This is a genomic window from Palleronia sediminis, from assembly GCF_004358695.1.
Classification (GTDB): domain Bacteria; phylum Pseudomonadota; class Alphaproteobacteria; order Rhodobacterales; family Rhodobacteraceae; genus Palleronia; species Palleronia sediminis.
Map to the genome: position 1 here is coordinate 1 of NZ_SNAA01000018.1, position 56,683 is coordinate 56,683.

The following is a 56,683-nucleotide window of genomic DNA, read 5'->3' on the forward strand; positions in this document are numbered from 1 at the left end:
GAAAGGGGAAAGCTTGGCCATCTGCTCGTCGCTCAGCCAGTAGAGGTCGTCCATGTCACCGCTCCGTTTTTCGGGCCGTGAATCACGCCGAACAGCAACAATCAATGCATCCTGACCCTAGTATCCAGCCGTTTCTCTTCATTGATCCCTCTCCTCTCTCAAACATCCAGCTCCTCCACGAACTTCGCGTTCTGCGAGATGTACTCGAAGCGCAGTTCCGGTTTCTTGCCCATCAGGCGTTCGACCAGGTCTCCGGTCTCGTTCGGCATGTCGTCCTCGATCCTGACGCGGATCAGCTTGCGGGTCTCGGGGTTCATGGTCGTGTCCTTGAGGTCCTTGGCGTCCATCTCGCCCAGGCCCTTGAAGCGGCTGACGTCGATCTTTCCCTTTCCGCCCAGCCCCTTGGCCAGCAGCCGGTCCTTTTCGGCCTCGTCGAGGCAATAGGCGCGGCGCGCGCCCTGGGTCAGTCGGAACAGCGGCGGGCAGGCGAGGTAGAGGTGCCCGTGGTCGATCAGCGGGCGCATCTGCGCGTAGAAGAACGTCATCAGCAGCGACGCGATATGCGCGCCGTCCACGTCGGCGTCGGTCATGATGATGATCTTTTCATAGCGCAGATCGTCGATGTTGAACTTCGTGCCCATACCGGTGCCGAGCGCCTGGCAGAGATCCCCGATCTCCTGGTTGGAGCCGAGCTTGGCGCTGGCCGCGCCCAGCACGTTCAGGATCTTGCCCCTGAGCGGCAGCAGCGCCTGTGTCTTGCGCTCGCGCGCCATCTTGGCCGAACCGCCGGCGCTGTCGCCCTCGACGATGAAAAGCTCGGTGCCCTCGCGGCTCGAGTTCGAGCAATCGGTGAGCTTGCCGGGCAGGCGCAGCTTTTTCGTGGCCGATTTGCGGGCGGTCTCTTTCTCTTGCCGGCGGCGCAGGCGTTCCTCGGCGCGCAGCACGAGGAAATCGAGGATCGCCCCGGCCGATTTCGTGTCGGCGGCGAGCCAGTTGTCGAAATGGTCGCGCACGGCGGTCTCGACCAGCCGCGCGGCGGCGTTGGTGGCCAGCCGGTCCTTGGTCTGGCCGACGAATTCCGGCTCGGAGATGAAGCACGACACCAGCGCGCAACCGCCCGCGGTCAGATCCTCGCGGGTGATGTTGGCGGCCTTTTTCAGCCCGGAGCGTTCGCCATGCGCGCGCACCCCCTTGAGGATCGCGGCCCAGAACCCGGCCTCGTGCGTGCCGCCCTCGGGCGTGGGCACGGTGTTGCAATAGGACTGGATGAAACCGTCGCGCGAGGGCGTCCAGTTGATCGCCCATTCGACCTTGCCGGGCGCATCGCGGAACGCGACGGTGCCGGCAAAGGGCTGGTCGGCATAGGTCGCGGCCCCGCCCAGCGTCTCGGCGAGATAGTCGGACAGCCCGCCGGGAAAGTGGAACACCGCCTCGAGCGGGGTCTCGCCATCGTCGATGGCAGATTTCCAGCGGATCTCGACCCCCGAGAAAAGGTAGGCCTTGGAGCGCACCATCTTGAGCAGGCGTCCGGGCTTGAGCGCGAGCTTGCCGAAGATCTCGGGGTCGGGGTGAAAAGTGACGGAGGTGCCCTTGCGGTTGGGCGCGGCGCCGGCGGGGGCCACGGGGCCCGTGGGCTTGCCGCGGCTGAACTCCTGCGCGACGAGCTGGCGGTCGCGCGCGACCTCGACACGGACGTGATCGGACAGCGCGTTGACCACCGAGATGCCGACCCCGTGCAGCCCGCCGCTGGTCTGGTAGGCCTTGCCCGAGAACTTGCCGCCCGCGTGCAGCGTGCACAGGATGACCTCGAGCGCGGATTTGCCGGGGAACTTGGGGTGCGGATCGGTGGGGATGCCGCGCCCGTTGTCGCGCACCGTGCAGGCGCCGTCGGCGTGCAGCTCGACCTCGATGCGGTTGGCATGGCCGGCCACCGCCTCGTCCATGGAGTTGTCGAGCACCTCTGCCACGAGGTGGTGCAACGCGCGTTCGTCGGTGCCGCCGATATACATGCCGGGGCGCTTGCGGACCGGCTCGAGCCCCTCGAGCACCTCGATCGAGGAGGCGTCGTAGGCTTCGGGCTCTTGTCCCGAGAGAAGATCGGAGGACATCGGTGCTGCTCGCCGTTTTTGGGGTTTCACCCAATGTCGCAGGAACGATGGAGCGCGGCAAGCGCCCGCCCGCCCGGACGATGCCGCCCGAGCGGCGCAAAACCGCCCTGATCGCATGGCAGGCCGGGGCCATGACGCAGATACTCGATCCTCCGCGCCGCCGGCGCATGATGGTGCGGCGCCGCGTGCCTGAGACGGCGCCCGCGCCTGCCCCCGCGGACGATCCGCCGCTCGCGCCGCGGCTGAGCGTGGCGGCCGCGCGTGCCTTCATGGCGCGGGACGGCGCGGGCGAGGGGGCGGGAGGCTAGCCCCGTTCGGCGGCGAGATAGGCGGCGAGGTCGGTCTGGAACATCGGGACGGCATCCTCGCGGCACAGGAACTCGGCGATGGGCATGAGCCGCGCCTCCTGGCCCTCGTCGCCCAGCCGCAGCGCATCAGTGCCGAGCCCCGGCCACAGCGCGACCAGGAACACCGTCTCGCCGCCCGGCCGGGGGCGGCGGCGTTCCCACACGATGGCGGCGCGCGGCACGATCAGCCCGACCTCTTCGCGGGTTTCGCGCAGGGCGCAGTCGCGGGGCGTCTCGCCCCCCTCGCGCCCGCCGCCGGGCAGATCCCAGAACCCCGGCCACGGGATCGCCGGGTCGGCATCGCGCAGCAGCGTCACGACCGCGCCCCCCGACAGGATCGCGAGCTTCGCGCCCCCGAACGGCGCCACCGTTCGGCCTGTCACTGCGCGCCGTCGCCCATTACATATCCCCCATGCCCGCGCTTTGCCTCGATTGCTGCACGCCCTTCGATTCCGGTCCCCGCTGCCCGCGGTGCCGCAGCCCGCGGCTGTGCGCCCATCCCGAGCTGTTCGACCTGTCCATCGCCCATATGGATTGCGACGCCTTCTATGCCAGCGTCGAGAAACGCGACGCGCCCGAATTGCGCGACAAGCCGGTGATCGTGGGCGGCGGGCGGCGCGGCGTGGTGACGACGGCCTGCTATATCGCCCGCATCAAGGGCGTGCGGTCGGCCATGCCGATGTTCCAGGCGCTGAAGCTCTGCCCCGAGGCGGTGATCGTGAAGCCCCGGTTCGAGGTCTATGCCGAGGTGTCGCGCGCCATCCGCGCGATGATGGACGAACTGACCCCGGTGGTCGAGCCGCTGTCGCTGGACGAGGCCTTCATGGATCTCACGGGCACCGCGCGGCTGCACGGGGCGCCCCCGGCGGTGATGCTGGCGTGGCTGGTGAAACGGATGCGCGACGAGATCGGCATTACCGGCTCGATCGGGCTCAGCCACAACAAGTTCCTCGCCAAGATCGCATCGGACCAGGACAAGCCCCGCGGCTTTACCGCCATCGGTGCGGCCGAGACAATGGAGTTCCTGCGCGACCGCCCCGTGTCGCTGATCTGGGGCGTGGGGCAGGTCACGCGCGAATCGCTGGGCCGCGCTGGCATCCGCAGCTTTGCCGACCTGCGCCGCTGGGACCGGCGCGACCTTTCGGCCCGTTTCGGCGGCATGGGCGAGCGGCTGTGGCACCTCGCGCGGGGCGAGGATGCGCGCCGCGTCTCGGCCCATGCGCCGGTCAAGGGGATCTCGAACGAGACGACCTTTGCCGAGGATATTTCGGACCCCGAACTGCTCGACGGGCATCTGTGGCGCATGGCCGAAAAGGTCGCCGACCGCGCCAAGGCCAAGGGGGTCGCGGGGCGGGTGGTGACGCTCAAGCTCAAGCGCGCCGACCATTCGCTGGTGACGCGCCGGGCGACGCAGCGCGGCCCGGTGCAGATGGCCGATCCGCTCTATCGCGCGGCGCGCGCCCTGTGGGAACCGGTGCTGCGCGAGGCCCCGTTCCGCCTGCTGGGGGTGGGGCTGTCGGACCTGTGCGACGGCGCGCAGGCCGAAGATGCGGGCGATCTGCTCGACCCGCAGGCGCGCGCCCGCGCCGGGGCCGAACGCGCGGCCGACGCGATCCGCGCGCGGTTCGGGCATGGCGCGATCCTCAAGGGTCGAGCCCTGCGCTAGGGGCTGTGGCGCGTCGGTCACAAACTCGTGAAGGATGCGACGGGATTCGTGCGCGGTGGGACGAAGTGGGGTAAACGGCGGGTGAACATTTTGCCTTGGATCCCGCGCAGTTTCCCGTTCCGGTCCCGCGAGCGTCAAGATTTTGGCCATAACTGCCGTGTAGACCTGAGCCGACCCGATTTCATCGCCGTCCCGCGACGGCACCCCGCCGACCGCTTACGCCATCTGAGAGCTTGCCATGACCCTGACCTATGACCTGTCCCGCGACAGCATCCTCGAGCGTCTGTCGACGCTGATCGACGAGGGCCGCCTGGCCCCGCAGGTCGAGCCGCTGGACATGGGCGGCGCGATGCCCGCCAGCCTGATCGGCGGCGGGCTCTCGGATGCCTCGATCGAGCTTGTGCCCGCGGGCGACGACCGCGGCGAGGTCGCCGGCACGACGACCAGTTTCGGCCCGCGCGGGCGCGACATCAAGAAGATGGCGCATTACCTGACCGACGGCTACTGGGAGGATAATTACGAGACCCCCCATTCCTTCGACACCGGGCCGAGCGGCAAGATCACCGTCAACATCAAGGGCCTGACCGGCGCCGGGAAAAAGCTGGCGAAAGCCGCTTTCGAGGCGTGGGAAATGGTTGCCGACATCGACTTCAAGATCAAGGGCGGCAAGGCCGACATCAAGTTCGACGACAACAAGTCCGGCGCCTTCGCGACCTCGTCCTACGATTCCGACGGCGACACGATCCGCGCCAATGTGAACGTGTCCAAGCAATGGCTCAAGGATTACGGCACGGGCTTCGCCGACTACAACTTCTCGACCTATATCCACGAGATCGGCCATGCGCTGGGCCTTGGCCATCAGGGCAACTACAACGGCAGCGCCTCGGGCGCGGACCGCGAGTTCAAGTATGACAGCCTGCAACTGTCGATCATGTCCTATTACTACCCGTCCGAGAACCCGAACGTGAAAGGGTCCGATTTCGACCCCGTCACCGCGCAGATGGTCGATATCAAGGCGATCCAGTCGCTCTACGGCAAAAGCGACTATACCGCCGGCAAGACCGTGTGGGGCGCCAAGGGCAACCTGAACAACTACCTCGAAAAGTATTTCAAGCAGGTGATGAAGGGTAAGGCCGACATGGAGGGCTTTACCGTCTACGACCGCGGCGGGCGCGATACGCTCGACCTGCGGTTCACCGACAAGGACGGCAAGATCAACCTCAAGGGCGGCAAGTTCTCGGATGTCGGCGGCGGCGACAACAACCTCGCCATCGCGCGCGGCACCAAGATCGAAAAGCTCAAGACCGGCGCGGGCAACGACAAGGTCATCGCCAACGCGGCCGACAACGTGATCGCCACCGGCAAGGGCGACGACGTGATCCGCGGCGCGGGTGACGGCGACGTGATCAAGGGCGGCCGCGGCGACGACCGCATCTTTGGCCGCGACGGCGATGCCGAACTGCGCGGCGGACAGGGCGACGACAAGATCGTCGCGGGCGAGGGCAACACCGTCTTCGGTGGCGGCGGGGCCGATGCCTTTGTCTTCCGCGGCAATGACGGCCGGATCGAGGATTTCCGCGCGGGGCAGGGCGACATGCTCTATCTCGACGCCGAACTGGCCGACGGGCTGAGCACCCGCGCCGTGCTCGACCGCTTTGCCGAACTGCGCAACGGCAATACCGTGCTGGATTTCGGCGACGGGCAGAAGATCGTGCTCGAGGGCGTCAGCGATGCCGACGCGCTTCTGGGGCATCTCGACTTCGTCTGAGGCCGGGCGACCCGATCGACCGCACGGCTCGCGCCACCCAAGGCGCGGGCCGTTTGCCGCCGCCACGGTCGGGCCGGCATGGCATCGCCGCCTCAGCGGCCCGGATCGGGCCTTTCGCGCATCCCCGATTTGCAGTTGAACGGCACCGCGGGGCGATGTTGCCGCAGGCCAGGTTCAGAGGGGCAGGAACATGAAGATCGCGGTAATCGGCACCGGCTATGTCGGGCTCGTCTCGGGGGTCTGTTTCTCGGATTTCGGGCATGACGTGATCTGCGTGGATCGCGACGAGGCCAAGATCGCGCGCCTCATGGCGGGCGAGGTGCCGATCTACGAGCCGGGGCTCGACGCGGTCATGGCGCGCAATGTCGAAGCCGGGCGCCTGACCTTTACCCGCGATCTCGCCGCGGCGCTGGACGGGGCGGGTGCGGTCTTTATTGCGGTGGGCACGCCCACGCGGCGCGGCGACGGCCATGCCGACCTGACCTACGTGATGGCCGCCGCCGAAGAGGTGGCGCGCGCCGCACGCGGTCCCATCGTGATCGTGACCAAATCCACCGTGCCGGTCGGCACCAACCGCAAGGTCAAGGCCGCGGTCGCCACGGCCAACCCCGATCTCGATTTCGACGTCGCCTCGAACCCGGAATTCCTGCGCGAGGGGGCGGCGATCGACGATTTCATGCGGCCCGACCGCGTGGTCGTGGGCGTCGAATCCGAACGCGCCGCCGCGGTGATGTCGGAAATCTACCGCCCGCTCTACCTGCGCGAATTCCCGATCCTCGTCACCGATCTGGAATCGGCCGAGATGATCAAATACGCGGCCAATGCCTTTCTCGCGACCAAGATCACCTTCATCAACGAGATTGCGGCCCTGTGCGAACGGGTCGGCGCCGATATCAAGCAGGTGAGCCGCGGGATGGGGCTCGACGGGCGGATCGGCAACAAGTTCCTCCATGCGGGGCCGGGCTATGGCGGGTCGTGCTTTCCCAAGGATACCCGTGCCCTGGCGCGGATCGGGCAGGAATGCGCGCAGCCCATGCGCATCACCGAGGCGGTGATCGAGGTCAACGAAGAGGTCAAGCGGCGCATGATCGACAAGCTGCGCGATCTTTGCGACGGCAGCTTCAACGGCAAGACCGTCGCCGTGCTGGGCGTGACCTTCAAGCCCAATACCGACGACATGCGCGAGGCGCCCGCCCTGACCATCGTGCCCGCGCTGGTGGGCGGCGGCGCGCAGGTGCGCGTGACCGATCCGCAGGGCCGCCGCGAGGGCGAGGCGCTGCTGCCCGGCGTGGCCTGGTGCGACGATGCCTATAGCGCGGCGCAGGGGGCCGATCTGCTGGTGATCCTGACCGAGTGGAACGAGTTCCGCGCGCTCGACCTGCCGCGGATCGCCGCGGCGATGGCCACGCCCCGCATGGCCGACCTGCGCAACGTCTACACCGCCGAGGATGTCGAACGCGCGGGGTTCGACGCCTATAGCGGGGTCGGGCGCGGCACCGTGGTCTGAGCGCGGGTCTCAGACCCCGTAATAGTCGCGATACCAATCGACGAACCGGCCGACGCCATCGCGGAAATCGGTTCGCGGCCGGTAGCCGGTCAGCGCATGCAGCAGCCCCGCATCGGCCCATGTCGCCGGCACGTCGCCGGTCTGCATCTCCATCATGTTGCGATGGGCGCGGCGGCCGAGGCGCTCTTCGATGGCCTCGACGAAATCGAGCAGCCGGACCTTGTCTGAATTGCCGATATTGACCACCCGCCAGGGCGCCGCGGGCGACAGGGTGTCGCCGGGATGCGCCGTGAGCCCGTCGCGTGCATCGACCTGCGGCGGAGGCGTGTCGATCAGCCCGGTGATGCCGCGCACGAGATCGTCGATATAGGTGAAATCGCGCCACATCTCGCCGTGGTTGTAAATGTCGATGGGCGTGCCCTCGAGGATGCCCTTGACGAACTTGAACAGCGCCATGTCGGGCCGGCCCCAGGGGCCGTAGACGGTAAAGAACCGGAACATCGTGACAGGTATCCGGTGCAGATGCGCCCAGGCGTGGCCCATGGATTCGTTCGCCTTTTTCGTGGCGGCGTAGATGGTGAGCGGGTGATCGGCCTTGTGGGTCTCGGCATAGGGCATGTCGGTATTTGCGCCATAGACCGAGCTGGTCGAGGCCATCAGCAGGTGCGCGACCGCGTGGGCCTGCGCGGCCTCCATCACGTTGAAGGTGCCGGTGAGATTGGCGTCGATATAGGCGCGCGGGTTCTCGAGGCTGTAGCGCACGCCGGCCTGCGCCGCGAGATGCACGATCACGTCGGGCCGGGCCGCGTCGGCGCAGCGCGCCACGGCGTCGGCATCCTCGAGTCGCGCCTCGGTCGCGGTAAAGCCGGGGTTCTGCAACAGGATCTGGTGGCGGCGTCGTTTCAGCCGCACGTCGTAGTAATCCGTCATCCCGTCGAACCCGGCGACCTGCCAGCCCTCGGCCAGCAGCGCGCGGCTGAGGTGAAAGCCGATGAACCCGGCCGAGCCGGTGACGAGAGCGCGCCGCATGTGCCGGCCTCCGATAGCGGGAACGAACCGCGCGACCATAGCGGGGTTCACCCGAAGATGAAGTCCCCGCCGTCGATCTCGCTGCGATCGGTATCCTCAAGCAGCACGGTCCCGCCCTTGTAGCCGATCAGCAGGTCGTCCCCCTTTTGCGTGATCTTGAGCTGCCCGAACCGCGCGTTGTGCTCGAGCACGATCCGGTCGACGCCGTTGTTGAAATCCTCGATCGTGTTGGCCCCGGTCTTTTTCCCGAATACGAACTGGTCGCGATCCGCGCCGCCCCTGAGGATGTCGCGCCCGGCCCCCGCCTCGATCCGGTCGCGCCCGCCGCCGCCCGACAGCGTATCGTCACCGCCGCCCCCGATCAGCCGGTCGGTCGAGGCCCCGCCCTTGAGCAGATCGTCGCCCTTTCCCCCGGCAAGCCAGTCGCGCCCGCCAGATCCGGTCATCCGGTCGTCGCCGCTGCCGCCCTTGAGGCGGTCGTCGCCCTTGCCCGCAACGAGGCGGTCGTTGCCGCCGCCGCCCGACATCGTGTCGTTGCCGCTGCCGCCTTTCATCATGTCCCGGCCGGCATTGCCGGCGAGGCGGTCGTTCCCGGCCCCGCCCGCGATGCGGTCATTGCCGCTGCCGCCCTTGAGACGGTCATGTCCGCCATCGCCGCTCAGCCGGTCGCGGCCGGCCCCGCCCGACAGGGTGTCGTCCCAGATGCCGCCGTCGATCAAGTCGTTGCCCGCGCCCCCGTCGAGCCGGTCCCACCCCTCGCCGCCCGCGAGCGTGTCGCGCCCGTCGCCGCCCGACAGGGTGTCGTGCCCGTCGCCGCCCCACAGCCCGTCATCGCCCGCATCCCCCCAAAGCGCGTCGCGGCCATCGTCCCCCCAGAGCCGGTCGCCGCCGCCGCCGCCCCGGATGGCATCGTCGCCCTGCCGCCCCCAGAGGAAATCGCCGTCGCCATCGCCCCAGATCAGGTCGTTGCCCAAATCGCCCGAGATGCGGTCGCGCCCGCTGCCGCCGCGAATCAGGTCGCGGTCGGCGCCGCCCGACAGCGTATCGTCGCCCGCGTCTCCCCAGAGCCGGTCGATCCCCTGCGCCCCGGTCAGGCGGTCATGGTCCGCGCCGCCGCGAAGCTGGTCGTTCCCCGTGCCGCCATCCAGCGTATCGCGCTGATTGCCGCCGCGCAGGTCGTCGTCGCCGGCATCGCCGATGAGCCGGTCGCGCCCGTCGCCGCCGTCGATCCGATCGCGTCCGCCGCCGCCATAGGCCATGTCGTCGCCCGTGCCGCCCGACAACAGGTCGGCCCCTTCGCCGCCCCAAAGGCGGTCGTTGCCGGCATCGCCCGCGAGCCGGTCGTTATCGTTGCCGCCAAGAAGGATATCGTTGCCCGTGCCGCCCGACAGCCGGTCGTTCCCGGTGCTGCCGTCGAGCCGGTCGTTGCCCCCGTCGCCCGCCAACACGTCATTGCCGATCCCGCCCTTGAGCGTATCGTTCTGCCAGCCGCCCGACAACGTGTCGTTGCCCCCGTCGCCCGCCAGGATATCGTTGCCGGTGCCGCCCCACAGGCGGTCATTGCCCGCGCCGCCGCCCAGCGTGTCGCGCCCGTCATCGCCGGCGAGCCGGTCGTAGCCATCATCGCCCGCCAAAAGGTCGTTGCCCGCACCGCCCCTGAGCGTATCGCCGTCATCGCCGCCGTAGAGGCGGTCGTTGCCGTCGCCTCCGTCGAGATCGTCGCGCCCGGCACCGCCGAAAAGCGTGTCGTTCCCGGCCTCGCCGAGGGCAATGTCGTCGCCATCCTCGCCGTCGAGCAGATCGTTGCCGAGACCGCCGCGCAGCCTGTCGTTGCCGTCGCCGCCATAGAGGCTGTCGTCGCCCCCGTCGCCGTCCAGCGCGTCGGCGCCCTGTTCGCCCGCGAGGTAATCGCGCCCATCGCCGCCCGTCAGGGTATCGGCGTCGTTGCCGCCCGCGAGGCGGTCGTCGCCCGCGCCGCCATCGAGCCGGTCGCGTCCCGCGCCACCCAGGAGCCGGTCGTCATCGGCGCCGCCCTCGAGCAGATCGTCGCCGTCGCCCCCGTCGAGCAGGTCGGACCCGTCGCCGCCATCAAGCGTATCCGCCCCGCTGCGCCCGTCGAGCCAGTCGCTGCCGTCGCCGCCGTCGAGCAGGTCGTTCCCGCCATCGCCGCGCAGCGCATCGTTGCCCGCGCCGCCGCGGATCGTGTCGTCGCCGCCGAGGCCGCGCACCGCGTCGTCTCCCGCCCCGCCGTCCAGCGCGTCGGCCCGGTGCGATCCCATGATCTCGCGTCCGGGGCGGGGCGGATCGGCGGGGTTGAGACCGATGCGGTCGGGGGTGAGGATGTCGCGCCCCGGAACCAGGTCCTCGATATCGAGCCGTTTGCCATCCGCGGACCGGATGCGGATCGTGTCGTCGCCGAAAACGAGATCGGCGCCCCAAGACTTCGATTTCACCCGGATCTGCCCGACATCGCGCAGCATGGCGAAGTCGCCGAAATCGAGGCTGTCACGCCCCCGCTCGAAATCGTTGACGAGAACCAGCCGGTCGGCGTCGCGCATCACGAAGGTATCGCGCCCGGCGCCCCCGGTCATGCGGGTGAACCCGTCGCCCGCGACGAGGATATCGTCGCCGCCTCCGCCCGACAGCGTGTCGCTGCCCGATCCGCCGACAAGCGTGTCGTCGCGGCCCGTCCCCTCGAGCAGGTCGTCGTCCCGGCCCCGTGCGATCATGAGCCGGCCCATGTCGGACAAATCGATTTCGTCTTGCGTGATGCCACGCCCCCCGGCGCCGACAAAAACCTGAAGCGTGTCGCCCATCCGGGCGAGTTCCAGCGTCTCGATATTGTTCAGCCCGGCGCCGCCGGTATGTTCGATGGTGTCGAGCAGGATCAACTGCCCGTCGGGCAGGATCGCGAAGAGGCTCAGCCCGTCATCGGCCCCGCCCGCGACCACCAGCGGCGTGCCGTCGATCTCGATCGTCGCGATATCGCTCACCCCGCCGAAGCGCGTGAACCGGGTGTCGAGGACATGGTCGAGCGCGGTGAGCGTACCGTCCGCCCCCAGCTCCATCACGGTGAGGGAGTGGCTTTTCGCACCGGCGACGACGACGAACTCGCGGCCGTGGCCGCCGACCGTCGAGATGGCCGAGGCGCGGCCGATGCCCACGCCGTCCTGCGGCCCGACGCTGTCGAAAAGCGACAGGGTGCCGTTATCCTCGACCCGGTAGAGATCGACGGATCGCGCGCCCGCGCCGGTCGCGACGACGTAATCCTGCCCCCCGGCCTTTCCGCCCGCGAGCAGGTCGTAGCCCAGCCGGTCGAACCCGGTATCCCAGAGCGGCGCCTGCGCCGTGGGCGTGCCGTTCTCGTCGACCCGCCATGCGGTCAGCCCGCCGCGCAGCGTGTCGACGGCATAGAGCATGTCGGGCCCGTCGATGCGCAGCGCCGCGCTGATGCCGCGGTCGAGCCCCGTGGCGGTTTCGCGGTCGGGCGTTCCGAGAGCGCCGCCATCGCTCATCTCGCAAAGCGACAGGCCGGTTTCGCCGCCGCCGGTCATGAGCGTGGGCTGCCGGGTGCCCGAGACGTCGACCACGAACCCCCCCGCGGCGCCGGCCTCGCGCCCGAAATCCGCGCGATCGACCTCGTCCGCTGTGCCGTTGCGGTCAAGGCGGAACGTCACGATCCCGCCGTTCCGCCCGTTCACCGCGACGAGGAACGTGCCCTCGTCGGTGCGGATCGTCTGGAGATCGCGGATATCCATGTCGAACTTGTCGCGCCCCGTCGAGATCCGCCCGGTTTTCCGAAACTCCATCCCCATGCCCCCGCATCGCGTGTTCCGGGGGGAAGGATGGTCGCGCGATCGGGCCGGTCAGGGCGCCCGGTTCGGGCGAGATCGCGTCATTCGTCGACGGTTTGTCGCGAATTGGCGGCTTTGCGGCGCGGGCGGGGGGCGGGCTCGTCGGGCTCGTCGCGATCCTGCGCGGCGGTGGCGCGCCGGGCGGCGCGGCGGCGGGCGCGCGGCCCGCCCATGTGTTCCTCGTGAAGGGCGATGGCCTCGTCGAGATCCTCGAAATAGGACAGACGGCCCTTTTCCAGCACGACCGCGGCGTTGCAGTAATGGCGCAGCGTCCTGAGGTCGTGGCTGACCATGATCGCGCTGGCATTCTTGAGCCGCTCGTTGAAATAGGCGCGGGCCTTGTCCTTGAAGGACTTGTCGCCCACCGCCGTCACCTCGTCGATGAGGTAGGTATCGAAGGGAATCCCCATCGAGATCCCGAAGGACAGGCGCGATTTCATGCCCGAGGAATAGGTCCGCATCGGCATGTTGAAATGCTTGCCCAACTCAGAAAATTCGCGGACGAAATCCTCGAGCTCGGCGGAATCCACGCCGTAGATGCGCGACACGAACCGCACGTTCTGCGCGCCGGTCAGGTCGCGGTGAATGGCGCCCGATCCGCCGACGGGCCATGACACGCGGCCATAGCGCACGATCCGCCCGGTGGTGGGGCGGATGGTGCCCGCGATCATCTCGAGCAGGGTCGACTTGCCCGCCCCGTTGCGCCCCAGAAGAGCCAGCGACTTGCCGAAGGGCAGGGTCTCGTTCAGGTGGTCGATCACGACCTTGCGGTGCCCGCGGATGTTGAACGACTTGCTGACGTTCTGGAACTCGATCATCGGGCGCGTCCTTTCTCAGCCACGGTCGCGGATCGAATAATAGACCAGCGACGCGATGGCCCAGAGCAGGAACAGGAATCCGCCGGTGATGGCGGACTGCACGAAACGGCGGGGATATTGCGATTCCTCGGCCAGGGTCGGCTCGATATAGGTGGCGAGATAGCGGCTCTTGCGCGAGGCCTCGGCACGGGCGGAATCGAGCGCGGCGAGCGCGGCGCGATAGGTTTCCTCGGCGAATTCGCGGTCGACGACGAGCCCCTCGTATTCGGCGATCAGGGCGGGATAATCGCTCGATCCGGGGATGCCGGCGCCGTCCGAGGACAGGCTGATGCGTTCCTCGGCGATGCGGTTCTGGATCACGTCGATGCGGCGTTGCGCGTTGGCCGACCGGGGGTCGCCATCCGTGTTCGCCCCGCCCAGCAGGTCGAACTCGATCAAGGCCTCGGCCAGTTGCTGCTGGAGGTTGTTGAGCACCCCCATCCGCCCCGAGATATCGGCCTGCGGATCGACGATCTGGGTGCGCGTGCGGAAATCGGTGAGCCTCTGGCGGGCTTCCTTGAGGCGTTCGACCGCCTCGTCGAGATCGGCGCGGGCATAGCTCATCGCGTCTTCGCGGGCCTGCTGGTTGAGATTGTTGATCATCTCCTGGCTGCGCGCGACGATGGCACGGGCGATGTCCTGGGCCATCTGCGGCTCGAAGGCGAGCACGCGGATCTCGATCAGGCCGGTGCCCTCGTCGAAGGTCGTCAGCACCATGCTGTTCCAGTAATCGACCAGCGCCTCGATATTGTCGTCGGGCGCCATGGCGAAATAGGGGTCTTCGTCGTATTTGCTGGTGTAGTGCGACACGAGGTCGAGCTCGTCATTGACGTCGCGCACCATCTGCTGGCTCTGGATGAACTCGAACAGGATGTTGCCGTCGGTGCCCACAGTGCCGCCGGTGATCTGCGCCAGCCCCCCCATCAGCTGCGAGGCGGCGGTGCCCTCTTCCTGGCGGACGGTAAAGCCCGTGGTCGAGGAATACTGGTCCACGGCGATCGCAAAGAGGTAGAACACCACCACGACGAAGGGCAGGACCACCATCGCGACGAAGGCCCCCGCGACGCCCCAATGCCGCATCCGCATCCTGAGCGGGCGGGCAGGCGGGCGCACGTTGCCCGCATGGGGGTTGTCCGCACCCGGCCCGCCGGTGCGCCGGCGGCGCGGGCGCGCGTCCGCTGCGCCGTCGGAGGCGGGGGCCGCGTCGCCGGCGCCGAGCGCCTTGAGGCGGGGTCGCTCCCGCGGCCCGCCCGACGCGTCGGTCGAGACCGGCCTCTTGATGTCCTGCATCGGATCGCCCGCCCGGATCAGTTGTGTTCCATCGCCTGCTCTTACATAGTGCGGCGGTCGATTTCCAGCGTTCGGACGCTAGTGCGCCATGACAAACCAGACAGACGAGACCGGCGGCCTGCCGCCCGGCGTCGCGAACCTCCAGGGCTCGGGCAATGTCGCGGGGCGCGGGTCGTTCCTGCGGTCGATCACCGCGCTCGTCCTGCGCGAGATGATGACGAAATACGGCCGCTCTCCGGGGGGCTATGTCTGGGCGCTGCTCGAGCCGATCGGCATGATCGTCGTGCTGTCATTCGCGTTCGCGCTGGTTTTGCGCACCCCGTCGCTCGGCAACAGCTTCGTGCTGTTCTACGCCTCGGGCTACCTGCCCTTCACCATGTTCATGAAGCTCAACACCGGATCGGCCACGTCGATGCGCAAGTCCAAGTCGCTTTTGAGCTTTCCGGCGATCTCGTGGTTCGACGCGATCCTGTCGAACGCGATCCTGACCGTGATGACGCAACTTCTCGTGACCTACATCATCCTGATGGGCATTCTCGTGCTGACCGATGTCAGCGCGCATATCGATCCGGTCCCGGTGGTCGAGGCGATGGGGCTGGCCGCGCTGCTCGGCGTCGGGGTGGGCACGACGGTCTGCGCGCTTGCCGGGCTCTACCCGCTGTTTCTCCAGGTCTGGAAGATCGTGACCCGGCCGCTTCTGCTGGCGTCGGCGGTTCTCTATATCCTCGAGGACATGCCGGGCATCGCGCGCGACATCCTGTGGTGGAACCCGGTCGTACATATCACCGGGCTGGCGCGGACGGGCGTGTTCCCGACCTATACGGGCGGCTATATCTCGGTCGCGTATGTCGTGTTCGTGTCTCTGGTGCTGCTGGCCTTCGGGCTGGCGCTGCTGGGGCGGTATCACCAGGAAATCCTGCGCGAGTGACCTATTCGGCGGCGAGGCTGTCGCCGACCCGGCCGAGATCGCAGAGCCGGGCCACGATCTCGTCGATGGCCGCCTTGAGCGTGCCGTAGCCCTCGTGGGGGATCAGCGTCGCCTCGTCCATGTAGAGCCGGCGGTCGAACTCGATCTGGATGACATGCTGGCCGCGCGCGGGCTTGCCGTAATGCTGCGCGATAAAGGCGCCGGCAAAGGGGGCGTTGCGCGACACCACCAGCCCCGCGCCCGCGATCACCTCCTCGACCGCGTTCACGATATCGGGATCGGCCGAGGCGCCGAAACGGTCGCCCAGCACCACGTCGGGGCGGCGGCCCTTGACCCGCACATGGTCCAGCGCCTCGTGCGGCATGGAGTGGCAGTCGATCAGGATGGCCTGCCCGAAATGCGCGCGGCTGTCGCGGATCAGCCCGGCCAGCGCATCGTGATAGGGCCGCCAGGTCTGGCGGATGCGGGCGCGCGCGGCCTCGATCCCGATCTTGCCGCGATAGATCGACCGCCCGCCCGAGACGACGCGCGGCACCACGCCCAGCCCCGAGGCGATGCGGGGGTTGTGGGGGCCGCGCCGCTGACCCTCGATCAGGGCGGGGTCGAGCTCGTCCGCGGCGCGGTTCATGTCGACCCAGGCCCGCGGCAGGCGCGCCGACAGGAGCGGCGCGCCGAAATCGGGCACCGCGTCGAAGAGCCGGTCGATGAACGCATCCTCGGACGAACGCAGCGCCGCGGGCGAGAGCACGCTCTCGCGCAGGAGCTCGGCGGGATAGTCCCGCCCAGAATGGGGCGAGGCAAAGACAAAGGGCGTGTCCCTGCGCCGGGGAAGCCGCAGGTCAAAGGATTCGTCCATGTTCGCGCGTGTCTCCATGGCCGCGGGCGCCTGACTCACTATGGCAGATAATGGGGCGCGGAAAGCTCTTGAACAGCCGCGCGGGCCCATTTATAGACCGCGCACCGGCACGGGTGGCTCCGTTCGGCGGCCCTTGGGGGCTTGTCGTGCAGGCCCTCCCGGCGCCAGTCGGATACGGGCGGTTAGCTCAGCGGTAGAGCACTACGTTGACATCGTAGGGGTCACTGGTTCGATCCCAGTACCGCCCACCATTCCGGCATGACGATCACCCGCCGGGTCCAGCCCGGCCGACCGAAACAGCAGGCGCGTGCCCCGCGCCGCGACAGATGGGAGCGCGACATGAAGGTTCGCAATTCGCTTCGTTCGCTGAAGTCCCGCCACCGCGATTGCCGCGTGGTGCGCCGCAAGGGCCGTGTCTACGTCATCAACAAGACGCAGCGCCGCTTCAAGGCCCGCCAGGGCTGAACGCGTCCCTTCGGGACAGGCCGGGCCGCACGCCGCAGGGCGCGCGGCCTTTTGGCGTTTGAGCCCTGCGCCGATCCGTTACAGCAACCTGTCGCCGATAAGGAACTCGGCCGCGCGGTCCAGCCGGATATGGGGCGGGCCGTCGCCCTGCCCGATGCGCGCGGGCTGCGGCGCGAAACGCATGACCGCGTAATCGCCGTCGAGCCACCTATCGCCGCCCGCCTGCGCCGGGGCGAGCAGCACGCGCGGATCCTCGGGCAGATCGCCGGGGTGGAACGCCGCCCGCCGCCCGTCCTCGAGCAGCGTCCCGCGCACCATGTCGAGCGTCGCGTCGCCATGCGCCACCCGGTCCTCGGTGGTGGCCCTGAGCGCGGCCAGGGACATCGCGCGGGTCTCGGCACCGGCGTAATCGGCGCGGGCGCGCGCCTCGGCCATCATCGCCTCGACGATCGCGGTCAGGCGGTCGTGCTGGCCGTGATGGATGTGATCGGCCTTGGTGGCGGCGAAAAGGATGCGCTCGACCCGTTTGCCGCGCAGGATCTCCGAAAGGAACGCGTTGCGCCCCGGACGGAACGCGCCGAGGATCCCGGCCATGGCCCCGCGCATGTCCTCGACCGCGCGCGGCCCGGCATGGATCGCGCCCAGCACGTCCATCAGCACGACCTGCCGGTCGATCCGGGCGAAATGGTCGCGAAAGAACGGGCGCACCACCTCGCGCTTGTAGGCCTCGAACCGTCGGGCGAACTCGGCCCCGATGGTGCGGCGGCCGTAGGGGCCGGGGGGCAGGGGGGCGAATGTCAGCACGGGCGAGCCGGCGAGATCGCCGGGCAGCAGGAACCGCCCCGGCGTGCAGTCGGAAAACCCCGCCTCGCGCGCCCGCGCGAGGTAGGCGGCGAAGGCGGCGGCGACGGTTTGCGCGGCGCGCTCGTCCCATGGCGCGGCGGGGTCGAGACCGGCCAGCGCCGCGTTGAACCCGGCAGCCTCCTCGCGCGCCCGCGCACGCTCCAGCGCGCCGCGCGACCACGACGCGAAATCGAGATCGAGCAGCCCGAGGTCGAGCAGCCATTCGCCCGGATAGTCGACGATATCGAGATGCAGAACCCGCGGCCCCCGCATCCCTCCCAACAGCCCCGAGGGCCTGAGCCGCAGCGACAGGCGCAGCTCGGACACGGCGCGGGTGCTGTCGGGCCAATGCGGATCGGGGCCGGTCATCGCGGCCAAGTGCGTCTCGTAATCGAATCGCGGCACGGTGTCGTCGGGCTGGGGCTGAAGATAGGCCGCCTGGATCGCGCCGGTCGCCGCGGCGCGCAGCCCCGGCATCCGCCCCCGCTCGAGCAGGTTGGCCACCAGCGACGTGATGAAGACGGTCTTGCCCGCCCGGCTCAGCCCCGTGACACCGAGCCGCAATGTGGGCTCGGCGAACACCTCGCCGACCCCGCGCAGGCCGCGCCGGATCCCGTCCGTGATATCCCCGATCATCGGCCCCCCGGACCCCCGAGGCGGTGTGCCTCAGGGTCGTCTTCTCTTTTCAAATACCCAAGGTTCCCGACCCGGCGGTCAGGCGACTCCGGTGCCGATGGGGCAGGTGACGCCGGTTCCACCCAGGCCGCAATAGCCGCCCGGATTCTTGGCCAGGTATTGCTGGTGATAGGCCTCGGCCATGTAGAACGCCCCGGCCTCGCGGATCTCGGTGGTCGAGGCGCCATAGCCCGCATCCTTGAGCCGGGCGTCGAAGGTCTCGCGCGATTTCTCGGCGGCGGCGCGCTGCGCCTCGGTGGTGACGTAGATCCCCGAGCGGTATTGCGTGCCGCGATCGTTGCCCTGCCGCATCCCCTGGGTCGGGTCGTGGCCTTCCCAGAACACCTTGAGCAGATCCTCGTAGGCGATCTTTTCGGGGTCGTAGACGACCCGCACCACCTCGTTATGGCCGGTCTTGCCGGTGCAGACTTCCTCGTAGGTGGGGTTCGGGGTGTAGCCCGCGGCATAGCCCGCCATCGTCACCCAGACGCCGGGCAGCTTCCAGAACATCCGCTCCACCCCCCAGAAACAGCCCATGCCGAAGATCGCGACCTCCATCCCGTCGGGCACCGTCATGTCGAGCGCCCGGTCGAGCACGAAATGCCGCTCGGCCGTGGGAATGGGCTGGGCGCGACCGGCAAGCGCCTGGTCGGGCGAGGGCATTTCGGTGGATTTGCGCAGCATCTGGAACATGGCGGGACTCCGTTGACGGTTTCACCGGATATAGGGGCGGCGCGGGGCTTTCGCTACTCCGCCACCTGTCCGGGGGCGGGCGGCAGCACGCGCGACAGCACCGTTTCATGCCCCGGCGCGGGGTGGCGCGGGATGAGCAGCGCCAGCACCAGAGACACCGCCGCCATGGACGCGGCCAGCCCGAAGACGCCGCCGGGGCTCGTCACCCAGAGATATCCCAGCCCCGCGGGCAGGAACACGGCGGCGATATGGTTGATGGTAAAGGCGACCGCGGCCGTGGGAGCGATGTCGCGGGGGTCGGCGATCTTCTGGAAATAGGTCTTGAGCGCGAAGGCCAGCGCGAAAAAGACGTGATCGACGACATAGAGAACGGCCGCCAGCATCACGCCCCAGCCGAAGTAATACAGGCCGCCATAGGCGAGAAAGACGCAGACCAGCCCGGCATATTCGAAACACAGCGCGTTGCGTTCGCCGAACCGCGCCACGGCCCGCCCCATGAACGGCGCGAGCACCATGTTGGCTAGGAAATTGACGATGAAGAGCGCCGTGACCTCGTGCACGTCGAAGCCGAATTTCTCGACCATCATGAAGGCCGCGAACACGACGAAGATCTGCCGCCGCGCGCCCGACATGAATTGCAGCGCATAATAGAGCCAGTAGCGGCGGCGCAGCACGAAGCTCTTGTGCTGGGGGTCGGGCGATTCGAATTGCGGGTAGGCGAGCGCGCAGAACACCGCGATGACCGCGCAGGCCCCGCCGGCGATGGCATAGACCGTGCCATAGCCCAGCTCGAAGGTGCGCCATGTCGCGACGAGCAGCCCATAGCTCAGCAGCGACGCACCCGAGCCCACCGCGACGATCATGCCGAGCGTCTGGGGCGCGCGCTCCTTGGGGATCCATTGCAGTTGCAGCGACTGGGCGACCGTCTCGTAATAGTGAAACCCGATCGAGCTCAGCATCGTCAGGGTGAGGATGCCGCCAAGGGTGGGAAACTGTGCCGTCAGCGCCGTGGCGACCCCCAACAGCATCAGCGAGATCAGCGCGAGCGCCTGTTCGCGGATCACCATGATGAGCAGGATCACCCCGATGGCGAGAAAGCCGGGGATCTCGCGGATCGAGTGAAGCCAGCCGATCTCGACCCCGGTAAAGCCCGCCGCCTCGATCACGAAGTTGTTGAGGAGCGCCGACCACGTCGCAAAGGCGAGCGGCATGGCGAAGGCCATGAGAAACAGCAGGGTGTCGGGGCGGCGCCAACGCGGAAGCGACCGCGCCTCGTCGAGTGTCATGCGGGCCATTCCGCAGGGATACGCCCGGTCGCGAACCGTGGCGAGCGGATTGTTGCCCCGCGTGTCGCGACGCAGGGGGCGGGATCGGAACTTCGCGCGGATGCGTCCGTTGGCCGCGCATAGCCAAGTTTCAAGCGATAACAGGAGACGCCCCATGATGAACCGTCTGTCCACCACCGCGCTGGCCCTCGTCCTGGCCGCGCCCCTCGCCATCGCCCCCGCGCTTGCGCAGGATGCAGGTGCCTCGCAATCCACCGGCGGCGACGCAGGCGCGTCCACGCAGGAGATGAGCCCCGATTCGGTCGTCGTGTCGGTCGATGGCGACGAGATCACCTTTGCCGACGTTCTGGCGGGGGTCGATGCGCTGCCGCCGCAGATCCGCCAGCAGCTTCCGCCGCAGCAGCTTGTCGGCATCGTCGTGAATCAGCTCGTGCTGCGCGAACTGATCCTGCGCGACGCCGAAGCGCAGAACCTCGGCGACGATCCCGAGGTGGCCGAATTGCAGCAGGGCACGACCGATCGCGCCCGCGACAACGCCATCGCGCAGGTCTATGTCCGGCGCGAGCTCGAAAGCGCGACGACGGATGACGCGATCCAGCAGGCCTATGACGCGATCAAGGAAAACGCCGAGGGCGAGGTGCCCCCGCTCGAGGCCGTGCGCCCCCAGCTCGAGCAGCAGTTGCAGGAACGCGCCCTGTCCGACCTGCGCGAACGGCTCGAGGATGGCGTCGAGATCGTGTTCTACGGCCCCGATGGCGAGCCGCAGGAAGTTTCGACCGGGTCCGATGACGGCGGCGACGACATGGATCGCGACGACGAGATGGAGGGCGATGTCAGCACCGGCGGCGATGCCGGCAGCGAGATGATGCCCGACAACGGCGGCGACGGGACCGAGACCGAAGGCGACGAGAGCGGGTCCGAAGAGACCGAGCAGCCCGAGGCCGAGGAAACCGAAACCGAGGAAGCGGAAACCGGCTCCGACGGGGTCGAGGCTGAGGATCTCGGGGTCGACGAGGAGGTCGAGACCGAAAGCTCCGAATCGCAGAACTGATCTCGCGACGCGCATTCCCGTGATGCAAGAGCGGCCCCGGATCTCCGGGGCCGTTTCGCGTTCAGTAAAAGCTCTGCGGGTCGATATCGACGGTCAGGCGGATATCGCCCTTGGGCTTTACCGCCGCCAGCCATTCGGCGACGGCCGCCTGCAGGGGGGCGGACTTGTCGGCCTTGACCAGCATCCGCACCCGGTGGCGTCCGCGGATGCGCGCGATGGGCGCGGGTGCGGGGCCGTAGAGATCCGCCCCGATCCGGCGCAGCGGCGCATCGGCCCGCGCCAGCGCCCGGCCGAGGTCGAACACCGCCTGCAAGTCGGGCGAGCTCAGCACGATGCCGGCCATGCGCCCGTAGGGCGGCACCCCGGCGGCGCGGCGCTCGGCCGCCTCGGCGCGCCAGAACCCGTCCTCGTCGCCCGCGAGGATCGCGCGGATCACCGGGTGCTCCGGCTGGAACGTCTGGAGCAGCGCCGCGCCCGGACGCTCGGCCCGCCCCGCGCGCCCCGCCACCTGCCGCATCAACTGGAACGTCCGCTCGGCCGCGCGCAGGTCCGAGCCCTGCAACCCGAGATCGGCGTCGATCACCCCCACCAGCGTCAGCAACGGGAAATTGTGGCCCTTGGCGACAAGCTGGGTGCCAACGACGATATCGGCGGCGCCGGCGGCGATGGCCTCGATCCGGGCCTTGAGCGCGCGGGCGCTGGCATGGAGGTCCGAGGACAGCACCTCGATCCGGGCGTCGGGAAACAGCGCGGCGGCCTCTTCGGCCATGCGTTCGACCCCCGGCCCGACGGGCGCGAGCCTGCCCTCGACCGCGCAGGAGGGACAGGCCGGCGGCACGGGGCGGGATTCGCCGCATTGGTGGCAGACGAGCCGCTTTGAGAACCGGTGCTCGACCATGCGCGCGTCGCAATGGTCGCAGCCGATCATGTGCCCGCAGGCGCGGCACACCGTCACCGGCGCATAGCCCCGGCGGTTGAGGAAAAGCAGCGATTGCTCGCCCCGTTCGAGCCGCTCGGCCACCGCGGCCCGCAGCGCGGGCGACACCCAGCGGCCCGCAGGCACGTCCTGCGCGCGCATGTCGATGGCCTGCATCCGCGGCATGGCGCGGTCGCCGAACCGCGAGGTCAGCGTCAGCGCGGCATATTTCCCCGCCTCGACATTGGCCCATGTCTCGAGCGACGGCGTGGCCGAGGCCAGCACCACCTGCGCCGAGGCGATCGAGGCGCGCAGCACCGCCATGTCGCGCGCCGAATAGCAGACGCCGTCCTCCTGCTTGTAGGACGTGTCGTGTTCCTCGTCGACGACGATGAGGCCGAGATCGCGGAAGGGCAGGAACAGCGACGACCGCGCGCCGACCACGAATTGCGCGCCGCCCTCGGCCACCATCTTCCAGCAGCGGCGCCGTTCGGTCTGGGTGACGCCGTGGTGCCATTCGGCCGGGCGGGCGCCGAACCGCGCCTCGACGCGGGCGAGGAACTCGGCCGTGAGCGCGATCTCGGGCAGCAGAACCAGCGCCTGCCGGCCCGAGCGCAGGCAGGCGGCGACCGCCTCGAGATAGACCTCGGTCTTGCCGGACCCGGTGACGCCCCGCAGCATCGTCGTCCCGTAGGCGCCGCCGCGCACGGCCTCGGACAGCTTGGCCGCCGCCGCCGCCTGATCGGAGGCGAGCGGCTTGCCCGGCAGATCGGGGTCGAGCGGCGGATAGGGAGTGTCGCGCGGGGCCTCGCGCTCGTCGATGGCGCCGAGCCTGACCAGCCCCTTGACAACCGAGGTACCGACCCCGGCCATGCCCGCGAGCTCCGACAGGGTAAAGGTCAGCCCGCCGTGATCGTCGAGCACCGCCATCACGCGCCGGCGCGCGTCGGTCATGCGCTCGGGCGTGGCGGCGCCGCGCGCATAGACGCGCCGCGTGCCGACATCGTGGCCCAGTCCCGGCGTGCGCGTGGCCAGCCGCAGCATCGCGGGCAGGGGGGTCAGCGTGTAATCGGCCGCCCGCGCAAGAAAGACGCGCATCTCGTCGCGCATCGGGATCGCGTCGAGCACGCGGTGGACGGGGCGCACCTTTGCCGGGTCGAAGCCGCCTTCGCCCGGTCCCCAGACCACACCCGTCACCCGGCGCGGCCCCAGAGGCACCTCGACGAAATCGCCGAGCGAACAGCCCCGGTCGGGCGCGCGGTAGTCGAGCGTCCGGTCGAGCGGCTGCGTCGTCAGCACCGCGACGAGATCGCCGGGGGCGAAACCTGTCTGTGGGTCGGTCGGGCGGGTCATGGCCCCCGCGACATGAGGCGGCGCGCGCCCGCGTGCAAGGCTGTCGCAGCGCCGCATCGCTCGGACGTGACATGGTCGGAGGCGGGCGACACCGCCCGGCGGCCCTGCTAGGGTCGGGGCCAACAACAACAAGACCACCCGAGGCACATGAGCACAAATACCCTGACGGACCCCGCGCTCCGCAAGGAGATCCTGTCCGATCCGCAGGCCCTTCTCGACGATCCCGAGGTCATGCGCGCGCTGATCTCGGCTTCGGACGGGGCGGCCAACGACAATGTCGTGGACCTGCGCTCGGTCGCCATGGCCCGGCTCGAGGCCCGGCTCGACCGGCTCGAGGACACGCATCGCCACGTCGTCGCGGCGGCCTACGAGAATCTCGCCGGCACGAACATGATCCACCGGGCAATCCTGTCGCTGCTCGAGCCCCAGCGGTTCGACGGCTTTCTCGAGGCGCTGCGCGGCCCGGTCGCGGATACGCTGCGCGTCTCGTCGGTGCGGCTGCTGCTCGAATCGGGGGGTGATCGCGGCGGGGCCGAACTGGGCGCGCTGGGCGATGTGCTGGGGTTGGCCGAACAGGGCTATTGCGCCCTTTACGCCGAGCCGGGCGCCTATGGCGCGCCGCGCCGCGTGACGCTGCGCCAGATCGGCGGCGGCGATCCCGAGGTCCACGGCGCGCAGGCCCCCGCGATCCGGTCCGAGGCGTGCCTGACACTCGATCTCGGGCGCGGGCGCCTGCCGGGAATGCTGATTCTCGGCGCCGAGGATCCGCATCAGTTCGGGCCGGGGCAGGGCACCGACCTGCTGAGCTTCTTCGCCGGCGTGATCGAGCGCAGCCTGCGCCGTTTCCTGCGGTGATCTCGCCGGGGCTCGGGCGCGCGCTGGAGGATTGGCTCGACCATCTGCGCGGCGTGCGCGGCGCCCCGGCCTCGACGCTCGATGCCTATCGCGCGGATGTCACGGCGTTCCTGCGGTTCCAGCAGGAGCATCTGGGCGAAGAGTCCGGCACCGCGCTGCTGGCGCGGATCGGGGTGCGCGACATGCGCGCCTACATGGCGCATGCCCGCGCGCGGGGCCTGTCGGCGCGGTCGCTGGCGCGCGCCCTGTCCTCGGTGCGCGCCTTTGCGCGGCACCGCGCCGAACGCGACGGATTCGACGCGACCGCCATCCTCAGCGCGCGCAGCCCGAAATACCTGCGCCGCCTGCCGCGCCCCGTGGCCGAGGACGCCGCGCGCGACCTGATCGACGCGGTGGACGCCAACGCGGCCGAGCCGTGGGTCGCGGCGCGCGATGCCGCGGTGCTGACGCTGCTCTGGGGCTGCGGGCTGCGGATTTCCGAGGCGCTGGGGCTGGATGCGGGGGTCCGTCCGCTGGGCGCGCGGTTGCGGATTCTGGGCAAGGGCGGGAAAGAGCGGGTCGTGCCGGTGCTGCCGGTCGCCGCGCAGGCGGTCGAGACCTATGCGCGGCTCTGCCCCCATCCGCTCGTTCGGGGGACGGCGCTGTTTCGCGGGGTGCGGGGCGGGCCGCTGAACCCGCGGATGGTGTCGCGCGCGATGGAGCTTGCCCGCGCGCAGCTCGGCCTGCCGGCCACGGCGACGCCGCACGCGCTGCGCCATTCCTTTGCCACGCATCTGCTGGCGGCCGGCGGCGATCTGCGCGCGATCCAGGAGCTTCTGGGCCACGCCTCGCTGTCCACCACCCAGGCTTATACGGGTGTCGACACGGCGCGACTGATGGCGGTCTACGAGAAAGCCCACCCGCGCGGCTGAGCCGCGCTAGTGGCGGCGCGGATCGGCGGGATAGACGCCGAGGATCTCGAGCATGTCGGTGAAATAGCCCAGCTCGTCGAGGGCGAGCGCGAGCCCCGGATCGTCGGGATGCCCCTCGACATCGGCATAGAACTGCGTCGCGGAAAACGACCCGCCGACCATGTAGCTCTCGAGCTTGGTCATGTTGATGCCGTTGGTCGCGAACCCCCCGAGCGCCTTGTAAAGCGCGGCGGGGATGTTGCGCACGCGGAACACGAAGGAGGTGACCATGCCGTGATCGCCGCGCCGCGACAGGTCGGCCTGCGGGGCCATCACCAGGAACCGCGTCGTGTTCGTGTCCTGGTCCTCGATCCGGCGCGCCAGCACGTCGAGCCCGTGTATCTCGGCGGCGAGTTCCGACGCCAGCGCGCCCTCGGCGGGGTCGCCCAGCCGCGCCACCTCGGCCGCGCCGGCGGCATTGTCGGACCAGGCCAGCCGCTCGAGCCCGTGCGCAGCGAGGAAATCGCGGCACTGGCCGAGCAGGATCGACATGCCGCGCACCCGCCTGAGATCGGCCAGCGTCGCGCCGGGCACGCCCATGACGTTGATATGCACCCGCACGAACGCCTCGGCCACGATGTGCAGCCCCGAATGCGGCAGCAGCGAATGGACGTCGGCGACCCGCCCGTATGTCGAGTTCTCGACCGCGATCATGGCAAGGTCCGCCTCGCCCGAGCGGACGGCCTCGAACGCGTCCTCGAAGGTCTTGCAGGGCAGCGGAGAGAGGTCGGGCCGGGCCTCGCGGCAGGCCTCGTGGGAATAGGCGCCAAGCTCGCCCTGGAACGCGATCCGTCCGCTCATTCGTCCCGCCCCGTCATCCGACCCGCCGCCCGTCATTTGGTCGCGTCCCATATCGCTTGCGATTTGCGGGCGGAAGGGGCAAGAGGAGCGCGTTCAGCGACACGGGGCCCAAAGCGACATGTTCGACACGATGACACTGACCAAGATCGTCGCAGGTTTCTGCGGCTCGTTCCTGGTGTTCCTTCTCGGGGTATGGGCCGCCGAAGAAATATATCACGTCGGCGGCGGACACGGCGATGTCGAACAGGCCTATTCCGTCGAGCTTCCCGAGGGCGAAGGCGATGCCGAGCCCGAGGTCGAGGCGGGCGATCCGCCGGTCGAGGAACTGCTGGCCTCGGCCGATGTCGGCGCGGGCGAGCGGGTGTTCGGCAAGTGCCGCGCCTGCCACCAGCTCGAGCAAGGCGCCAACGCGGTCGGCCCCTATCTCTATGGCGTGGTCGGGCGCGAGGTCGGCGCCGCCGAGGGTTACGCCGCCTATTCCGGCGCGCTGTCCGAGCATTTCGAGGTCTGGGATGCCACGGCGCTCTATGACTTCCTCAAGGATCCCCGCGGCACCGCGCCCGGCACCTCGATGAGCTTCAACGGCCTGCCCGACCCCGAGGATCGCGCGAACCTGATCGCCTATCTCGACGCGACGGACGGCTGAGCCGCCCCCGCACCGCCACCACCCGCGATGCCGGTCCCCGAAGGGGCCGGCATCTTGCGTTTCAGGGCCCGCCCCGCGGCATCCGGGCGCGGGTGTTCACGCGCTGTCACGGGATTTCAACTTGAACGCCGCACCGGGACGCCCTTAGCCTTGCGCGACTTGCCGCCCATCCAATGCCGGAGACATCCATGACGCCCAGACCCCGCGCCAAGGCCGCCCATTCGTACGACTGGCGCAGCATCCTCATGGCGGGGTCGGTGCTGGCGGTCATCGCCACCACGGCGCTGGCTCAGGACGATGCGACCGCCGGGGGCGAGATCATCACCGCGCAGGCGTTTTCCAACCTTGGCGCGATCAAGTACGAGCCGGGCTTCGAGCATCTGGATTACGTGAACCCCGACGCCCCCAAGGGCGGTGAGTTCTCGACCTGGGGGCGCGGCACCTTCGACAGCATGAACCCCTATTCGCGGCGCGGACGCTCGCCCGCACTGTCGGTCCTGCCCTACGAGCGGATCATGACGAACACCGCCGACGATCCTTACGCGTCCTACTGCCTGCTGTGCGAAACACTCGAATATCCCGAGACGCAGGATTGGGTCATCTTCAACTTGCGCGAGGATATCACCTTTTCCGACGGCACCCCGATGACCGCCGAGGATGTCGCCTTTACCTACGAGCTCTTCATGGAAGAGGGGTTTCCGTCGTATCGTATCGCGGTCAAGCGGATGATCCCCTCGGTCGACGTGCTGGGGCCGCATCGCATCCGGTTCAACTTCAACCCCGATGTGCCGCGCAAGGGGCTTATCAGCCAGGCCGGCGCGCAGATCGTGTTCCAGAAGAAGTGGTTCGAGGAAAATGGCGCCAAGCTCGACGAAAGCCGGCTGACGCAGCCGCCGGGCACCGGGCCCTATCGCATCGCCGAAGTGGTGGCCCCCACCCGCATCGTGGCCGAGCGCGTGCCGGATTACTGGGGCGCCGATCTGCCGATCAATGTCGGGCGCTGGAATTACGACACGATCCGTCAGGAATATTTCGCCGACACCTCGGCCGCGCTCGAGGCGTTCAAGGCGGGCGCCTACACCTTCCGGCAGGAGGCGAGCAGCCTGACCTGGGCCACGCAATACGATTTCCCGGCGGTCGAGGACGGCACCGTCGTCACCGAGACGCTGCCCGACGGGTCGCTGCCGGTGGCCTCGGGCTTCGTGTTCAACCTGCGCAAGGACAAGTTCCAGGACGTGCGGGTGCGCAGGGCGCTGGGGCTGATGTACAATTTCGAATGGACGAACGAGACGCTGCAATACGGCCTGTTCGAGCGGCGGCAATCCTTCTGGCAGAACACCGACCTCGAGGCGAAAGGCGTCCCCGAGGGGCTCGAGCTGGACTACCTCAACCAGGTGGCCGAGCTGATCGAGCCGTCGATCCTGACCGAAGAGGTGTTCACCGCCTCGGATGGCGGTGCGCGCCAGCTCGACCGGGGCGATCTGCGCCGCGCCTCGGCCCTGCTCGAAGAGGCGGGCTGGATCACCGGCGATGACGGGCTGCGCCGCAAGGATGGCGAGGTGCTGAGCGTCGAGTTCCTCGAGAGCAACCCCGCGCTCGACCGCATCATCCTGCCCTATATCGACAACCTCAAGCGGCTGGGCGTGGATGCCCGGTACAACCGCGTCGACGACTCGCAATATACCGACCGGGTGCGCAACCACGATTTCGACATGGTGTTCGACAGCTATACCAACGGCCTCGAAGAGGCGAACGGCATCGCCCAGCGATACGGCTGCGACGACCGCGACGACGTGTTCAACCCGGCCGGTTTCTGCGACCCGGCGGTCGACGCGCTGATCGAGCGGCTCCAGGTCGCGCAAACGCTCGAGGAGATGCAGGCCGCGGTGCGGGCCATCGACCGCATCCTGCGCGCCGCCTATTTCATGGTCCCGGTCTATTACAACGCGGCCTATTGGGTGGCCTATTACGACATGTACGAGCACCCCGAGAACATGCCGCCCTATGCGCTGGGCGAGCAGGATTTCTGGTGGATCGACGCCGAGAAGGCCGAAGCCCTGAGGGCGTCGGGGGCGCTCTGAACCCATGGGCGCCTATGTCCTCCGCCGTCTGCTGCTCATCATTCCGACGCTGTTCGGGATCATGGTGGTCAATTTCGTCCTGACGCAATTCGTGCCGGGCGGCCCGATCGAGCAGGTCATCGCCCAGCTCGAGGGTGGCGGCGACGTGTTCCAGGGCATCGCGGGCGGCGGCGGCGATGCGGGCAATCTCGATGGCGACACCACGGGCTATGTCGGCGCGCGGGGCCTGCCGCCCGAGTTCATCGCCGAGCTCGAGGCCGAGTTCGGGTTCGACAAGCCGCCGCTCGAACGGTTCGTGTCGATGATGTGGAACTACCTGCGGCTCGATTTCGGCGAGAGCTATTTCCGCTCCATCGGGGTGATCGACCTGGTGATCGAAAAGCTGCCGGTCTCGATCTCGCTGGGGCTGTGGTCTACCCTGATCGCCTATATCGTCTCGATCCCGCTGGGCATCCGCAAGGCGATGCATGACGGGTCGCGGTTCGACACGTGGACCAGCGCGCTGATCATCGTGGCCTATGCCATCCCCGGTTTCCTCTTTGCGATCCTGCTGCTGGTGCTGTTCGCGGGGGGGTCCTATTTCCAGATCTTCCCGCTGCGCGGCCTGACCTCGGACAATTGGGACCAGCTCAGCCTGCTGGGCAAGATCGCGGATTATTTCTGGCATATCGCGCTGCCGGTGATCGCCTCGACCATCTCGGCCTTCGCGACGCTGACGCTGCTGACCAAGAACAGCTTTCTCGACGAGATCAAGAAACAATACGTCATGACCGCGCGGGCCAAGGGCCTCAAGGAAAGCCGGGTTCTGTACGGCCATGTCTTTCGCAACGCCATGCTGATCGTCATCGCGGGATTCCCGTCGGTCTTCATCGGGGTGTTCTTCGGCGGGTCGCTCATCATCGAGACGATCTTTTCGCTCGACGGGCTCGGCCGTTTAGGATTCGAGGCGGCGGTGGCGCGCGATTACCCGGTGATCTTCGGGACGCTGTTCTTCTTCGGGCTGATCGGGCTGGTGGTGGGGATCCTGTCGGACCTGATGTATGTGCTGGTCGATCCCCGCATCGATTTCGAAAGCCGGGAGGGCTGATCCATGGCGCACCCGGACGCGAAACCCGATCCCGCCGAGCCGACCGAGCCCGGTATCGTCACGCCGCCGCCCCATCCCGGCGCGGGCGGCCAGCTTGCGCCGCCCCCCGTGGTCCCGGCGCGGCGGCGGCCGTTCTTGTCGCCGCTCAATCAACGGCGCTGGCGCAATTTCCGGCGCAACCGGCGGGCCTTCTGGTCGCTGATCGTCTTTGCGATCATCTTCACCCTGTCGCTGTTCGCCGAGTTCATCGCCAACGACAAACCGATCCTCGTGCGCTATGACGGGGCGTTCTACACGCCGATCTTCAGCTTCTATCCCGAAACGGCGTTCGGCGGCGATTTCCGCACCGAGGCCGTCTATGCCGATATCGAGGTCAAGTGCCTGATCCGCACCGGCGGGCTCGAGGATTGTTTCGACACCCCCGAGGATCTGATCGCCGAGGGCGCCGTGGCCCAGGGCGCCGAGCCCGGCTGGATCCTCTGGCCGCCGATCCCCTACAGCTACAACACGATCAACGATATCGACGGCGCCGCCCCCTCGGCCCCCGATTCCGCGCATATCCTGGGTACCGACGACACCGCGCGCGACGTGGCCGCGCGGGTCATCTACGGGTTCCGGCTGTCGATCCTGTTCACGCTTGTCGTGACGGTGCTGACCTCGCTCATCGGGATCGTGGCGGGCGCGGTGCAAGGATTCTTTGGCGGGTGGACCGATCTATTATTCCAGCGCGTGATCGAGATCTGGGTCTCCACGCCCTCGCTTTACGTCATCATCATCCTCTTCGCGATCCTGGGGCGAAGTTTCTGGCTGCTGGTCTTTGTCACCGTCCTGTTCGGCTGGCCGGCGCTGGTGGGCGTGGTCCGGGCCGAGTTCCTGAGGGCGCGCAATTTCGAATACGTGCGCGCGGCGCGGGCGCTGGGCGTCTCGAACTGGAAGATCATGTTCCGCCACATGCTGCCCAATGCCATGGTGGCGACGGTCACGATGCTGCCCTTCATCATCACCGGGACGATCACCACGCTGGCGACGCTCGATTTCCTGGGCTTCGGACTGCCATCGTCGGCGCCGAGCCTCGGCGAGCTGACGCTCCAGGCCAAGCAGAACCTCCAGGCGCCGTGGCTGGGCTTCACCGCCTTTTTCACCTTTGCCATCATGCTGTCGCTGCTGGTCTTCATCTTCGAGGGCATCCGCGACGCCTTCGATCCGCGAAAGACCTTCCAATGAGCAGCGCGCCCTCTGACACCGCCACCGCGCCCGTGCTCGAGGTCGAGAACCTCGGCGTCCGGTTCCGACAGGACGGTGCGGAAACCGTCGCCGTGCGCGGGGTGAGCTTTACCGTCCATCGCGGCGAGACGGTCGCGCTGGTGGGCGAATCCGGGTCGGGCAAATCGGTCACGGCGCTCTCGACCGTCGACCTGCTGGGCGGATCGGCCGAGGTTCAGGGCTCGGTCCGCTATGCAGGCCAGGAGATGATCGGCGCGTCGGAGCGGCTGCTGCGCCGCGTGCGGGGCAACGATATCAGCTTCATCTTCCAGGAGCCGATGACCTCGCTCAACCCGCTGCACACGATCGAAAGGCAGCTTTCGGAATCGCTTGCGCTGCACCAGGGGATCGCGGGCAAGGCGGCCGAGGCGCGGATCGTCGAGCTGCTCGACCAGGTCGGCATCCAGAACCCCGCGGGTCGCCTCAAGGACTATCCCCACCAGCTTTCGGGCGGTCAGCGTCAGCGCGTGATGATCGCCATGGCGCTGGCAAACAAGCCAGACCTTCTGATCGCCGACGAACCGACCACCGCGCTCGACGTCACGATCCAGGCGCAGATCCTCGAGCTGCTGGCGGGGCTGAAACGGTCCGAGGGGCTGTCGATGCTGTTCATCACCCATGACCTGACCATCGTGCGCAAGATCGCCGACCGGGTCTGCGTGATGAAGAACGGCGAGATCGTCGAGCAGGGCCCGACCGAACGCATCTTTACCGATCCGGCGCATCCCTACACGCAGATGCTGCTGGCCGCCGAAAGCATCGGGCGCCCGACCGAGGTGCCCGCGGATGCCGAGACGATCGCCGAGACGCGCGACCTGCGCATCTGGTTTCCCGTGCAGCGGGGGCTGATGCGGCGCACGGTCGATCACATCCGCGCGGTCAACGCGGCGACGTTGTCGGTGCGTGCGGGAGAAACCGTTGGCATCGTCGGGGAATCGGGGTCGGGCAAGACGACGCTGGCGCTGGCGATCATGCGGCTGATCCCGTCCGAGGGCACGATCGTCTTTCAGGGGCGCGACATACAATCGCTGCGCGGCCGGGCCATGCGCCCGCTGCGCGCCGACATGCAGATCGTGTTCCAGGATCCGTTCGGATCGCTGAGCCCGCGCATGACCATCGAGGAGATCATCGCAGAAGGGCTCGGCGTGCACGGCACGTCGAAAGGGCGGGACCGGCGCGCGATGGTCGCCGACATCATGGCCGAGGTCGGGCTCGACCCGGCGACGATGCACCGTTATCCGCACGAGTTCTCGGGCGGGCAGCGGCAGCGCATCGCCATCGCGCGCGCCATGATCCTGAGGCCCAGGCTGGTCGTGCTCGACGAACCGACCTCCGCGCTCGACATGACGGTGCAGGTGCAGATCGTCGAGCTGCTGCGCGAATTGCAGCGCAAGTACCGCCTCGCTTACCTGTTCATCAGCCACGATCTCAAGGTCGTGCGCGCGCTGAGCCACAAGGTCATGGTGATGCGGCGCGGCGACGTGGTCGAGGCTGGCCCGGTCGACGAGATCTTCGACGCGCCGCGCACCGACTACACCCGCGCGCTGATGGCCGCCGCCTTCGAGGTGAAGGCCACCGACGCCGCCTGATCCCGCGGGCGGAGGGGGCGTTCCGCCCCCGCTCCGGTTGAACCGGAGCCCCCCGAGGATATTTAACAGGAGGAAAACGGGCCGGAGGTCGAGAGCATCATGGCAGGCGGTTGGTCGAGAGACGGGGCGGTGGCCGAGCAGATCGAGGCGTCGATCGCCGACGAGATGGCGCGGCTCAAGGCGCGGCGCGTGCCCACGGGCGAAAGCGCCACCCATTGCGCGGAATGCGACGAGCCGATCCCGCAGGCGCGGCGCGCGGCCGTGCCCGGCGTGAAGCTCTGCCGCGACTGCCAGGCCGAGCGCGACACCCGTGCCGCCCCCCGCGGGGGCATCAACCGGCGCGGGTCCAAGGACAGCCAGCTCAAGTAACGGACCTTGGGGCGGGGGGCCGCGTTGACAGGCCATTCTGCTGGAACACGGTTTGACATGGCCTATCGCATCGCCCTCATCGCCAATCGCTCGTCGGGCCAGAACAGCCGCGATGCCGAGGCCATCGACCGCTGCATGGCGGGGCTCGGGCCCGACGTGTTCCGCCTCGACTGGGAGCCGGGGAGCGACATGGGCGCCGTCATCGACCGCGCATTGGCGCAGGGCGCCGAGCGCGTCGTGGCCGCGGGCGGCGACGGCACCGTCATGGCGGTGGCCGGTGCCATGCTGGGGCGGGGCGTGCCGCTGGGGGTGCTGCCGCTTGGCACGTTCAACTTTTTCGCGCGCGGCCTCGGGCTGTCCGAGGATCCCGACCGGGCGGCGCGCCAGATCGTCGATGCCGATCCGCACGAGATCCGCGTGGGCATGGTCAATGGCCGGCCGTTCCTCAACAATGCCAGCCTCGGGATCTATCCCGCGATCCTGAAAGAGCGCGAGACGGTCTATTCGCGCTGGGGCCGGTTCCGGACCATGGCCTATTGGTCGGTCGGCAAGACCTTCCTGCGCTATCGCAAGCCAATGAAGCTGACGCTGCGCCATGACGGCATGACGCGGCAGGTCCGCACGGCGCTGCTTTTTGCGGGGCGGTCGGCCTATCAGCTCGAGCTTTTCGGCATCGCGGGGGCCGATGCCATCGACGCGGATCGTTTCGCCTTCATCATCGCGCGCGCCGATACGCGGCTCGAGCTGTTTCGCATGGCTGCCCGCCTTGCCCTGCGCAAGCCCCTGCGGGGGAGGGATTACGAGCTGCTGACGACCGACGAGCTGTCGGTCGAGACCGCGACGACGCGCGCGCTGCTGGCATTCGATGGCGAGAAATCGCGCGATGCGGGGCCGTTCCGGTTTCACATGTCGCAGGACCGGCTGACTATCCTGCTGCCGCGCAACCCCACCGGGCACGCGACCTGATGGCGCGGATCGTTCACCTGTCGGACCTGCATTTCGGGCGCGACCGCCCCGAACTCTCCACGCCGCTCCTGGCAGCGGTGAACGGGCTCTCGCCCGATCTGGTCGCGATCTCGGGCGATTTCACCCAGCGCGCGCGGCATCACCAGTTCGCCGAGGCCGCGCGGTTCAAGGCCCGGATCGAGGCGCCCGTTCTGGCGGTGCCGGGCAATCACGACACGCCGCTCGACAATCTCTGGGTACGGTTCCTGCGGCCGTTCTCGCGCTATCGCAAGGCCATCGACCCCGATCTGGAACCCGACTGGAGCGACAACCGCGTCAAGGTCACGGGGGTGAACACGGTCAACCGGTTCTCGTGGCAGCGGGGGCGCATCTCGGGGCGCACCGTGCGCGAGGTCTGCCACGCCTTTGCCGATGCGGGCGAGCGGTTGCGGATCGTGGTGCTGCACCATCCGCTGGAACACGGGCCCGAGGTCGACAAGCGGCTGATGCGCGGCTCGGCCGTCGCGCTGGACAGGCTGGGGGGCTGCGGGGCCGATATCGTGCTGTCGGGCCATCTGCACAGCACGATCGCGGCGCCGTTCCGGGCGGCGCCGTCGCTGCTGTTCGTGCAGGCGGGAACGGGATTGTCGGATCGGCTACGCGGCGAGCGCAACACCTTCAACGTGGTCGAGGGGGACCGCCGCGCCGTGGCGATCGAGACCTGGGCAGCGAGCGACGAACTGGTTTTCGCGCCCTGCGCCGAGGCGCGGTTCAGCTGCGAAGGGGGCGCCTGGGTGCCGGCCTGAGGCTCAGCCCGGCCCCAGCGTCGAGCAGGGCAGGTCGCGCGCCGACAGGCGGCGACAGGCCAGCGCGGCGCGGTCCTGGGTCATGCCGACGAAATTCGCCTCCCACCCGCTGGGGCCCTGAACGACCTTGCGCAGCGCCTGGTCGAGCGTCGAGATCTCGATTAGCGCGGTCTTGAGCAGGATTTCCTCGGCCTGGTAGCGCGAGGCGAAGCGGCCGAGATTGATCCCCCAATGCCGCCCGCCCGAGCTTGAGATGCGGGTCACGATTTCCTGCCCCTCGACCGTGGCGGGACGGCCGGGCGGAACCGGCGCGACGGCCACCGCGCCCTGCGCGAGGCGAGAGACATCGACGCCGCCGGGCGCGACCTCGGCCACCATGACGGGCGCCTGCGGCACGGGGCGCGGGGCCGGGCGCGGCGATTTCGCGACGAGCACCTGCGCCGATTTGGGCGCGCCGTGGATGACGGGGGCGGCGGGCTTGACCAGCGCCACCTGTGCGGGCGCACGGGCGAATCCCAGGTCGAGCAGCTCGGCCACCTTGGCGTTGCGGCTGGCGGTGGAGCGGCCGCCGAACACGGTCGCGATGATCCGCTCGCCATTGCGATCGGCCGAAGCCACGAGGTTGAACCCGGCGGCATTGGTAAACCCCGTCTTGATCCCGTCGGCCCCGCGATAGGCCGAGAGGAACCGGCGGTTCGTATTCTGGACCGTGCGCACTCCGGCATCGGTGCTGTGGCGCGAGAACAGGTTGTAGTATTCGGGAAAATCGGTCCAGAGGCGCCGCCCCATCGTCGTCATGTCGCGCGCCGTGCTCAGATGGCCCGATTCGGTCAGGCCGTGGGCGTTCTTGAAGGTCGTCCGCGTCATCCCGAGCGCGAGCGCGGTGCGCGTCATGCGGGCGGCGAACGCCTCTTCGGAGCCCGATATCGCCTCGCCGATGGCGGTGGCCGCGTCATTGGCCGATTTCACCGCCGCCGCGCGCACGAGGTATCGCAGCGCGATCCGCTGGCCCGGCCTCAGCCCCAGTTTCGAGGGCGGCTCGGACGCCGCGTGGTTGGATACGGTGACGACGGTGTCCATGCTGATCTCGCCGCGCTTGACCGCCTCGAACGCGACGTAGAGCGTCATCATCTTGGTCAGCGATGCGGGGTGGAGCCGGGTATCGGCGTTGCTGGCATGCAGCACCTCGCCCGAACGTGCGTCGATCACCATCGCCGCATAGGGCGCGGCCAGAGCCGGGCCCGCGAAGGCGAGGATCAGGGTTATGACGACGGCCGCAATTCGGCCGCGGACTGCGCTTGCATGGAGCACGGTTACATCACTGCCTTTTTCTGCCTCTCCCGCCGATTCTTGAGTGATCGGTCGGGCATCGCCCGAAAGGGCTAGCACGGGATGATGGCGAAAAAAAGGTATTAAAAAAGCCACTTCCGCGGCGGCGTGAAAGCGGGCTGCAGATATGGGGGGTACGGTGCGACATGCCCCCAGATAGGCGAGGCTGCCTTAAAAAGACCTTAATCCAGGGTGGCGACCAGCGGCGGAAGCCCGGCCAGCGTGTCGATGTGATGATAGCGCGGATCGCCCTCGGGCGGCTCGGCATGCTCCAGCACCCAGCCGAGGTCGTGCGGCACGAACACCCCGTGCCCGCCCGCGGCGATCATCGGCAGCACATCGGATTTCATCGAATTGCCCGCCATGACACCCGATGCCGCACCGCCATGGCCGGCAAAGACGCGGGCATAGACCGCGGGGCTCTTGTCCGAGACGATCTCGATCCCGTCGAAGGCATCGCCCAGCCCCGAGGCCGCGACCTTGCGCTCCTGGTCCAGAAGGTCGCCCTTTGTCACCAGCAAGAGCGTATAGCGCCCGGCCAGCGCGTTTATCGCGGCCTCGGCATCGGGCAGAAGCTCGACCGGGTGGGCCAGCATCTCGTGCCCCGCCTCGAGGATGCCCTTGAGGACCGGGGCGGGCACGTCGCCGCCGGTGACGTCTGCGGCGGTCTCGATCATCGACAGCATGAAGCCCTTGATGCCGAATCCGTAATGCCCGAGGTTGCGCCGCTCGGCCGCGAGCAGCCGTTCGAGCAGCGTGTCGGGATCGCAATGGGGGCGCAGCAGATCGGCGAACCGGGCCTCGGTCTCGCGGTAGAACCGTTCGTTGTGCCAGAGCGTGTCGTCGGCATCGAAGCCCACCGCCGTGATCCGCGTCATACTGCCCTTCCCTCGCCGCCGCGGACCCTTATATTGGTGTCTCGCTATCCTTCCAGTCCGATCGAAAGGCCAGACGTGTTCGAGCGCGATACGATCCTGTCCAGCAAGCCCGGCGATGACGACGGCGAAAGCGGCGTCGTTCTCGACACCAAACCCGTGACCAAGCGCCCGCCGCTCTACAAGGTCATGATCCTGAACGACGATTACACCCCGATGGAGTTCGTGGTCCATGTCCTCGAACGGTTCTTCGGGCTCAATCACGCGCAGGCGTTCGAGCTCATGCTGACCGTACACAAGAAGGGGCTGGCCGTGGTCGGGGTCTTTTCGTTCGAGGTGGCCGAGACCAAGGTGACGCAGGTGATGGACCTCGCGCGGCGCCACCAGCATCCGCTGCAATGCACGATGGAAAAGGAATAGGGCGGTATCGCCCCGATCATGCCCAGCCCCCGCCTGACGCTCGCCCTCGACGAAGGGCTGATTGCCGCACCCGTGCTTCTGATCGGCCCGCCCGCCGATCTCGACCTGTCCGATCTGCCCGGCCCCGTCGCCGCATGGCAGGACCGCCAGCCCGACCATGACGACCTCGCCGCCCGCGCTGTCGAGATGCGCGAGGGGATCGACGGCCCGGCGGCCACGGCCGTCGTCTTTGTCCCGCGCGAACGGGCCGCGGCGCGCGACCGGATCGCGCGGGCCGCGCGGGCCTGTCCCGACCTGCTCATCGACGGTCAGAAGACCGACGGCATCGACGCGCTGCTCAAGGAATGCCGTGGCAAGGGCGAGGTGGGGGCCGTGATCTCCAAGGCGCATGGCAAGATATTCGCCTTTCGCCCCGACCTGGCGCTCTGGCCCGTGACCGAGCCGCGGCCCGGCCCCGAGGGCTGGCTGACCGCCGCCACGAGCTTTTCGGCCGACGGGGTCGATCCGGCCTCGCGGCTGCTGGCCGACAGCCTGCCGCCGCTCGCGGGGCGGGCGGTCGATCTCGGGGCGGGGTGGGGATACCTCGCGCGGCGGGTGCTGGAGGCCGGGCCGGACGTGACCGGCTGCGACCTTGTCGAGGCGGATCGCGGCTCGCTCGATTGCGCGCGGGTCAACGTCACCGACCCCCGCGCCGCGTTCCACTGGGCCGATGCGACGCGCTGGCAACCCGAGGGGCGCATCGATCATGTCGTGACGAACCCGCCTTTTCACCGCGGACGGCAGGGCGATCCGGGGCTCGGCCGGGCCTTCATCGCGGCGGCGGGGGCCATGCTGGCCCCGCGCGGCACGCTCTGGCTGGTCGCCAACCGTCATCTGCCCTATGAACAGGCCCTCGGTGCGGCCTTCGCGCAGGTCGAGGAACGCGGCGACAGCCCCTCCTTCAAGCTGTTCCGCGCCACGCGACCCCGTCGCGCGCGCTAGAAAAGGAACCCCCATGAGCTTTTCCATACAGGGACGCACCGCCATCGTGACGGGTGCGGCAAACGGCGTCGGCCTTGCGGTCGCGCGGCATTTCATCGACCGCGGCGCCAACGTGATGCTGGCCGATATCGACGAGGCGCGGCTGGTCGACGAGATCGGCGAAATGGACGATGACGGCGGGACGGCGCGCTATTTCGCGGGCGATCTGCGCGAAAAGCTGACGGTCGCCAACCTCGTCTCGGCGACGATCGACGCCTTTGACCGGATCGACATCCTCGTGAACGCCTCGCGGCAGATGGAGGTGTCGGACCCGCTCGATCCCGACGATGGCGCGGTCGAGAACCTCTTGCGCCAGAACATGCTGAACGCGCTGCGGCTGAGCCAGACGGTCGCCCGCCGCATGATCCGGCAGGCCGAGGAGGACGACCGCGACGACGGGCCGCGCGGCTCGATCATCAACCTCAGCTCGATCGCCGCCCAGCGGACGCAGGCCGATCTGATGGCGTGGTCGATCTCTTCGGCGGCTCTGGACCAGGCGACGCGGTCGCTGGCGGTGGCGCTGGCGCCGCACCGCATCAGGGTGAACGCGGTCGCCTTCGGCTCGGTGATGAGCGCGTCGCTCAAGGGGGCGATCCGCGATCAGTCGGACCTGCGCGACGAGATCATCGGCAATACCCCGCTGCAACGCATCGCCAGCGCGGCCGAGGTCGCGCAGACGGTGCAATACCTTGCCGCCGATGCCTCGGGGTTCACCACCGGGCAGATCCTTACCGTCGATGGAGGGCGCACGCTGCTCGATGTCTGCGAGGCCTCGGCGCATTGACGCGCGCGCTTTCCAACCGCGCGGCGCGCTGCTAGGCCTTGATGCCATGACGACAGACGCGACCCAGCCCATGCCCGACGCCGACGATATCGCCCCCCGCAAGGACGAGGCCGCGGCCTGGTTCAGAACCCTGCGCGACAGCATCGTCGAGGCGTTCGAGGCGCTCGAGGACAGCCATGCGGACGGCCCCTTTGCCGACGAGGCGCCGGGCCGGTTCGAGGTTTCGCCGACCGTCCGCCGGTCCGACGACGGGTCGGATGCGGGCGGTGGCCTGATGAGCGTGATGCGGGGCGGGCGCGTTTTCGAAAAGGTGGGCGTGAACGTCTCGACGGTGCACGGCACGCTCGGGGCGCGGGCGCAGGCGGCGATGGCCGCGCGCAAGGGGCTGCCCGGCATGGCCGAGGATCCGCGCTTCTGGGCCAGCGGGATCAGCCTCGTCGCCCATATGCGCAACCCCCATGTGCCGGCCGTCCACATGAACACGCGGATGTTCTGGACGCCGCAGGCCTGGTGGTTCGGCGGCGGGTCCGACCTGAACCCCTGCCTCGAATATGCCGAGGACACGGCGCATTTTCACGCCACGCAACAGGAATATCTCGATCCGCACGGGCCGGAGATCTATCCGCGGCTCAAGGAATGGGCGGACGAGTATTTCTTTATCCCCCATCGCGGCCGGGCGCGCGGGGTCGGCGGGATCTTCATGGACGATCACTGCACGGGCGACTGGGATGCCGATTTCGCCCTGACCCGCGATATCGGCCGGGCGTTCCTGCCGGCCTTCGTGCCGCTGGTCGAACGGCGCCGCTCGCAGCCCTTTACCGAGGCCGAGCGCGATGCGCAGCTCGTCCATCGCGGGCTCTATGCCGAATACAACCTGGTCTATGACCGTGGCACCAAGTTCGGGCTCGAGACCGGGCACGACCCCGATGCCGTGCTGATGAGCCTGCCGCCGCTCGCGAAATGGCGCTGATCCCGACCGACCCGATCCCCCGGCTGCATGTCCCCGCCGATCCCTTTGTCGGCGACCGCGTCTTTGTCTATGGCACCTTGCGCCGGGGCTTCATCAACAACGAGGCGACCATCGCCTTTCGCGACGGGGCGCGGTTTCTGTCGATGGGGACGGTGCCCGGCGCGCTCTATTCCGTCGGCTGGTATCCCGCCCTCATCGAAGGGGGCGCGGGCCGCGTGACCGGCGAGCTTTGGGAGTTGGCGACGCCCGGCCTGATGGCCGTGCTCGACGAATACGAGGGCGTCGGCTGCGACAACCCGCCCGAATACACGCGCGAACGCCGCCATGTGCAGACGGAGGCCGGCCCGGTCGAGGCGTGGGTCTATATCTATATCGACGAGGTCGAGCCGCTTCAGCTCATCCCCGGCGGCGACTGGGCCGCGGCCTTCAACGACCCGGCAGAGCGGATCTGACCCCGTCCGGTGCGGCGGCGCACCGGGCGGGCCGTGTCACGCGCTGCGCAGCGCCTCGAGCATCAGGTGGACATTCTCGGGGTCGGCATCGGGGGTGATCCCGTGCCCGAGGTTGAAGATATGCGGCCCACCCGACAGGGCGTCGCGGATCTCGCGCGTGGCGCGCTGCAATTCCGCGCCCCCCGTCACCAGCAGCGCCGGGTCGAGATTGCCCTGCACGCAGCCGTCGCGCTGGACAAAGCGCGCGGCCCATTCGGGCGAGACCGAGGTATCGAGCGCGCAGCATTCGGCCCCGACGGCCTTGGCAAAGCCGATATACCGCTCGCCGGCCTGGCGGGGAAAGGCGATCACCGGCGTATCGGGATGACGCGCCTTGAGCGCGCCGATGATGCGCTTGGCCGGGGCGAGCGCATAGCGGTCGAAATCCTCGCCCTTGAGCGATCCGGCCCAGCTATCGAAGAGCTTGACCACCTCGGCGCCGGCGTCGATCTGCGCCGACAGGTATTCGATGGTCGCCTCTGAGATCAGGTCGATCAGGCGGTCGAACGCCTCGGGGGCGGTGTCCTTCATGGCGTGGGCGGGGGCCTGATCGGGCGTGCCGCGGCCCGCGACCATGTAGGTCGCGACCGTCCAGGGCGCCCCGGCAAAGCCGATCAGCGCCGTCTCGGCGGGCAGTTCGCGCTTGAGGATGCGCAGCGTCTCGTAGATCGGCGCCAGCGTCTCGTGCACCGCGTCCGCGGGCTTCAGCGCGTCGAGCTTGGCGGCGTCGTCCACGGGGGTCAGGCGCGGCCCCTCGCCGGTGACGAACCACAGCTCGGCCCCCAGCGCCTGCGGGATCAGCAGGATATCGGCGAACATGATCGCCGCATCGAACCCGTAGCGGCGGATCGGCTGGAGCGTGACCTCGGCCGCCAGTTCGGAATTATAGCACAGCGACAGGAAATCGCCCGCCTGCGCCCGCGTTTCGCGGTATTCGGGCAGGTAGCGGCCGGCCTGCCGCATCATCCAGACCGGCGGGATATCCTGCCGCTCTCCGGCCAGCGCGCGCATGAGCTTTTTCATTCGGTATCCCTCGGGGTTCGGACCGGCCCCGTGGTCCCTGTGCCGGCCCCGCTTGTCAAGGCATCTTGCCGCGGGCGCCGGGGGCCGATACGCCTCGGGACCATGCGTATGCCAGACCCCCAGACCCCGCTCAAGATCGGCACCCGCGGCTCGCCGCTCGCGCTTGCCCAGGCGAACGAGACCCGCGACAGGCTCGCCGCCGCCTTCAACCTGCCGCACGAGGCGTTCCAGATCGTCGTCATCAAGACGACCGGCGACCGCGTGCTCGACCGCCCCCTGCGGGAAATCGGCGGCAAGGGGCTGTTCACCCGCGAGATCGAGGACGCGATGCTGTCGGGCGATATCGACATCGCCGTCCACTCGATGAAGGACATGCCGACCGTGCAGCCCGAGGGGCTGACGCTCGATTGCTACCTCCCGCGCGAGATGCCCAACGATGCCTTCGTGGCGCTGGATGGCGGGACGCTCGCGGCCCTGCCCGAGGGGTCGGTCGTCGGCACCTCGTCGCTGCGGCGCAAGGCGCAGCTCCTGCATCGCCGCCCCGATCTCAAGGTGGTGGAGTTTCGCGGAAACGTGCAGACCCGGCTGAAAAAGCTGGCCGACGGGGTGGCCGACGCGACGTTCCTCGCCATGGCGGGGTTGAACCGGCTGGGCGACGATGCCGTGCCGCGCGCCCCGATCCCGGTCGAGGACATGCTGCCCGCCGTGGCGCAGGGCGCCATCGGCATCGAGCGGCGCGCCGATGACGACCGCGTGGCCGGGATGCTCGCCGCGATCCATGACGGCGAGACCGGCGACAGGCTGGCGGCCGAACGGGCGTTTCTCGCGCGGCTCGACGGATCGTGCGAGACGCCGATCGCCGGGCTGGCCGTGATCGCGGACGGGCGGCTGCATCTGCGCGGCGAGATCCTGCGCACCGACGGCACCGAGGCGCTGGCCGATGCGCGCGAGGGCACGGTCGCCGATGGCCCCGAGATGGGACGCGACCTGGCCGCGGCACTGCTGTCGCGCGCGGGCGAGGGGTTCTTCGACTGGCGCTGAGGCGCCGCGCGCGCCTTGCGCCTAGTCCACCTGCGCGATCAGCTCTTCGACCCGCGGCCCCAGCGCCTCGACGATCAGCGCGACGCCGGTCGCGTTGGGGTGGATGCCGTCGGGCTGCATGAACCGCGCGGCCCCCTCGCCGAAATCGCCGCCCGCCGCCTCTTCGAGCGCGGCCATGAAGCTCGGCTCGAGCAGGGTGTTCCACTTGTCCGACAGGTCGGCATAGATCGCGTCGAACTCGGCCTTGTAGTCGGGGCCGTAATTGCCCGGCGCCGACAGCCCGACCAGCAGGACCTCGACGCCCTTTTCATCGGCGGCCGTCAGGATCCCGTCGAGATTGGCGCGGCTGACCGCCGGATCGAGCCCGCGCAGCAGATCGTTCCCGCCCAGCGCCACGATCATCGCGTCGACATCGGGCGTCAGGGTCCAGTCCACCCGGCTGAGCCCGCCGGCGGTGGTGTCGCCCGAGACGCCGGCATTGATCACCGTCACGTCATGGCCCCGTTCGCGCAGCCACGCCTCGAGCTGCGGCACGAGACCCTCGGCCTGAGGCAGGCCGTAGCCCTGCGTCAACGAGTCGCCCAGCGCGGCGATGGTCGTCCCGGCCATGGCGGCCGTTCCGCCCAGCGCCAGCGCGGCCGCGACGACGAGACGCTTGGCAGCGCGCGCCGCCACCCCATATGCCACCCTGCCAGACAGGATATGTGCCATGACCGATCCCATCCTTTCCCTCGACGACGCGAGGCTCAGCCTCGACGGGAACGCGGGGCGGGTCGATATCCTGCACGGCATCACGCTGGACGTGGCGCGGGGCGATACGGTCGGGCTGGTGGGGCCGTCTGGTTCGGGCAAATCGTCTCTCCTCATGGTGATGGGCGGGCTCGAGCGTGCGACGGGCGGATCGGTCCGGGCGTTGGGCCATGACCTGACCGCGATGGACGAGGATGCGCTCGCCCGCTTTCGACGCAACCATATGGGGGTGGTCTTCCAGTCCTTCCACCTCATTCCGACGATGACCGCGCTGGAAAACGTCGCGACCCCGCTGGAGCTCGCCGGACGCGGTGACGCGTTCGAGCGCGCGCGCGCCGAGCTCGAGGCGATGGGGCTCGGCCATCGCGCCGACCATTACCCCAGCGAGCTTTCGGGCGGCGAACAGCAGCGCGTCGCGCTGGCCCGAGCCGCCGCGCCGCGCCCCGAGATCCTGCTGGCCGACGAGCCGACCGGCAATCTCGACGGCACGACCGGCGCCGCGATCATGGACCTGCTGTTCGGCCTGAACGAGCGCGACGGCGCGACGCTGATCCTCGTCACCCACGACCCGAGCCTCGCCGCGCGCTGCCGCCGGACCGTGCGGCTCGAGGATGGGCGGCTCGCCCCGCGGCGCGAGGCCGCGGAATGACCGAAAGCCTCCGCCCATGAGCCCCGCCATCGTCATCGCGCGGCGCGAGCTGCGCGCCGGGTTTCGCGGCGGCCTGCGCGGGTTCCGCGTCTTCATCGCCTGCCTCACGCTCGGCATCGCGGCCATCGCCGCCGTCGGATCCGTGCGCGAGGCGATCTCGGACGGGCTCGCCCGCGAGGGGGCGACGCTTCTGGGGGGCGATGCCAGCATCGAGTTCACCTACCGCTTCGCCTCGGACGAGGAACGCGCGGCGCTCGAGGCGCTGGGGCAGGTGTCCGAGATCGTGGATTTCCGCTCGATGGCGACGGTGCCGGGCGCGGATGGCCCGGACCGGGCGCTGACCCAGATCAAGGGCGTCGACGGCGCCTATCCGCTTTTCGGCGCGGTGACGCTCGAGCCCGCGATGCCGCTGTCGCGCGCGCTCGAGGGCGACGGCGCGGTGATGGACCGGGTGCTGATGGACCGGCTGGGCCTCGTGCCCGGCGACGCGTTCCGGCTGGGCACCAAGACCTTCACGCTACGCGCGGCCATCCTGTCCGAGCCCGACGATGCCGGGGGCGGCTTCGATTTCGGGCCGCGCACCATGGTGCGGACCGATGCGCTGGACGGGGCGGGGCTGATCCAGCCCGGCACGCTTTACGAGACCGAGTATCGGCTCGTCCTGCCCCCCGAAACCGATCTCGACGCCGCGCGCGCCCGGCTCGACGCGGCGCTGCCCGAGGCGGGGTTCCGTTGGCGCGACAGGCGCAATGGCGCGCCGGGCATCCAGATCTTCGTCGACCGGCTGTCGTCCTTCCTCGTGCTGGTGGGGCTCGCCGGCCTGGCCGTGGGCGGTGTCGGCGTCGCCTCGGCGGTGCGGGCGCATATGGTCGACAAGATCGGCACCATCGCCACGCTCAAGACGCTCGGCGCCGAAAGCCGCACGATCTTTTCGGCCTATGCGCTCGAGGTCGGCGCCGTCACCCTGCTGTCGCTGCTGCTGGGCCTCGCGCTCGGCGCGGCGCTGCCGCTGGCCTTTGCGCCGCTGCTGAACGACCGGCTGCCGGTTCCCGCCAATATCGCCGTCTATCCCGCGCCGCTGCTCGAGGCCGCGCTTTACGGGCTGCTGGCGGCCGCGCTCTTCACGCTCTGGCCGCTCGCCAAGGCGCAGAACGTGCGCGCCGCGGCGCTGTTTCGCGAGGCGGGGGGCTTGCCCGCGAGCCTGCCGCGCCCGGCTTTCCTGATCGCCACGGGGGCGCTGCTGGCGGCGCTGGTGGGGGCGGCGACGTGGCTGTCGGGGATCGCGCCCATCGCGCTCTGGACGGCGCTGGGGCTTGCGGTCGCGTTCTGCGCGCTGCTGGGCACGGCCTGGATCGTGCGCCGCGCGGCGCGGCGGCTGGCCCGGCTCGACGCGCTCAAGGGGCGCACCGCGCTCAGGACGGCAATCGGCGCGGTTGGCGGTCGCGGCTCCGAGGCGGGGCCGGTGATCCTGTCGCTGGGGCTGGGGCTGACGGTGCTGGCGGCCGTGGGGCAGATCGACCGCAACCTGCGCGACGCGATCGAGCGTGACCTGCCCGAGGTCGCGCCCTCCTACTTCGTCGTCGACATCCAGTCCGACCAGATCGACGGTTTCACCGACCGGCTCGAGGGCGATCCGGGCGTCTCGCGGGTCGAGGCGGCACCGATGCTGCGCGGCATTGTGACCGAGATTAACGGCCGCGACGCGCGCGAGGTGGCGGGCGATCACTGGGTGCTCGATGGCGACAGGGGCGTGACCTATGCCGCCGAACCCTCGCCCGAGACGACGATCACGGCCGGGCAATGGTGGCCCGAGGATTACGACGGCCCCAACCTCATCAGCTTTTCCGCCAACGAGGCCGAGGAAATGGGCCTGTCGCTGGGCGACAGCCTGACGGTGAACATCCTCGGCCGCGACATCGAGGGCGAGATCGCATCCTTCCGCGAGGTCGATTTCTCGACCGCCGGGATCGGGTTCATCCTGGCCATGAACCCCGCGGCGCTGCGGGACGCCCCGCATAGCTGGATCGCCACGATCTACGCCGAGCCGCAGGCAGAGGCGGCGATCCTGCGCGACCTGGCCGACGCCTATCCCAACATCACCGCGATCCGGGTGCGCGACGCCATCGACCGCGTCTCGGAAATCCTCGGCGGCGTCGCGGCGGCGATCACCTATGGCGCGTCGGTCACGCTGGCCACGGGGGCCGTCGTGCTGATCGGGGCGGCCTCGGCCGGCACGCGGGGGCGTGTCTTCGAGGCGGCGGTGCTCAAGACGCTCGGGGCCTCGCGGGCGACGATCCTGGGCAGCTTCGCGCTGCGATGGGCCTTCATGGGGCTGGCCGCGGGGCTCGTGGCCGCCGCCGGCGGGGCCGCGGCGGGCTGGGGGGTGTCGACCTTCCTGATGGAGACCGAGTTCCGTTTTGCCCCCCTGTCGGCGCTGACGATCGTGGGGGGCGGGGTGCTGGCCACGCTGCTCGCAGGGCTGGCATTCGCCTGGGCCCCGCTCGCCGCGCGCCCCGCGCGGGTTTTGCGCGCGCGCGAATAGACGGGGGCAGGCCGCTCCGCCTCTCTCTCTTCTCTTTCTCAAATACCCACGGCGCGACGCCGCCGCCCCGCGCCGTCCCCGATCCCCTTGCGGCGCCTCGGGGCCGGTCGTAAGGGCATCGGATGGCCGATCTCGCCGAACTCAGGACGCATGCCGCCCGGCTGCTGGTGTTGGGGATCCCCCTGATGGGCAGCCAGCTCGCGCAGCTTGCCATCCAGATCACCGATACCGTGATGCTGGGCCGCTACGATGTCACCGCGCTGGCGGGGCAGGTGCTGGGGTCGAGCCTGTTCGTCGTGCTGCTGCTGATGGGCTCGGGGTTCGGCTGGGCCGTGATGCCGATGGTGGCCGAGGCCGACAGCGCCGGGCGCCTGCCCGAGATCCGCCGCGTGACGCGCATGGGGCTGTGGCTTTCGGCCGGTTTCGCCGCGATCTCGATGCCGCCGATGCTGATGGCGCAGCCGCTTTTCCTGGCCCTCGGGCAGGAGCCCGAGCCCGCGCGGCTGGCCAGCGCCTATCTCGCCATCCAGGGCTGGTCGATCTTTCCGGCTCTTTTCGTCATGGTTCTGCGCAGTTTTCTCGCGGGGCTCGCGCTGACCCGCGCCGTGCTGCTGACCACGATGATCGCGGTGGTCCTGAACGCGGCGGTGAACTACGCGCTGATCTTCGGCAACTGGGGCGCGCCCGAGCTGGGGATCATCGGCGCGGCCTGGGCCTCCATCCTCTCGAACCTCGCGCAATGCCTGATGCTGGCGGTCTATGCCTTCGTGAAATCGCCAGAGCACGCGATCTTTCGGCGGCTGTGGAAACCCGACTCCGAGGCGCTGGGCCGCGTGTTCCGCCTCGGCTGGCCCATCGGGCTGACCACCCTGGCCGAGGTCGGGCTGTTCACCGCGGCGGCGGTGATGATCGGCTGGCTGGGCACCGCGCCGCTGGCCGCGCACGGGATCGCCATGCAGGTGACGTCGATCGTCTTCATGCTGCACCTGGGCCTGTCGCAGGCCGCCACGATCCGGGCGGGCAACGCGCTGGGCCGGGGCGACGGGCGGGGGTTGCGGCAGGGGGCCGCGGTCGCCGTCGGATTTTCGGCCGTGCTGGCGGTGGGCACCTCGGCGTTCTTGCTGGCGATGCCGGGGCCGCTCGTGGCGCTCTTCGTCGATCCCGCCGACCCCGCGCGCGACGCGGTGGTGGCGCTGGGCGCGGGGCTCATCATCGCGGCGGCGGTGTTCCAGCTCGTCGATGCCGCGCAGGTGATGGCGCTGGGCCTCTTGCGAGGGGTGCAGGACACGCGGCGGCCGATGGTCCTGGCGGCGGTCAGCTACTGGCTGATCGGCATCCCGGCGGGCTGGGTGTTCGGCTTTCCGATGGGCGGCGGCGGGGTCGGGGTGTGGCTGGGCATGGCGCTGGGCCTGACGGTCGCCGCCGTCACGATGCAATGGCGGTTCTGGCGGCGCGACTACGTCGTGAACGGGTCCGAAGGATACGTCACCGCGGCGAGGTAAAGCCCCTCGGGCGGGGCGACGGGGCCACAGGCCGCGCGGTCGCGCGCGACGAGGGCCGCGGCGACATCCTCGACGCGCCAGGCGCCCGAGCCGACCCGCTCCAGCGTTCCGGCAAAGGACCGCACCTGATTGTGCAGGAAACTGCGCGCGGCGACATGCAGCCGGATCTCGGCGCCGCCGGGATAGTCGCGGGTCTCGACCTCGAGCCGGTCGAGCGTCTTGATGGGCGAGGCGGCCTGGCACATGCTCGACCGGAAGGTGGTGAAATCATGCGTCCCGAGCAGCCGGTCGGCCGCCTTCTGCATCGCGTCCGCATCGAGCGGCGCGCGCAGCGCCCAGGCGCGCCCCCTGTCATGGGTGAGCGGCGCCCGCCGGGTGACGATGCGGAACAGGTAGCGCCGCCCCGTGGCCGAGAACCGCGCGTGAAACGTCTCGTCTACCTGCGCGCAGGCCGTGACGGCGATGGCCGCGGGCTTGAGGTGATAGTTCAGCGCCTCGGACAGGCGGAACGGATCCCAGTCGCGCGCGAGATCCACATGGGCGACCTGGCCCCAGGCGTGAACGCCCGCATCGGTACGGCCGGCCGCGGCGATGACGGGCCGCTCGGGCGCGAGACGGGCCAGCGCGGCCTCGACCGCGCCCTGGATGCTCGGCCGGTCGCGCTGACGCTGCCAGCCCGAGAACCCGGTCCCGTGATATTCGATGCGAAAGGCATAGCGCGGCATGGCGCGGATCTAGCCCGGTCGTGCCGCCCGCGAAAGGGGGAGGGGACGCCGCCCGGCCGCCCCTGTCGGGATCTGGGTATTTGGAAAGAGAAGAGACATCAGCGGAGCATGTTGGCGGCCACGACCCACCAATCGGGGCGGTCGCGACGGATCGCGGCTGCGGCTTGCTCGGCCTCGGGGCGGGTGGGGTAGAGCGCGAAACAGGTCGCGCCCGATCCCGACATGCGCGCGATCCGACAGCGGGGCGTCGCACGCAGCGCTGCAAGCGCCGCGCCGATCTGCGGCGCGATCCCGAGGGCCGGAGGTTCGAGATCGTTGCGGCAGGTGCCGAGCCATGCCGCGAGGTCGTCCGCGTCGCGCCACGCGCGGAGGTCGGGCAGCGGCGTGCCATCGCGCCGATCGAGCGCGCTGAACACCGCGGGCGTGGGGACCGCGATGCCGGGATTGACGAGGCAGAGCGCGGCCTGCGGCAGTTCGGGCAGCGGGTCCAGCCTTTCGCCGATGCCGCGCATCCGGGCCGGGCGGCCGGCGAGGCAGACCGGCACATCCGCCCCCAGCGCCGCCGCCGCGTCGTTCGGCAGCGCCCGCCCGTCGAGCGCGCCGAGCACGCGCAGCGTCGCCGCCGCATCGCCCGAGCCGCCGCCGATGCCCGAAGCGAGCGGCAGGCGTTTATCGAGATGCAGCGCGGCCGGCGCGCCGCCCATGACCCGCGCCGCGCGCAGCACGAGATTGTCGCCGGAGGTATCGAGCCCCGCGGCGAAGGGGCCGTCCATCGTCAGCGACCATTCGGCGGCCGGGCTGGCGGTGACGGTGTCGCCGACATCGGCAAAGACCACGATCGAGTCGAGCAGGTGATAGCCATCGGCGCGGCGGCCGGTGACGTGGAGTGCGAGGTTGATCTTGGCCGGTGCGAAGGCGCGTGCCGTCATCTCTCAGTCGTCATTGGCGACGCGCAGGGGGGGAGCACCCTCTTCGGCGAGGACGGCATCGAGCCCGATCTCGAGCTTGCGGCGGATACGCTCGGGATTGACCTCTTCGGCATCGCCGTTCTCGACGAAGCTGAGCGCGCGCTGCCACTGGAACCGCGCCTCGAGCTCGCGGCCGACGGCCCAGAACACGTCGCCGAGGTGGTCGTTGACCACCGGATCGACCGGCATCAGCTCGACCGCGCGTTCCATGGGCGCTACCGCCTCGTCATAGCGGCCGAGCCGGTAGAAGGCCCAGCCGAGACTGTCGATGATATAGCCGGAATTGGGCGCCCCGGCGACGGCGGCCTCGATCATCTCGAGCGCCTCTTCGAGCCGCTCGCCCCGCTCGACGAGGGAATAGCCGAGGTAGTTCAGCACGTTGGGCTGGTCGGGGCGCAGTTCCAGCGCCTTGCGCATGTCGGCCTCGGCCGCGTCCCAGTCGCCCACGCGCTCGGCGGTGATGCCGCGGGCGAAATAGACCACCCATTGCGCCGGGTCGTCCTCTTCGAACAACGCCACGGCCTCGTCATAGGCCTGCCGGGCCTCGGCGTGACGCTCCATCTCGCGCAGCATGTCGCCCAGCGCGATGCGCACCATCTGCAACTCGGGCTGTTCGGCGGCCAGGGCGCGCAGCGTGGCGATCGCCTCTTCCTCGCGGCCCGAGGCGCGCAACACCTCGGCGCGGCCCAGTTCCGACGTGGCAAAGGCCGGGTCGTCGGGGGCGACGCTGTCATAGGCCTCGGAGGCGAGGTCGAACATCTCCATCTCTTCGAGCAGCGCGGCGGAGAGCAGGATCGCCTCGGTATGGGAGGGGCGGAGATATTCGGCGAGGCGGCTGTAGAGCAGCGCGTAGCCCGGCGCCGTCTCGCCGGTCACGACGCTGGCGATGTCGTAATTCGCCTCGGCGATCCCGGCGCGGGCATCGGGCGCGATGGTGAATTCCAGCACCTCGCCCGCGGCGAGCCGGTCGTCGAGCGTGACGAGCGCGGGATCGAGCTGGGCGCCGAACTCGGCATCGAGGATGCGGCGCGCATCGTCGTGGCGGTCGAGATGGCTGAGGATCTGGGCCTGCGCGATCAGCCCGCGGCGCGACAGGCGCATGTCGCTTGCCTCGTCGAGCAGTTGCGCCGCCTCGTCGAACCGGCCGAGGGCGCCCAGCGCCAGCGCCTTGTGATAACGCCCGAAGGCACCCACGCCGCCGGCCCCGTCGCTGACCCGGTCGAAGGCGGCAAGCGCCTCTTCATCGCGGTCGTCGCCCAGCAACGCCCAGCCGCGGGCCAGCCCGTCGAAGAGCGGGCCGACCGACAGGCCGCCGTCGAGATCGCCCAGCAGGCCGGACCAGTCGCCCCGCGCGGCCAGTTCGGACAACAGCGCCAGCGCGGCGACCTGGCTGCCCGAGCCGGCGGCGCGCATCGCCGACGCGATCTCGGTCGCGCGGTCCCAGGCGCCCAGCGCCACCTCGGCCCCGAGCAGCCCCTCCGCGATGGCGGGATTGGCCGGGTCGGCCGCGTAGGCACGGGCGAGATAGCCCGCCGCCGATTGGAAATCGTCACCGAGCTGCGCAGAGCGCCCGGCGAGGTAGGCCCCCGCATCGGCGCGATCCTGCGCCAGGGCGGGAAGTCCGGGCCAGGCGAGGGCGGCGGCGAGGATCACGGGGCGAAACATGGCGGGTCCTGGGTGTCAGAGGCGTTCGTCGACGGTAATGCCCGCGCCGGTTCTATGCAATCGCGCCCGCGCGCGTCGTCGCCCGACCCACAAAGCCGTGATGGCCCGTCACATGTTGGGATAGTTCGGCCCGTCGCCCCCCTGGGGCGTGGTCCAGACGATGTTCTGGCTTGGGTCCTTGATGTCGCATGTCTTGCAATGGACGCAGTTCTGGAAGTTGATGACGAAGCGATCCTCGCCATCCTTCTTTACGAACTCGTAAACGCCGGCGGGGCAGTAGCGCTGCGACAGCCCGGCATATATTGGCAGGTTCACGGCGACGGGAATGGCCGGATCCTTGAGCTTGAGATGCGGCGGCTGGTTCTCGTCGTGGTTGGTGTTGGAAAAGGCCACGTTGGTCAGCCGGTCAAAGCTGAGCTTGCCGTCGGGTTTCGGGTACTCGATGACCTTGTGGCGCGATGCCTCGCCGGTGGCGGCCGCGTCGGTCTTGCCGTGTTTCATCGTGCCGAACAGCGAAAAGCCGAAGCGGTTGGTCCACATGTCCAGCCCGCCCAGCGCCAGCGACGCCTGGAGCCCCCAGCGCGACCACATCGGCTTGACGTTGCGCACGGGCTTGAGGTCGCGCCCGACGGGGCCCTCGCGCAGCGCGCGGTCGTACTCGGCCAGGACGTCGCTCTGGCGGCCGTCGGCGATGGCCGCATGGGCCGCCTCGGCTGCGGCCTTGCCCGACAGCATGGCGTTGTGATTTCCCTTGATGCGGGGGACGTTGACCATGCCCGCGGCGCAGCCCAGCAGGACGCCGCCCGAAAAGGCCGACTTGGGCAGCGATTGCCACCCGCCCTCGGTGATCGCGCGGGCGCCGTAGGCCACGCGCTTTGCGCCGGTCAGAAGCTCGGCGACATAGGGGTGATGCTTGAACTGCTGAAAGCTGAGATAGGGGTTCACGTAGGGGTTCGCGTATCCCAGGTGGACGACGAAGCCGACATAGACCTGGTTGTTGTCCAGGTGATAGATGAACGACCCGCCGCCCGCATTGTTGCCCAGCGGCCAGCCCATCGTGTGCACGACCGCGCCTTCGCGGTGCTTTTCCGGGTCGACCTCCCAGATCTCCTTCATCCCGAGGCCGTATTTCTGCACGTCGCAATCACGGTCGAGCTCGAACCGGGCAATGACCTGTTTCGAGAGCGACCCGCGCACGCCTTCGCCCAGCATGACGTATTTGCCGTGCAGCTCCAATCCCGGCTCGTAGGCGTCGCCCTTGCTGCCGTCGGGGGCGATCCCGAACTCGCCGGCCACGACGCCTTTGACCGCGCCGTGCTCGTCGAAGACCAGTTCCGAACAGGCCATGCCCGGAAAGATCTCGACGCCCAGCGCTTCGGCCTGTTCGGCCATCCAGCGACAGACATTGCCCATCGAGACGATGTAATTGCCGTGGTTCTTCATCAGGGGGGGCATGATCGCGGTCGGGATGCCGACCTTTCCCGACTGGCCGAGATAATAGAACCGGTCGGATTTCACCGGCACGTTCAGCGGCGCGCCGCGCTCTTTCCAGTCGGGGATCAGCGCGCCCAGCCCGCAGGGGTCGAGCACCGCGCCCGACAGGATATGCGCGCCGACCTCGGAGCCTTTCTCGAGCACGACGACGCTCAGCTCGGGGTCGAGCTGCTTGAGCCGGATCGCCGCGGCGAGCCCTGCGGGGCCGGCGCCGACGATGACGACGTCGTATTCCATCGATTCGCGGGTGGTGTCGGTCATGTGACTGCTTTCGGTTCCGGAAAGGGGGCGGACCCATGCCGCGCGGATGCGACCCGAGTATCCATGCGCGCAGGGCGGGGTCAATCGGCCGGGCCGTCGCGGGCCGGGTTCCTTCCGGCCGTCCGTGTGTGTAACGATGCCCGCGAGCGATGCAGAACCCCGGACCCCGCCTTGCCCGCAAGGCGCGCAACCCTGTGGAACGACTATGGAAAAGATACCCCTGACCCGCGCAGGCCAGTCCGATCTGAACGATGAGCTCAAGCGGCTCAAGTCCAGGGACCGGCCCGAGATCATCGCCGCCATCGCCGAGGCGCGCGCGCATGGCGACCTGTCCGAGAACGCGGAATACCACTCGGCCAAGGAAAAGCAGTCCTTCATCGAGGGCCGCATCAAGGAGATCGAGGGCATCCTGGCGCTGGCCGATGTCATCGACACCGCCAAGCTCAGCGGCCCGATCAAGTTCGGCGCCTGGGTCAAGCTGGTGGACGAGGATACCGAGGCCGAAAAGCTGTTCCAGATCGTCGGCGAACCCGAGGCGAACCTCGAACAGGGCAAGCTCAACATCAAGTCGCCGCTGGCGCGGGCGCTGATCGGCAAGGACGAGGGCGACAGCGTCGAGGTCCGCACCCCCGGCGGCGAAAAGAGCTACGAAATCCTGTCGGTCGAGTACCGCTGAAAGGGGGCGCCATGCCTGAGGGCGGGCGGCAGAGCCACAGGGCCGGAACGTCGCTCGGGCGGCGCACCGCCCCGCGCGCGCGACCGAAAGGCGCGGCGCTGGGCTGGGGAGCCACGATCGTCTGGCTCGCGATCTGCGCGCTGACCTTATACGGGCTCGCGGGGGGCGAGGCGGGGCTCGATCCTCTGAGGATCCTGATGATCCCGGTTGCGGTGATGGCACCCATCGTGCTGGTCTGGATCGCGGTGGGCCACGCCCGGCGGCTGGACCTGCTCAGGCGCGAGATGGCGCTGATGCTGGCGCCGATACAGGACGAACTCGCGGCCATCGCCGCGCGATCGGCCGCCATGGCCGACGCGCAGGAGGGCGCGGGCCCGGTCGCGCGGTTCACCTCGTCGCGCCATCGCGGCGCGCCGGGCGGCCCGTCCGTGGCCGCCGCGGTGCCCTCGTCGCAGCAGACCTTTGCGCTGGATTCCGGGCAGGCGACGGATCGCGAGGTCAGCCATGCCGACCTGATCGCGGCGCTGCAATTTCCCGCCGATGCCGAGGATGCCGAGGGGTTCGCCGCCCTGCGCCGCGCGATGCAGGACCGGCGCCTCAAGCGGCTGGTCACGTCGGCGCAGGACACGCTGACCCTGATGAGCCAGGACGGCATCTACATGGACGATCTCGACCGTGAACCCGCGCGGCCCGAAACCTGGCGGCGCTTTGCGCGGGGCGAGCGGGGGATGGCTGTCGGGGGCTTGGGCGGCATCCGCGACGCCGCCGCCATCGAGGCGACCATCGAGCGGATGCGCGGCGATACCGTGTTCCGCGGCACCGCGCTGCATTTCATGCGCACCTTCGACGAGGTGCTGAGCGAGGTCGAGCCTGCGCTTTCGGATGCCGAGATCGCGGCGCTGGCCGATACGCGCACGGCCCGCGCCTTCATGCTGGTGGGCCGCGCCATCGGCACCTTTACCTGATCCGCCCGCTCAGAAACGGTCCAGAAGCCGCCTGAGGTAGTCGAGTTCGGCCTCGGGGCGCGTCTGGTCGCCCGAGCGGCGGCGGATCTCGCCCAGGAGCTCTTCGGCGCGGCGGCGCACGTCCTCGCGGTCGAGCATCTGCTCGTCGGTGCCGAACTCGCCGTTGCGCCCCGCCTCGCGGCCGAGGGGGTCGCGGCTCTGGCCGTTGGGCTCGCCCTCGGCGCGGGCCTGTCCCTGGCCGTCCTGCTGGCTGCGTTCCTGCGCCAGCGCCTCGCCGAGATCGCGCAGACCGTCGCGCAGCGCGTCCATCGCCTCGGCCTGCCGGTCGAGCGCGGTGGCGTTGTCGCCCTCGCGCAGCGCGTCCTCGGCCCCCTCCATCGCGCCTTCGGCGCGGTCGAGGTTCTCGCGGGCGGAACGGCCCTCCTCGGTGCCTGCGCCGGGCAGGTTTCCGCGCTGGCGGTTCAGCTCGTCGCGCAGCGCCTGCTGGCGATCCGCAAGGCTCTCGCCCGTGCCCTCGCCCTCTTGCCCGCCCTGGCCGTCGCCCGGCTGCCGGCCGTCCTGGCCCTGGCCCTCGCCCGGTTGGTTGCCCCGCTGTCCGGGCTGGCCCTGCTGGCCATCCTGTCCCTGCTGGCCGGGTTGCTGCGGCTGGCCCTGCTGGCCGAACTGTTCCTGCAACTCGCGGAACGCCTCATCGCTGAGGCCTTGCTGGTCGCGCAGCGTGTCCTGAAGATCCTCGAGCGCCTCCTGGCCCGGTTGCTGGCCCGCCTGTCCCTGCTGGCCCTGCGTCACGCGCATGTTCTCGAGCATGCGGTTGAGCTGCTCCATCAACCGCTGGGCCTCGGCCATGCGGCCCTGTTCCATCAGGCTCTGGATCTCGTCCATCATCTGCTGCAACTGGTCGGGGCTCATTTCCTGGGTCTCGCCCTCGGCCTGCTGCTGTTCGCCGTCGCGCTGGCTCTGCTCGGCGAGCTGGCGGATGAAATCGTCCATCGCCTCGCGCAATTCCTGCATCAGCTCGGCGATCTCGGCGGGGTCCGCGCCATTCTCCATCGCCTGCGACAGACGCTCCTGCGCCCGCCGCAGCCGTTCGCGCGCATCGTCGAGGTCGCCGAACTCGATCTCGGTCGCGATGTCCCACAGGGCGGCGGCGATCTCGTCCTGCCGCTCGGGGGTGAGCTCGGCGATGCCGCGCCCGGCCTCGAGGCGACGGATCGCGGTGCGCAGCCGCAGATACAGGGTCTCGGAGCGGAACACGTCCTGCGGTTCCCACGACACCGCGCGCAAGAGCCGCGCGACCCGGTCGGCATTGTCGCGCGACCACAGAAGGTCGCGGCGCTGTTCGATGATCGCGCGCGCGACCGGATCGAAGAACCGCAGCCCCGCCAGCTCGGCCTGGGCGGGCCGCGACTGGCCGGACTGGCCCAGCTCGTCCTCGACCTCGTAGGTCAGCGTCACCGGAAGGTTCGCCCACGGGTGCTGCGAGAAATCCTCGATGAAGGCGCCCGCGATCGCCGCGCGGTCGCCGCTGATCGGCAAGGGCAGATCGGCGACGATGGGATCGCGCGGGTCCGGCGCCGGGGCGAGCCCGTGCATCCGCTCGACCGCGTCGAGATCGAGCGTCACCACCACCTTGCCGCTGACCACCCCGT

At 69.3% G+C, this 56,683-nt stretch carries 49 protein-coding genes and 1 tRNA gene (1 of these 50 cut by a window edge); 29 read left to right on the forward strand and 21 right to left on the reverse strand.

All coding sequences use genetic code 11. The features are described 5' to 3' along the window. Positions 1–158: 158 nt before the first annotated feature. A complete protein-coding gene (parE, locus tag E2L08_RS14045) occupies positions 159–2,108 on the reverse strand; it encodes a DNA topoisomerase IV subunit B (protein ID WP_133397729.1) in 1,950 nt (649 codons plus the stop codon). A gap of 47 nt (positions 2,109–2,155) precedes the next feature. Between parE and E2L08_RS14050 the strand changes: the two genes are divergently transcribed. After that, positions 2,156–2,416 (forward strand): hypothetical protein, encoded by a 261-nt coding sequence (locus tag E2L08_RS14050; protein ID WP_133397730.1) that lies wholly within the window; start codon positions 2,156–2,158, stop codon positions 2,414–2,416. Here the strand turns inward: E2L08_RS14050 and E2L08_RS14055 are convergent. Continuing rightward, positions 2,413–2,823 (reverse strand): NUDIX domain-containing protein, encoded by a 411-nt coding sequence (locus E2L08_RS14055; RefSeq protein ID WP_206077021.1) that lies wholly within the window; start codon positions 2,821–2,823, stop codon positions 2,413–2,415. The genes E2L08_RS14050 and E2L08_RS14055 overlap by 4 nt on opposite strands. Before the next feature lie 44 nt (positions 2,824–2,867). Between E2L08_RS14055 and E2L08_RS14060 the strand changes: the two genes are divergently transcribed. The 3 genes from E2L08_RS14060 (at position 2,868) to E2L08_RS14070 (ending at position 7,396) form a co-directional block, all read left to right on the forward strand. Then, positions 2,868–4,121: a DNA polymerase IV gene (locus tag E2L08_RS14060; protein ID WP_133397732.1), complete on the forward strand. Its 1,254-nt coding sequence runs from the start codon at positions 2,868–2,870 to the stop codon at positions 4,119–4,121. Between the two features lie 238 nt (positions 4,122–4,359). Further along, complete coding sequence (locus E2L08_RS14065; protein WP_133397733.1) at positions 4,360–5,889, forward strand: M10 family metallopeptidase; 1,530 nt, start codon at positions 4,360–4,362, stop codon at positions 5,887–5,889. A gap of 190 nt (positions 5,890–6,079) precedes the next feature. Next, positions 6,080–7,396 carry a UDP-glucose dehydrogenase family protein gene (locus tag E2L08_RS14070; RefSeq protein WP_133397734.1) on the forward strand — a complete coding sequence of 439 codons (1,317 nt, stop codon included), beginning with the start codon at positions 6,080–6,082 and terminating at the stop codon, positions 7,394–7,396. 9 nt (positions 7,397–7,405) lie between these two features. Here the strand turns inward: E2L08_RS14070 and E2L08_RS14075 are convergent, their stop codons facing one another. The 4 genes from E2L08_RS14075 to E2L08_RS14090 all read right to left on the reverse strand — a co-directional run bounded on the left by E2L08_RS14075 (position 7,406) and on the right by E2L08_RS14090 (position 14,426). Then, positions 7,406–8,425: an NAD-dependent epimerase/dehydratase family protein gene (locus E2L08_RS14075; RefSeq protein ID WP_133397735.1), complete on the reverse strand. Its 1,020-nt coding sequence runs from the start codon at positions 8,423–8,425 to the stop codon at positions 7,406–7,408. Between the two features lie 47 nt (positions 8,426–8,472). Then, complete coding sequence (locus E2L08_RS14080) at positions 8,473–12,234, reverse strand: calcium-binding protein (protein WP_133397736.1); 3,762 nt, start codon at positions 12,232–12,234, stop codon at positions 8,473–8,475. Between the two features lie 86 nt (positions 12,235–12,320). Further along, positions 12,321–13,097: an ABC transporter ATP-binding protein gene (locus E2L08_RS14085; RefSeq protein WP_133397737.1), complete on the reverse strand. Its 777-nt coding sequence runs from the start codon at positions 13,095–13,097 to the stop codon at positions 12,321–12,323. A gap of 15 nt (positions 13,098–13,112) precedes the next feature. Further along, complete coding sequence (locus E2L08_RS14090; RefSeq protein WP_240758244.1) at positions 13,113–14,426, reverse strand: KpsE/RkpR family capsule polysaccharide export protein; 1,314 nt, start codon at positions 14,424–14,426, stop codon at positions 13,113–13,115. Positions 14,427–14,514: 88 nt separating this feature from the next. Between E2L08_RS14090 and E2L08_RS14095 the strand changes: the two genes are divergently transcribed. After that, positions 14,515–15,354 (forward strand): ABC transporter permease, encoded by an 840-nt coding sequence (locus E2L08_RS14095; protein WP_133397738.1) that lies wholly within the window; start codon positions 14,515–14,517, stop codon positions 15,352–15,354. Between the two features lies 1 nt (position 15,355). Here E2L08_RS14095 and E2L08_RS14100 read toward each other — a convergent pair whose 3' ends face one another. Next, entirely contained in the window at positions 15,356–16,228 is an 873-nt protein-coding gene (locus E2L08_RS14100; protein WP_240758245.1) for an N-formylglutamate amidohydrolase, read from the reverse strand. A 158-nt stretch (positions 16,229–16,386) separates the two neighbouring features. On the opposite strand from E2L08_RS14100, the gene E2L08_RS14105 reads away from it, so the two are divergent. Both E2L08_RS14105 and ykgO read left to right on the forward strand, forming a co-directional pair. Then, positions 16,387–16,461, forward strand: a tRNA-Val gene (locus tag E2L08_RS14105). A gap of 88 nt (positions 16,462–16,549) precedes the next feature. After that, positions 16,550–16,675 carry a type B 50S ribosomal protein L36 gene (gene ykgO, locus E2L08_RS14110; RefSeq protein WP_028287243.1) on the forward strand — a complete coding sequence of 42 codons (126 nt, stop codon included), beginning with the start codon at positions 16,550–16,552 and terminating at the stop codon, positions 16,673–16,675. A 78-nt stretch (positions 16,676–16,753) separates the two neighbouring features. On the opposite strand, the gene E2L08_RS14115 is transcribed toward ykgO, so the two are convergent. From E2L08_RS14115 to E2L08_RS14125, 3 genes are all read right to left on the reverse strand, one after another. Further along, a complete protein-coding gene (locus E2L08_RS14115) occupies positions 16,754–18,154 on the reverse strand; it encodes a YcjX family GTP-binding protein (RefSeq protein ID WP_133397739.1) in 1,401 nt (466 codons plus the stop codon). Positions 18,155–18,232: 78 nt separating this feature from the next. Next, entirely contained in the window at positions 18,233–18,886 is a 654-nt protein-coding gene (gene msrA / locus E2L08_RS14120; RefSeq protein WP_133397740.1) for a peptide-methionine (S)-S-oxide reductase MsrA, read from the reverse strand. A 53-nt stretch (positions 18,887–18,939) separates the two neighbouring features. Continuing rightward, on the reverse strand, positions 18,940–20,181 hold the full coding sequence (locus E2L08_RS14125) for an MFS transporter (protein ID WP_133397741.1): 1,242 nt from the start codon (positions 20,179–20,181) through the stop codon (positions 18,940–18,942). Between the two features lie 145 nt (positions 20,182–20,326). On the opposite strand from E2L08_RS14125, the gene E2L08_RS14130 reads away from it, so the two are divergent. Further along, positions 20,327–21,223 (forward strand): SurA N-terminal domain-containing protein, encoded by an 897-nt coding sequence (locus E2L08_RS14130; RefSeq protein WP_133397742.1) that lies wholly within the window; start codon positions 20,327–20,329, stop codon positions 21,221–21,223. Positions 21,224–21,284: 61 nt separating this feature from the next. Here E2L08_RS14130 and E2L08_RS14135 read toward each other — a convergent pair whose 3' ends face one another. Further along, the gene (locus tag E2L08_RS14135; RefSeq protein WP_133397743.1) at positions 21,285–23,492 is read right to left on the reverse strand and encodes a primosomal protein N'; all 2,208 of its coding nucleotides are present in this window, start codon (positions 23,490–23,492) and stop codon (positions 21,285–21,287) included. 147 nt (positions 23,493–23,639) lie between these two features. Here E2L08_RS14135 and E2L08_RS14140 point away from each other — a divergent pair, with 147 nt between their 5' ends. Both E2L08_RS14140 and E2L08_RS14145 read left to right on the forward strand, forming a co-directional pair. Beyond that, on the forward strand, positions 23,640–24,347 hold the full coding sequence (locus E2L08_RS14140; protein ID WP_133397744.1) for a DUF484 family protein: 708 nt from the start codon (positions 23,640–23,642) through the stop codon (positions 24,345–24,347). Beyond that, positions 24,344–25,258 (forward strand): tyrosine recombinase XerC, encoded by a 915-nt coding sequence (locus E2L08_RS14145; RefSeq protein WP_133397745.1) that lies wholly within the window; start codon positions 24,344–24,346, stop codon positions 25,256–25,258. Before E2L08_RS14140 ends, E2L08_RS14145 begins: the two co-directional genes overlap by 4 nt. A gap of 6 nt (positions 25,259–25,264) precedes the next feature. Here the strand turns inward: E2L08_RS14145 and E2L08_RS14150 are convergent, their stop codons facing one another. Next, a complete protein-coding gene (locus E2L08_RS14150; protein ID WP_133397746.1) occupies positions 25,265–26,098 on the reverse strand; it encodes a prephenate dehydratase in 834 nt (277 codons plus the stop codon). 118 nt (positions 26,099–26,216) lie between these two features. Here E2L08_RS14150 and E2L08_RS14155 point away from each other — a divergent pair, with 118 nt between their 5' ends. The 8 genes from E2L08_RS14155 to E2L08_RS14190 all read left to right on the forward strand — a co-directional run bounded on the left by E2L08_RS14155 (position 26,217) and on the right by E2L08_RS14190 (position 34,884). Further along, complete coding sequence (locus E2L08_RS14155) at positions 26,217–26,744, forward strand: c-type cytochrome (RefSeq protein ID WP_133397747.1); 528 nt, start codon at positions 26,217–26,219, stop codon at positions 26,742–26,744. Positions 26,745–26,932: 188 nt separating this feature from the next. Further along, a complete protein-coding gene (locus E2L08_RS14160; protein WP_240758246.1) occupies positions 26,933–28,825 on the forward strand; it encodes an extracellular solute-binding protein in 1,893 nt (630 codons plus the stop codon). A 4-nt stretch (positions 28,826–28,829) separates the two neighbouring features. After that, entirely contained in the window at positions 28,830–29,912 is a 1,083-nt protein-coding gene (locus E2L08_RS14165; protein ID WP_133397748.1) for a microcin C ABC transporter permease YejB, read from the forward strand. 3 nt (positions 29,913–29,915) lie between these two features. Then, positions 29,916–31,136, forward strand: a complete 1,221-nt coding sequence (locus E2L08_RS14170) for an ABC transporter permease (RefSeq protein WP_133397749.1) — start codon at positions 29,916–29,918, stop codon at positions 31,134–31,136. Continuing rightward, on the forward strand, positions 31,133–32,764 hold the full coding sequence (locus E2L08_RS14175) for an ABC transporter ATP-binding protein (RefSeq protein ID WP_133397750.1): 1,632 nt from the start codon (positions 31,133–31,135) through the stop codon (positions 32,762–32,764). The genes E2L08_RS14170 and E2L08_RS14175 overlap by 4 nt, the downstream gene beginning before the upstream one ends. Before the next feature lie 99 nt (positions 32,765–32,863). Then, positions 32,864–33,133, forward strand: coding sequence for a DksA/TraR family C4-type zinc finger protein (locus E2L08_RS14180; RefSeq protein ID WP_133397751.1), 270 nt, complete (start codon positions 32,864–32,866; stop codon positions 33,131–33,133). 57 nt (positions 33,134–33,190) lie between these two features. Beyond that, positions 33,191–34,099, forward strand: a complete 909-nt coding sequence (locus E2L08_RS14185) for a diacylglycerol/lipid kinase family protein (RefSeq protein ID WP_133397752.1) — start codon at positions 33,191–33,193, stop codon at positions 34,097–34,099. Continuing rightward, complete coding sequence (locus tag E2L08_RS14190; RefSeq protein WP_133397753.1) at positions 34,099–34,884, forward strand: metallophosphoesterase family protein; 786 nt, start codon at positions 34,099–34,101, stop codon at positions 34,882–34,884. Before E2L08_RS14185 ends, E2L08_RS14190 begins: the two co-directional genes overlap by 1 nt. A gap of 3 nt (positions 34,885–34,887) precedes the next feature. Here the strand turns inward: E2L08_RS14190 and E2L08_RS14195 are convergent, their stop codons facing one another. After that, positions 34,888–36,195: a D-alanyl-D-alanine carboxypeptidase family protein gene (locus E2L08_RS14195; RefSeq protein WP_370450690.1), complete on the reverse strand. Its 1,308-nt coding sequence runs from the start codon at positions 36,193–36,195 to the stop codon at positions 34,888–34,890. A 200-nt stretch (positions 36,196–36,395) separates the two neighbouring features. Beyond that, the gene (locus E2L08_RS14200) at positions 36,396–37,091 is read right to left on the reverse strand and encodes an HAD family hydrolase (RefSeq protein ID WP_133397754.1); all 696 of its coding nucleotides are present in this window, start codon (positions 37,089–37,091) and stop codon (positions 36,396–36,398) included. A 93-nt stretch (positions 37,092–37,184) separates the two neighbouring features. Here E2L08_RS14200 and clpS point away from each other — a divergent pair, with 93 nt between their 5' ends. Genes clpS through E2L08_RS14225 form a run of 5 tightly spaced genes read left to right on the forward strand, consistent with a single transcriptional unit; the run spans position 37,185 to position 40,734 of the window. Continuing rightward, complete coding sequence (gene clpS / locus E2L08_RS14205; RefSeq protein WP_133397783.1) at positions 37,185–37,508, forward strand: ATP-dependent Clp protease adapter ClpS; 324 nt, start codon at positions 37,185–37,187, stop codon at positions 37,506–37,508. 18 nt (positions 37,509–37,526) lie between these two features. Next, on the forward strand, positions 37,527–38,489 hold the full coding sequence (locus E2L08_RS14210) for a class I SAM-dependent methyltransferase (RefSeq protein ID WP_133397755.1): 963 nt from the start codon (positions 37,527–37,529) through the stop codon (positions 38,487–38,489). A gap of 13 nt (positions 38,490–38,502) precedes the next feature. Continuing rightward, positions 38,503–39,312 (forward strand): SDR family NAD(P)-dependent oxidoreductase, encoded by an 810-nt coding sequence (locus E2L08_RS14215; protein ID WP_133397756.1) that lies wholly within the window; start codon positions 38,503–38,505, stop codon positions 39,310–39,312. 46 nt (positions 39,313–39,358) lie between these two features. Continuing rightward, positions 39,359–40,282, forward strand: coding sequence for an oxygen-dependent coproporphyrinogen oxidase (gene hemF / locus E2L08_RS14220; RefSeq protein WP_370450691.1), 924 nt, complete (start codon positions 39,359–39,361; stop codon positions 40,280–40,282). Further along, positions 40,273–40,734 carry a gamma-glutamylcyclotransferase family protein gene (locus E2L08_RS14225; RefSeq protein WP_133397757.1) on the forward strand — a complete coding sequence of 154 codons (462 nt, stop codon included), beginning with the start codon at positions 40,273–40,275 and terminating at the stop codon, positions 40,732–40,734. Before hemF ends, E2L08_RS14225 begins: the two co-directional genes overlap by 10 nt. 36 nt (positions 40,735–40,770) lie before the next feature. Here E2L08_RS14225 and hemE read toward each other — a convergent pair whose 3' ends face one another. Continuing rightward, on the reverse strand, positions 40,771–41,796 hold the full coding sequence (gene hemE, locus E2L08_RS14230; RefSeq protein WP_133397758.1) for a uroporphyrinogen decarboxylase: 1,026 nt from the start codon (positions 41,794–41,796) through the stop codon (positions 40,771–40,773). A 102-nt stretch (positions 41,797–41,898) separates the two neighbouring features. Between hemE and hemC the strand changes: the two genes are divergently transcribed. Further along, positions 41,899–42,837, forward strand: coding sequence for a hydroxymethylbilane synthase (hemC, locus tag E2L08_RS14235; protein ID WP_133397759.1), 939 nt, complete (start codon positions 41,899–41,901; stop codon positions 42,835–42,837). Positions 42,838–42,858: 21 nt separating this feature from the next. On the opposite strand, the gene E2L08_RS14240 is transcribed toward hemC, so the two are convergent. Beyond that, positions 42,859–43,548, reverse strand: coding sequence for an arylesterase (locus tag E2L08_RS14240; RefSeq protein ID WP_133397760.1), 690 nt, complete (start codon positions 43,546–43,548; stop codon positions 42,859–42,861). Here E2L08_RS14240 and E2L08_RS14245 point away from each other — a divergent pair. The 3 genes from E2L08_RS14245 (at position 43,547) to E2L08_RS14255 (ending at position 48,280) form a co-directional block, all read left to right on the forward strand. Continuing rightward, entirely contained in the window at positions 43,547–44,236 is a 690-nt protein-coding gene (locus tag E2L08_RS14245) for an ABC transporter ATP-binding protein (RefSeq protein WP_133397761.1), read from the forward strand. The two genes, E2L08_RS14240 and E2L08_RS14245, sit on opposite strands and share 2 nt — an antisense overlap. A gap of 16 nt (positions 44,237–44,252) precedes the next feature. Next, positions 44,253–46,778: an ABC transporter permease gene (locus E2L08_RS14250; RefSeq protein WP_133397762.1), complete on the forward strand. Its 2,526-nt coding sequence runs from the start codon at positions 44,253–44,255 to the stop codon at positions 46,776–46,778. Between the two features lie 122 nt (positions 46,779–46,900). Beyond that, positions 46,901–48,280, forward strand: a complete 1,380-nt coding sequence (locus E2L08_RS14255; RefSeq protein ID WP_133397763.1) for an MATE family efflux transporter — start codon at positions 46,901–46,903, stop codon at positions 48,278–48,280. On the opposite strand, the gene truA is transcribed toward E2L08_RS14255, so the two are convergent. From truA to E2L08_RS14275, 4 genes are all read right to left on the reverse strand, one after another. Further along, positions 48,235–49,005 carry a tRNA pseudouridine(38-40) synthase TruA gene (truA, locus tag E2L08_RS14260; protein ID WP_133397764.1) on the reverse strand — a complete coding sequence of 257 codons (771 nt, stop codon included), beginning with the start codon at positions 49,003–49,005 and terminating at the stop codon, positions 48,235–48,237. The genes E2L08_RS14255 and truA overlap by 46 nt on opposite strands. Before the next feature lie 98 nt (positions 49,006–49,103). Then, positions 49,104–49,934, reverse strand: coding sequence for a 4-(cytidine 5'-diphospho)-2-C-methyl-D-erythritol kinase (locus E2L08_RS14265; RefSeq protein WP_133397765.1), 831 nt, complete (start codon positions 49,932–49,934; stop codon positions 49,104–49,106). A gap of 3 nt (positions 49,935–49,937) precedes the next feature. Next, positions 49,938–51,638: a tetratricopeptide repeat protein gene (locus E2L08_RS14270; protein ID WP_133397766.1), complete on the reverse strand. Its 1,701-nt coding sequence runs from the start codon at positions 51,636–51,638 to the stop codon at positions 49,938–49,940. Between the two features lie 108 nt (positions 51,639–51,746). Next, complete coding sequence (locus E2L08_RS14275; RefSeq protein WP_133397767.1) at positions 51,747–53,393, reverse strand: electron transfer flavoprotein-ubiquinone oxidoreductase; 1,647 nt, start codon at positions 53,391–53,393, stop codon at positions 51,747–51,749. 205 nt (positions 53,394–53,598) lie between these two features. Between E2L08_RS14275 and greA the strand changes: the two genes are divergently transcribed. Then, entirely contained in the window at positions 53,599–54,069 is a 471-nt protein-coding gene (greA, locus tag E2L08_RS14280; protein ID WP_133397768.1) for a transcription elongation factor GreA, read from the forward strand. 11 nt (positions 54,070–54,080) lie between these two features. Beyond that, entirely contained in the window at positions 54,081–55,034 is a 954-nt protein-coding gene (locus tag E2L08_RS14285; RefSeq protein WP_133397769.1) for a hypothetical protein, read from the forward strand. A 9-nt stretch (positions 55,035–55,043) separates the two neighbouring features. Here E2L08_RS14285 and E2L08_RS14290 read toward each other — a convergent pair whose 3' ends face one another. Next, on the reverse strand, positions 55,044–56,683 hold the 3' portion of the coding sequence (locus tag E2L08_RS14290) for a TIGR02302 family protein (protein WP_133397785.1). The gene runs 940 nt beyond the window's last position; 1,640 of the gene's 2,580 nt are visible here — the last part of the coding sequence; the start codon falls outside the window, past its right edge; its stop codon occupies positions 55,044–55,046.

Coding starts and splice junctions, on each gene's coding strand:
- parE (WP_133397729.1), bottom strand. CDS start 2,108: ATGTCCTCCGATCTTCTCTCGGGACAAGAGCCCGAAGCCTACGACGCC.
- E2L08_RS14050 (WP_133397730.1), top strand. CDS start 2,156: ATGGAGCGCGGCAAGCGCCCGCCCGCCCGGACGATGCCGCCCGAGCGG.
- E2L08_RS14060 (WP_133397732.1), top strand. CDS start 2,868: ATGCCCGCGCTTTGCCTCGATTGCTGCACGCCCTTCGATTCCGGTCCC.
- E2L08_RS14065 (WP_133397733.1), top strand. CDS start 4,360: ATGACCCTGACCTATGACCTGTCCCGCGACAGCATCCTCGAGCGTCTG.
- E2L08_RS14070 (WP_133397734.1), top strand. CDS start 6,080: ATGAAGATCGCGGTAATCGGCACCGGCTATGTCGGGCTCGTCTCGGGG.
- E2L08_RS14075 (WP_133397735.1), bottom strand. CDS start 8,425: ATGCGGCGCGCTCTCGTCACCGGCTCGGCCGGGTTCATCGGCTTTCAC.
- E2L08_RS14080 (WP_133397736.1), bottom strand. CDS start 12,234: ATGGAGTTTCGGAAAACCGGGCGGATCTCGACGGGGCGCGACAAGTTC.
- E2L08_RS14085 (WP_133397737.1), bottom strand. CDS start 13,097: ATGATCGAGTTCCAGAACGTCAGCAAGTCGTTCAACATCCGCGGGCAC.
- E2L08_RS14090 (WP_240758244.1), bottom strand. CDS start 14,426: ATGCAGGACATCAAGAGGCCGGTCTCGACCGACGCGTCGGGCGGGCCG.
- E2L08_RS14095 (WP_133397738.1), top strand. CDS start 14,515: ATGACAAACCAGACAGACGAGACCGGCGGCCTGCCGCCCGGCGTCGCG.
- E2L08_RS14100 (WP_240758245.1), bottom strand. CDS start 16,228: ATGGAGACACGCGCGAACATGGACGAATCCTTTGACCTGCGGCTTCCC.
- ykgO (WP_028287243.1), top strand. CDS start 16,550: ATGAAGGTTCGCAATTCGCTTCGTTCGCTGAAGTCCCGCCACCGCGAT.
- E2L08_RS14115 (WP_133397739.1), bottom strand. CDS start 18,154: ATGATCGGGGATATCACGGACGGGATCCGGCGCGGCCTGCGCGGGGTC.
- msrA (WP_133397740.1), bottom strand. CDS start 18,886: ATGTTCCAGATGCTGCGCAAATCCACCGAAATGCCCTCGCCCGACCAG.
- E2L08_RS14125 (WP_133397741.1), bottom strand. CDS start 20,181: ATGGCCCGCATGACACTCGACGAGGCGCGGTCGCTTCCGCGTTGGCGC.
- E2L08_RS14130 (WP_133397742.1), top strand. CDS start 20,327: ATGATGAACCGTCTGTCCACCACCGCGCTGGCCCTCGTCCTGGCCGCG.
- E2L08_RS14135 (WP_133397743.1), bottom strand. CDS start 23,492: ATGACCCGCCCGACCGACCCACAGACAGGTTTCGCCCCCGGCGATCTC.
- E2L08_RS14140 (WP_133397744.1), top strand. CDS start 23,640: ATGAGCACAAATACCCTGACGGACCCCGCGCTCCGCAAGGAGATCCTG.
- E2L08_RS14150 (WP_133397746.1), bottom strand. CDS start 26,098: ATGAGCGGACGGATCGCGTTCCAGGGCGAGCTTGGCGCCTATTCCCAC.
- E2L08_RS14155 (WP_133397747.1), top strand. CDS start 26,217: ATGTTCGACACGATGACACTGACCAAGATCGTCGCAGGTTTCTGCGGC.
- E2L08_RS14160 (WP_240758246.1), top strand. CDS start 26,933: ATGACGCCCAGACCCCGCGCCAAGGCCGCCCATTCGTACGACTGGCGC.
- E2L08_RS14165 (WP_133397748.1), top strand. CDS start 28,830: ATGGGCGCCTATGTCCTCCGCCGTCTGCTGCTCATCATTCCGACGCTG.
- E2L08_RS14170 (WP_133397749.1), top strand. CDS start 29,916: ATGGCGCACCCGGACGCGAAACCCGATCCCGCCGAGCCGACCGAGCCC.
- E2L08_RS14175 (WP_133397750.1), top strand. CDS start 31,133: ATGAGCAGCGCGCCCTCTGACACCGCCACCGCGCCCGTGCTCGAGGTC.
- E2L08_RS14180 (WP_133397751.1), top strand. CDS start 32,864: ATGGCAGGCGGTTGGTCGAGAGACGGGGCGGTGGCCGAGCAGATCGAG.
- E2L08_RS14185 (WP_133397752.1), top strand. CDS start 33,191: ATGGCCTATCGCATCGCCCTCATCGCCAATCGCTCGTCGGGCCAGAAC.
- E2L08_RS14190 (WP_133397753.1), top strand. CDS start 34,099: ATGGCGCGGATCGTTCACCTGTCGGACCTGCATTTCGGGCGCGACCGC.
- E2L08_RS14200 (WP_133397754.1), bottom strand. CDS start 37,091: ATGACGCGGATCACGGCGGTGGGCTTCGATGCCGACGACACGCTCTGG.
- E2L08_RS14210 (WP_133397755.1), top strand. CDS start 37,527: ATGCCCAGCCCCCGCCTGACGCTCGCCCTCGACGAAGGGCTGATTGCC.
- E2L08_RS14215 (WP_133397756.1), top strand. CDS start 38,503: ATGAGCTTTTCCATACAGGGACGCACCGCCATCGTGACGGGTGCGGCA.
- hemF (WP_370450691.1), top strand. CDS start 39,359: ATGACGACAGACGCGACCCAGCCCATGCCCGACGCCGACGATATCGCC.
- E2L08_RS14225 (WP_133397757.1), top strand. CDS start 40,273: ATGGCGCTGATCCCGACCGACCCGATCCCCCGGCTGCATGTCCCCGCC.
- hemE (WP_133397758.1), bottom strand. CDS start 41,796: ATGAAAAAGCTCATGCGCGCGCTGGCCGGAGAGCGGCAGGATATCCCG.
- hemC (WP_133397759.1), top strand. CDS start 41,899: ATGCGTATGCCAGACCCCCAGACCCCGCTCAAGATCGGCACCCGCGGC.
- E2L08_RS14245 (WP_133397761.1), top strand. CDS start 43,547: ATGACCGATCCCATCCTTTCCCTCGACGACGCGAGGCTCAGCCTCGAC.
- E2L08_RS14240 (WP_133397760.1), bottom strand. CDS start 43,548: ATGGCACATATCCTGTCTGGCAGGGTGGCATATGGGGTGGCGGCGCGC.
- E2L08_RS14250 (WP_133397762.1), top strand. CDS start 44,253: ATGAGCCCCGCCATCGTCATCGCGCGGCGCGAGCTGCGCGCCGGGTTT.
- E2L08_RS14255 (WP_133397763.1), top strand. CDS start 46,901: ATGGCCGATCTCGCCGAACTCAGGACGCATGCCGCCCGGCTGCTGGTG.
- truA (WP_133397764.1), bottom strand. CDS start 49,005: ATGCCGCGCTATGCCTTTCGCATCGAATATCACGGGACCGGGTTCTCG.
- E2L08_RS14265 (WP_133397765.1), bottom strand. CDS start 49,934: ATGACGGCACGCGCCTTCGCACCGGCCAAGATCAACCTCGCACTCCAC.
- E2L08_RS14270 (WP_133397766.1), bottom strand. CDS start 51,638: ATGTTTCGCCCCGTGATCCTCGCCGCCGCCCTCGCCTGGCCCGGACTT.
- E2L08_RS14275 (WP_133397767.1), bottom strand. CDS start 53,393: ATGACCGACACCACCCGCGAATCGATGGAATACGACGTCGTCATCGTC.
- greA (WP_133397768.1), top strand. CDS start 53,599: ATGGAAAAGATACCCCTGACCCGCGCAGGCCAGTCCGATCTGAACGAT.
- E2L08_RS14285 (WP_133397769.1), top strand. CDS start 54,081: ATGCCTGAGGGCGGGCGGCAGAGCCACAGGGCCGGAACGTCGCTCGGG.